48 protein-coding genes and 6 pseudogenes (1 of these 54 running past the window's edge) are annotated in these 57,671 nt (G+C 70.3%); 27 read left to right on the forward strand and 27 right to left on the reverse strand.

Annotated features, from left to right (window positions below; translation table 11 throughout):
- Positions 1–195: 195 nt before the first annotated feature.
- From ABZ449_RS27540 to ABZ449_RS27550, 3 genes and pseudogenes are all read right to left on the reverse strand, one after another.
- Positions 196–546 (reverse strand): hypothetical protein, encoded by a 351-nt coding sequence (locus ABZ449_RS27540; protein WP_360351207.1) that lies wholly within the window; start codon positions 544–546, stop codon positions 196–198.
- The gene (locus ABZ449_RS27545) at positions 539–1,555 is read right to left on the reverse strand and encodes a recombinase family protein (RefSeq protein WP_360351210.1); all 1,017 of its coding nucleotides are present in this window, start codon (positions 1,553–1,555) and stop codon (positions 539–541) included. Before ABZ449_RS27545 ends, ABZ449_RS27540 begins: the two co-directional genes overlap by 8 nt.
- Positions 1,556–2,159: 604 nt before the next feature.
- A pseudogene (locus ABZ449_RS27550) lies at positions 2,160–3,440 on the reverse strand (DUF4158 domain-containing protein); the annotation flags it as partial.
- 172 nt (positions 3,441–3,612) lie between these two features.
- On the opposite strand from ABZ449_RS27550, the gene ABZ449_RS27555 reads away from it, so the two are divergent.
- A complete protein-coding gene (locus tag ABZ449_RS27555; protein ID WP_360351213.1) occupies positions 3,613–4,737 on the forward strand; it encodes a DUF6183 family protein in 1,125 nt (374 codons plus the stop codon).
- A 165-nt stretch (positions 4,738–4,902) separates the two neighbouring features.
- On the opposite strand, the gene ABZ449_RS27560 is transcribed toward ABZ449_RS27555, so the two are convergent.
- Entirely contained in the window at positions 4,903–5,274 is a 372-nt protein-coding gene (locus ABZ449_RS27560) for a hypothetical protein (RefSeq protein WP_360351216.1), read from the reverse strand.
- 501 nt (positions 5,275–5,775) lie between these two features.
- Between ABZ449_RS27560 and ABZ449_RS27565 the strand changes: the two genes are divergently transcribed.
- Positions 5,776–7,173 (forward strand): delta-60 repeat domain-containing protein, encoded by a 1,398-nt coding sequence (locus ABZ449_RS27565; RefSeq protein WP_360351219.1) that lies wholly within the window; start codon positions 5,776–5,778, stop codon positions 7,171–7,173.
- 443 nt (positions 7,174–7,616) lie between these two features.
- Here ABZ449_RS27565 and ABZ449_RS27570 read toward each other — a convergent pair whose 3' ends face one another.
- The gene (locus ABZ449_RS27570; protein WP_360351222.1) at positions 7,617–7,835 is read right to left on the reverse strand and encodes a hypothetical protein; all 219 of its coding nucleotides are present in this window, start codon (positions 7,833–7,835) and stop codon (positions 7,617–7,619) included.
- Between the two features lie 171 nt (positions 7,836–8,006).
- Between ABZ449_RS27570 and ABZ449_RS27575 the strand changes: the two genes are divergently transcribed.
- On the forward strand, positions 8,007–10,568 hold the full coding sequence (locus tag ABZ449_RS27575) for a hypothetical protein (protein WP_360351225.1): 2,562 nt from the start codon (positions 8,007–8,009) through the stop codon (positions 10,566–10,568).
- A gap of 355 nt (positions 10,569–10,923) precedes the next feature.
- On the opposite strand, the gene ABZ449_RS27580 is transcribed toward ABZ449_RS27575, so the two are convergent.
- The 3 genes from ABZ449_RS27580 to ABZ449_RS27590 form a co-directional block, all read right to left on the reverse strand.
- Positions 10,924–11,418, reverse strand: coding sequence for a hypothetical protein (locus tag ABZ449_RS27580; RefSeq protein WP_360351228.1), 495 nt, complete (start codon positions 11,416–11,418; stop codon positions 10,924–10,926).
- A 685-nt stretch (positions 11,419–12,103) separates the two neighbouring features.
- Positions 12,104–12,346, reverse strand: a complete 243-nt coding sequence (locus tag ABZ449_RS27585) for a hypothetical protein (RefSeq protein WP_360351231.1) — start codon at positions 12,344–12,346, stop codon at positions 12,104–12,106.
- 908 nt (positions 12,347–13,254) lie between these two features.
- Positions 13,255–14,184 carry a LysR family transcriptional regulator gene (locus ABZ449_RS27590; protein WP_360351234.1) on the reverse strand — a complete coding sequence of 310 codons (930 nt, stop codon included), beginning with the start codon at positions 14,182–14,184 and terminating at the stop codon, positions 13,255–13,257.
- Between the two features lie 83 nt (positions 14,185–14,267).
- Here ABZ449_RS27590 and ABZ449_RS27595 point away from each other — a divergent pair, with 83 nt between their 5' ends.
- On the forward strand, positions 14,268–15,491 hold the full coding sequence (locus tag ABZ449_RS27595; protein ID WP_360351237.1) for an amidohydrolase family protein: 1,224 nt from the start codon (positions 14,268–14,270) through the stop codon (positions 15,489–15,491).
- A 134-nt stretch (positions 15,492–15,625) separates the two neighbouring features.
- Complete coding sequence (locus ABZ449_RS27600; protein ID WP_360351240.1) at positions 15,626–17,140, forward strand: MFS transporter; 1,515 nt, start codon at positions 15,626–15,628, stop codon at positions 17,138–17,140.
- A 121-nt stretch (positions 17,141–17,261) separates the two neighbouring features.
- Here the strand turns inward: ABZ449_RS27600 and ABZ449_RS27605 are convergent.
- A pseudogene (locus tag ABZ449_RS27605) lies at positions 17,262–17,567 on the reverse strand (transposase); the annotation flags it as partial.
- A gap of 843 nt (positions 17,568–18,410) precedes the next feature.
- On the opposite strand from ABZ449_RS27605, the gene ABZ449_RS27610 reads away from it, so the two are divergent.
- The 3 genes from ABZ449_RS27610 to ABZ449_RS27620 all read left to right on the forward strand — a co-directional run bounded on the left by ABZ449_RS27610 (position 18,411) and on the right by ABZ449_RS27620 (position 20,248).
- Positions 18,411–18,839, forward strand: a complete 429-nt coding sequence (locus ABZ449_RS27610; RefSeq protein ID WP_360351242.1) for a hypothetical protein — start codon at positions 18,411–18,413, stop codon at positions 18,837–18,839.
- A 714-nt stretch (positions 18,840–19,553) separates the two neighbouring features.
- Positions 19,554–19,715 carry a hypothetical protein gene (locus tag ABZ449_RS27615; RefSeq protein WP_360351245.1) on the forward strand — a complete coding sequence of 54 codons (162 nt, stop codon included), beginning with the start codon at positions 19,554–19,556 and terminating at the stop codon, positions 19,713–19,715.
- 71 nt (positions 19,716–19,786) lie between these two features.
- The gene (locus ABZ449_RS27620) at positions 19,787–20,248 is read left to right on the forward strand and encodes a hypothetical protein (RefSeq protein ID WP_360351248.1); all 462 of its coding nucleotides are present in this window, start codon (positions 19,787–19,789) and stop codon (positions 20,246–20,248) included.
- A 197-nt stretch (positions 20,249–20,445) separates the two neighbouring features.
- Here ABZ449_RS27620 and ABZ449_RS27625 read toward each other — a convergent pair whose 3' ends face one another.
- Entirely contained in the window at positions 20,446–21,213 is a 768-nt protein-coding gene (locus tag ABZ449_RS27625; RefSeq protein ID WP_360351250.1) for a hypothetical protein, read from the reverse strand.
- 111 nt (positions 21,214–21,324) lie between these two features.
- Positions 21,325–21,558 (reverse strand): hypothetical protein, encoded by a 234-nt coding sequence (locus ABZ449_RS27630; protein ID WP_360351253.1) that lies wholly within the window; start codon positions 21,556–21,558, stop codon positions 21,325–21,327.
- A gap of 187 nt (positions 21,559–21,745) precedes the next feature.
- Between ABZ449_RS27630 and ABZ449_RS27635 the strand changes: the two genes are divergently transcribed.
- The 3 genes from ABZ449_RS27635 to ABZ449_RS27645 all read left to right on the forward strand — a co-directional run bounded on the left by ABZ449_RS27635 (position 21,746) and on the right by ABZ449_RS27645 (position 23,596).
- Positions 21,746–22,390, forward strand: coding sequence for a hypothetical protein (locus ABZ449_RS27635; protein WP_360351255.1), 645 nt, complete (start codon positions 21,746–21,748; stop codon positions 22,388–22,390).
- 270 nt (positions 22,391–22,660) lie between these two features.
- The gene (locus ABZ449_RS27640) at positions 22,661–23,161 is read left to right on the forward strand and encodes a hypothetical protein (protein WP_360351258.1); all 501 of its coding nucleotides are present in this window, start codon (positions 22,661–22,663) and stop codon (positions 23,159–23,161) included.
- Between the two features lie 108 nt (positions 23,162–23,269).
- Positions 23,270–23,596, forward strand: a complete 327-nt coding sequence (locus ABZ449_RS27645; protein ID WP_360351260.1) for a recombinase family protein — start codon at positions 23,270–23,272, stop codon at positions 23,594–23,596.
- Positions 23,597–24,045: 449 nt separating this feature from the next.
- Here the strand turns inward: ABZ449_RS27645 and ABZ449_RS27650 are convergent.
- The 4 genes and pseudogenes from ABZ449_RS27650 to ABZ449_RS27665 form a co-directional block, all read right to left on the reverse strand.
- Positions 24,046–24,198 (reverse strand): annotated as a pseudogene (locus ABZ449_RS27650) (leucine zipper domain-containing protein); the annotation flags it as partial.
- A 117-nt stretch (positions 24,199–24,315) separates the two neighbouring features.
- A complete protein-coding gene (locus tag ABZ449_RS27655) occupies positions 24,316–24,957 on the reverse strand; it encodes a linear amide C-N hydrolase (RefSeq protein WP_360351340.1) in 642 nt (213 codons plus the stop codon).
- A 555-nt stretch (positions 24,958–25,512) separates the two neighbouring features.
- Positions 25,513–26,436, reverse strand: a complete 924-nt coding sequence (locus ABZ449_RS27660; RefSeq protein WP_360351263.1) for a GNAT family N-acetyltransferase — start codon at positions 26,434–26,436, stop codon at positions 25,513–25,515.
- Positions 26,437–26,681: 245 nt separating this feature from the next.
- Positions 26,682–28,379 carry a hypothetical protein gene (locus ABZ449_RS27665; RefSeq protein ID WP_360351265.1) on the reverse strand — a complete coding sequence of 566 codons (1,698 nt, stop codon included), beginning with the start codon at positions 28,377–28,379 and terminating at the stop codon, positions 26,682–26,684.
- A 203-nt stretch (positions 28,380–28,582) separates the two neighbouring features.
- On the opposite strand from ABZ449_RS27665, the gene ABZ449_RS27670 reads away from it, so the two are divergent.
- Positions 28,583–28,852: a hypothetical protein gene (locus ABZ449_RS27670; protein ID WP_360351268.1), complete on the forward strand. Its 270-nt coding sequence runs from the start codon at positions 28,583–28,585 to the stop codon at positions 28,850–28,852.
- On the opposite strand, the gene ABZ449_RS27675 is transcribed toward ABZ449_RS27670, so the two are convergent.
- Entirely contained in the window at positions 28,839–29,501 is a 663-nt protein-coding gene (locus ABZ449_RS27675) for a recombinase family protein (RefSeq protein ID WP_360351270.1), read from the reverse strand. The genes ABZ449_RS27670 and ABZ449_RS27675 overlap by 14 nt on opposite strands.
- Before the next feature lie 188 nt (positions 29,502–29,689).
- Between ABZ449_RS27675 and ABZ449_RS27680 the strand changes: the two genes are divergently transcribed.
- Positions 29,690–30,616: a hypothetical protein gene (locus ABZ449_RS27680; RefSeq protein ID WP_360351273.1), complete on the forward strand. Its 927-nt coding sequence runs from the start codon at positions 29,690–29,692 to the stop codon at positions 30,614–30,616.
- 132 nt (positions 30,617–30,748) lie between these two features.
- Here ABZ449_RS27680 and ABZ449_RS27685 read toward each other — a convergent pair whose 3' ends face one another.
- Positions 30,749–33,790, reverse strand: a complete 3,042-nt coding sequence (locus ABZ449_RS27685) for a Tn3 family transposase (protein WP_360351275.1) — start codon at positions 33,788–33,790, stop codon at positions 30,749–30,751.
- 120 nt (positions 33,791–33,910) lie between these two features.
- On the opposite strand from ABZ449_RS27685, the gene ABZ449_RS27690 reads away from it, so the two are divergent.
- Positions 33,911–35,134 (forward strand): hypothetical protein, encoded by a 1,224-nt coding sequence (locus tag ABZ449_RS27690; RefSeq protein WP_360351278.1) that lies wholly within the window; start codon positions 33,911–33,913, stop codon positions 35,132–35,134.
- 105 nt (positions 35,135–35,239) lie between these two features.
- The gene (locus ABZ449_RS27695) at positions 35,240–35,593 is read left to right on the forward strand and encodes a site-specific integrase (RefSeq protein WP_360351280.1); all 354 of its coding nucleotides are present in this window, start codon (positions 35,240–35,242) and stop codon (positions 35,591–35,593) included.
- 35 nt (positions 35,594–35,628) lie between these two features.
- Here ABZ449_RS27695 and ABZ449_RS27700 read toward each other — a convergent pair whose 3' ends face one another.
- The gene (locus tag ABZ449_RS27700) at positions 35,629–36,975 is read right to left on the reverse strand and encodes a hypothetical protein (RefSeq protein WP_360351343.1); all 1,347 of its coding nucleotides are present in this window, start codon (positions 36,973–36,975) and stop codon (positions 35,629–35,631) included.
- Between the two features lie 207 nt (positions 36,976–37,182).
- Between ABZ449_RS27700 and ABZ449_RS27705 the strand changes: the two genes are divergently transcribed.
- The 6 genes from ABZ449_RS27705 to ABZ449_RS27730 all read left to right on the forward strand — a co-directional run bounded on the left by ABZ449_RS27705 (position 37,183) and on the right by ABZ449_RS27730 (position 43,208).
- Positions 37,183–37,752 carry an ATP-binding protein gene (locus tag ABZ449_RS27705; protein ID WP_360351283.1) on the forward strand — a complete coding sequence of 190 codons (570 nt, stop codon included), beginning with the start codon at positions 37,183–37,185 and terminating at the stop codon, positions 37,750–37,752.
- Positions 37,753–38,292: 540 nt separating this feature from the next.
- Positions 38,293–39,435, forward strand: coding sequence for a hypothetical protein (locus ABZ449_RS27710; protein ID WP_360351286.1), 1,143 nt, complete (start codon positions 38,293–38,295; stop codon positions 39,433–39,435).
- On the forward strand, positions 39,432–40,532 hold the full coding sequence (locus tag ABZ449_RS27715) for a hypothetical protein (protein ID WP_360351289.1): 1,101 nt from the start codon (positions 39,432–39,434) through the stop codon (positions 40,530–40,532). Before ABZ449_RS27710 ends, ABZ449_RS27715 begins: the two co-directional genes overlap by 4 nt.
- A gap of 21 nt (positions 40,533–40,553) precedes the next feature.
- On the forward strand, positions 40,554–41,804 hold the full coding sequence (locus ABZ449_RS27720) for a hypothetical protein (protein WP_360351291.1): 1,251 nt from the start codon (positions 40,554–40,556) through the stop codon (positions 41,802–41,804).
- Positions 41,805–41,839: 35 nt separating this feature from the next.
- A complete protein-coding gene (locus ABZ449_RS27725; RefSeq protein ID WP_360351294.1) occupies positions 41,840–42,322 on the forward strand; it encodes a hypothetical protein in 483 nt (160 codons plus the stop codon).
- Between the two features lie 55 nt (positions 42,323–42,377).
- A complete protein-coding gene (locus ABZ449_RS27730; protein ID WP_360351297.1) occupies positions 42,378–43,208 on the forward strand; it encodes a hypothetical protein in 831 nt (276 codons plus the stop codon).
- A gap of 95 nt (positions 43,209–43,303) precedes the next feature.
- Here the strand turns inward: ABZ449_RS27730 and ABZ449_RS27735 are convergent, their stop codons facing one another.
- Genes ABZ449_RS27735 through ABZ449_RS27745 form a run of 3 tightly spaced genes read right to left on the reverse strand, consistent with a single transcriptional unit; the run spans position 43,304 to position 45,523 of the window.
- The gene (locus tag ABZ449_RS27735; RefSeq protein ID WP_360351300.1) at positions 43,304–44,035 is read right to left on the reverse strand and encodes a phytanoyl-CoA dioxygenase family protein; all 732 of its coding nucleotides are present in this window, start codon (positions 44,033–44,035) and stop codon (positions 43,304–43,306) included.
- A 15-nt stretch (positions 44,036–44,050) separates the two neighbouring features.
- A complete protein-coding gene (locus tag ABZ449_RS27740) occupies positions 44,051–44,920 on the reverse strand; it encodes an NTP transferase domain-containing protein (RefSeq protein WP_360351303.1) in 870 nt (289 codons plus the stop codon).
- Positions 44,921–44,980: 60 nt separating this feature from the next.
- On the reverse strand, positions 44,981–45,523 hold the full coding sequence (locus tag ABZ449_RS27745; protein WP_360351306.1) for an NUDIX hydrolase: 543 nt from the start codon (positions 45,521–45,523) through the stop codon (positions 44,981–44,983).
- A 199-nt stretch (positions 45,524–45,722) separates the two neighbouring features.
- Here ABZ449_RS27745 and ABZ449_RS27750 point away from each other — a divergent pair.
- Positions 45,723–45,926 (forward strand): annotated as a pseudogene (locus ABZ449_RS27750) (helix-turn-helix domain-containing protein); the annotation flags it as partial.
- 690 nt (positions 45,927–46,616) lie between these two features.
- Here the strand turns inward: ABZ449_RS27750 and ABZ449_RS27755 are convergent.
- Positions 46,617–47,009: pseudogene (locus ABZ449_RS27755) on the reverse strand (helix-turn-helix domain-containing protein); the annotation flags it as partial.
- Positions 47,010–47,418: 409 nt separating this feature from the next.
- Between ABZ449_RS27755 and ABZ449_RS27760 the strand changes: the two are divergent.
- Complete coding sequence (locus tag ABZ449_RS27760) at positions 47,419–48,687, forward strand: YncE family protein (protein ID WP_360351309.1); 1,269 nt, start codon at positions 47,419–47,421, stop codon at positions 48,685–48,687.
- Between the two features lie 1,024 nt (positions 48,688–49,711).
- On the opposite strand, the gene ABZ449_RS27765 is transcribed toward ABZ449_RS27760, so the two are convergent.
- The 3 genes from ABZ449_RS27765 to ABZ449_RS27775 all read right to left on the reverse strand — a co-directional run bounded on the left by ABZ449_RS27765 (position 49,712) and on the right by ABZ449_RS27775 (position 52,574).
- Positions 49,712–50,041, reverse strand: a complete 330-nt coding sequence (locus ABZ449_RS27765; protein ID WP_360351312.1) for a trypco2 family protein — start codon at positions 50,039–50,041, stop codon at positions 49,712–49,714.
- 146 nt (positions 50,042–50,187) lie between these two features.
- Complete coding sequence (locus ABZ449_RS27770; RefSeq protein ID WP_360351314.1) at positions 50,188–50,877, reverse strand: HNH endonuclease family protein; 690 nt, start codon at positions 50,875–50,877, stop codon at positions 50,188–50,190.
- 68 nt (positions 50,878–50,945) lie between these two features.
- Positions 50,946–52,574 carry a hypothetical protein gene (locus ABZ449_RS27775; protein ID WP_360351316.1) on the reverse strand — a complete coding sequence of 543 codons (1,629 nt, stop codon included), beginning with the start codon at positions 52,572–52,574 and terminating at the stop codon, positions 50,946–50,948.
- 746 nt (positions 52,575–53,320) lie between these two features.
- On the opposite strand from ABZ449_RS27775, the gene ABZ449_RS27780 reads away from it, so the two are divergent.
- From ABZ449_RS27780 to ABZ449_RS27790, 3 genes are all read left to right on the forward strand, one after another.
- Complete coding sequence (locus ABZ449_RS27780; RefSeq protein WP_360351319.1) at positions 53,321–53,467, forward strand: hypothetical protein; 147 nt, start codon at positions 53,321–53,323, stop codon at positions 53,465–53,467.
- 157 nt (positions 53,468–53,624) lie between these two features.
- On the forward strand, positions 53,625–54,083 hold the full coding sequence (locus ABZ449_RS27785) for a hypothetical protein (RefSeq protein WP_360351322.1): 459 nt from the start codon (positions 53,625–53,627) through the stop codon (positions 54,081–54,083).
- Between the two features lie 187 nt (positions 54,084–54,270).
- Positions 54,271–55,077 (forward strand): SAM-dependent methyltransferase, encoded by an 807-nt coding sequence (locus ABZ449_RS27790; protein WP_360351325.1) that lies wholly within the window; start codon positions 54,271–54,273, stop codon positions 55,075–55,077.
- Between the two features lie 64 nt (positions 55,078–55,141).
- Here the strand turns inward: ABZ449_RS27790 and ABZ449_RS27795 are convergent, their stop codons facing one another.
- The gene (locus ABZ449_RS27795; protein WP_360351345.1) at positions 55,142–56,167 is read right to left on the reverse strand and encodes a Scr1 family TA system antitoxin-like transcriptional regulator; all 1,026 of its coding nucleotides are present in this window, start codon (positions 56,165–56,167) and stop codon (positions 55,142–55,144) included.
- A gap of 58 nt (positions 56,168–56,225) precedes the next feature.
- Positions 56,226–56,462: a DUF397 domain-containing protein gene (locus tag ABZ449_RS27800; RefSeq protein ID WP_360351328.1), complete on the reverse strand. Its 237-nt coding sequence runs from the start codon at positions 56,460–56,462 to the stop codon at positions 56,226–56,228.
- A 396-nt stretch (positions 56,463–56,858) separates the two neighbouring features.
- Here ABZ449_RS27800 and ABZ449_RS27805 point away from each other — a divergent pair.
- Positions 56,859–57,671 (forward strand): annotated as a pseudogene (locus tag ABZ449_RS27805) (IS5 family transposase); its annotated part runs 9 nt beyond the window's last position; the annotation flags it as partial.

Genomic DNA, 57,671 nt, shown 5'->3' on the forward strand with positions numbered 1-57,671 from the left:
AGCGGCCGAAGCCGCTCCCACTGGCCGTCAGTCAGATCACCCCTACTCCCCATAGTCGTATCAACGACTCAACTGATCGGCAGGACACGGCCTAGCTAGCCGCCCAGGATCATCGGCTTAGCGTTAACCGCTGTACCAAAGTGCCCCAAGGCCGTGTCAGGGATTGGCACCATGAGGATCCCAGCGGCCGGCGGCTTAGCGCCGGTTTCCGGTCGGATGTTCCTCGTAGAGTTCGCGGGCGGAGACGAGCCGTAGGGCGGGGCGTGAAGGTGCGAACTCGCTGAGTTCGAGCGCGGCCTCGCGCCAGTTGGCGGCGAGCTGGAGCAGGTATTCGCTGTCGTGGCGGTAGCCGGGCGGCGGGACGTCGGGAACGGCGGGCCACAGGATGGTGGCGGCGAACCGGATCGCGTGCATGGCCGCGGTGGCGTGGGGGTCGGGACTGCCGTCCTCCAGGCGCCGCAGCATGTCGAGCCGGGCGGCAGCGTCGATCAGGGTCTCGTAGGTCTGGGCGTACTCCTGCGCGCGGACGGTGGCGAGGTCATTCACGGTGGCCGCCTTCGGCGTTCGGGTGGGGTTGGGCCTGGAGGCGGTCGTGCAGCTCGGTCTCCTCGGCGGTGAGCGGCTCTCCGGGGCGGCGAACCTGTACGGGCTTGGGCCGAAGCGGCAGGCCGTCGTCGGCCGCGGCGGCTTCGGCTTCCGCGAGGGCCCGGTAGAGCGAGGCGACCGAGGGGGACTTGCCCGCGCTCTTGCCGGTCTTGATGGTGAGCTTCTTGGCGATGTCGGGGACGGGGACGCCCTTGTCCTTGAGCGCGACGGCGAAGGTGAGCATGTCGTCGTCGATGACCTTCGGCCGGCCGCCGTGGTTGCCCTTGGCGGCGGCGACGGCCTGGCCTTCGAGGGTCTTCTCCCGGATGTAGTTGCGCTCGATCTGCCCGGCGACGGCGAGGACGGCGAAGAACATGGCGCCCATGCCGTTGGGGTCGTAGATGCCGGTGAGCGGGCCGGTGAGGAGTTCGAGCTGGATGCCGCCGGCCTGGAGCTCGGCGGACAGCGTCATCAGCTCGGCCGCGTTCCTGGCGAGGCGCTTGAGCTCGTGGACGGTGAGGATGACCGGCGTCTCGGGGGCGGCCTCCTTGAACTGGTGGGCCAGGGCGAGCGCCGCCTCCAGCTCGGGCCGGACCTTGACGCGGGTGCTGATCTGCTCCTTGAAGACCTTGTGGCACTGGGCTCGGTGGAGGGCTTCGAGCTGACTGGCCAGCTCCTGGCGGACGGTCGAGGTCCTGGCGTAGCCGATACGGACCGGGCTCTCGGTGCGGGGCGCGGGCACGACGGCGAGCGCCGGGCCCTGCTTCCATGCGCGGCCGGGGTAGCGGTCGGCGGGGACGAGGACTTCGAGTTCCTCGCGGAGCGCGGGGACGAGGACGAAGCGGGGAGTGTGGTACTTCGCGGCGGTCTTCCCGCCGCGGGTGCGGCAGGCGGAACCGGCGGGCGCGTCACAGTTCGGGCAGTCGTGACGTTCTACCGCCAATGCGGCCCGATCGGGCGTGAGATCCATCCAGGAAGTCTCTCAGAAGTGTCTCGCACAACATGCGGGTTTCGAGAGGACTTTTGCGAACGGCGACCTGCGGAAACGTGATCACTACGGGGGTTCTCGCAGAACTCTCACAGATGAACATTTATGAGAATGACCGTCCGTCATGCTCGTGGCCAAGGGCGCCCGGTGGCGTCGGATGTCGTTCCGGTGTTCGGTGCCCCCGCGAGGGTGACGGCCTCCGTCGTGAGGGCGGGCGCAGTGGGAAACTGCGGGTCGTGTCTGGATTCGCGAGAGATCCGAAGTACTACGGGGACCGGCTGGTGTACGAGCCGCTGGAGAGCAAGTGGTCCCGCTACCACGCCCGGCACTGCGGGTGCGGTCAGGACTGGCTCGAAGCTCACGCTCTCCCGGCCGGGTTCACGGTGATCCCCCGGGGCCGGACTGGCTACTACGGGCTCGTCGGCCCCGGGCTGACCGAGGGCGTGGACGAGGAGGCGTTGACCGCGAACGCGCTGTGGGAGGCGGTGACCGGCAAACCGGGCACCCAGACCTGGTACGAGAGCGTGCACGTCACCTGCCGCAGCCCGGAGGCCGAGGCGGCCCGCAAGGCGGCCAACGACGAGTACGTGGCCGCGGACAGCGCCTTCGACTCACCCAGCAGCGCCAGGAACGGGCGGACCGTGGCGTACCGGGTCGCGAGCGCGGCCCGCATCGCGACCTCCGCCGAGTCCTCGTCCTCCGGCACAAGCGAGATGACCATGGCCGCCGCCGACATCACCGCCGCGCGCGGCGCGACCTTCTCCACGGCCGCCCACAGCGCCACGACGTCCAGGTCGGCGCCGTGGGTCTCGACGAGCTCCAGCTCCTCGAACAGCACCTTCGCCGCCCGCGCGAGCGTCCGCGACGCCTTCTCCAGCTGCGGCAGCGTCGAAAGCCGCTCCTTGTCCGTGGCCCGCTTCGCCGTGCTGATCAACCGGGTGGCCATGAGGACCTGGAACAGGTCCAGGGCCTCGTCGATCGCCTTCGCCTCCAGGTGCCGCATCACCGCCGTCAGCATCGCCGTGCGCTTTGGCTCCGCCGTTCGCTCCAGCAGCGGCGCCTTCGACCCGAGCGCGTACCGGGCCAGCGCCGCCAGCCGGTTCGGCGGGATCTGCGACAGCCGCAGCCTCCCGAGCTGGAACGCGCCGATCTCGTCCACCCGCTCCAGCGCGCGGGCGAACGCCGTCCCCGTCGTCCGCGTCGGCGGCCGGCGCAGCCGCTCCAGCTCCGAAACCCGCGCCCCCTCCGGCACCACGAGCGTCGCCACCAGATCCCCGGGCAGCGCCGCATCCGCCCGCCGGGCCGCCTTCGCGACCGTGGTGTGCAGCCGCTTCTCCGCGACCGCCCGCGCCTCGGACACCTGACGGGCCAGCACGCTCACGCCGGGCAGCAGCACCCGGTTCCGGCGCAGCCAGCCCACCGCCTGGTTGAACAAGGCCACCGGACCCTCGGCGTGCGTCCACGCCCGCCCGTGCAGGAACGTCCGGAACCGCCGGCCCCACTCCGCGTCCTCGTACGGGTGGTAGCCGTACGCGTCCCGGATCTCCCACGTGTGCTCGTACGCCGTCTTCGGCCGCTCTGTGTACCGCTTCACGCACGACGGATCCTCGATCCCGAGCTGCGCGGCCAGGTGGTCGACCACCGGCCACGGCACCGCGAGCGGGTCCTCCAGGAACAGCCCGATATACCGCAGCGTGCACATCTGGAGCGCGAAGCCCAGCTGATGGTGCTTCGTACGGCGCAGCGCGACCAGATCGCGGTCGACGTCGTCCAGGAAGAAGAACCGCTCCAGCTCCGGCCCAGTCGGCTCCTCGCGGAACCTCCCGTACGCCTCGGCCTGCTCATCAGTCAAAAATTCCACGGGCACGCGCCGGACGGTAGCCGCCCCTCACCCGTGACCGACGATCTTCCCCAGAAGCCCAGCGCGGTACCGGATCACTGTGCTAGCCGACCATGATCATTCTCAGCGCCAACGGCTGTACCGATGTTCCCCAGGGCCGAAGATGAGCTGGGACCGTCGGATGCGTAGGCTCAGGGCCGTGGCTGATCAGATACAGAAGATCGTGACGGGGCTGCCGGACCTGAAGGATGTCACCGGCGTGTGGGCGGTGGCCGACAGCCGGGTCGCGCAGGGGGACGCAGCCTTCGCTGCGGACCTTGGCATCGCTCTCGCCAGGACGCACGGCACCGGGGGGCAGATGTGGCAGTACAGAAGTGTCTTCGACCATCTGCTTCGGTTGTTGGCCACCACCACTGGTCCCGAGAATGTCGCCCAAGCGCTGCGGCTGGTCTCCTCGGCTGAGGTCGCCAGCACGAAGCTGGATCGCTACACCGCCTCGTTGCTGGCCTCCAGCCACGAGGCGACGGACCTGGCTGTGGCGTTCACCGGCCGCGCTTCGGAGGAGCTTCGGGCCTGCCTGGTCCACGAGCTGGTTCTCAGGGGTGTGGTCGTCGAGGAGATGCCGGGGATCGCGGGTTGGGCGACATCACCACATTGGAGTCATCACCCGCTGGGCTGGCTTCCCCTGACGCTGTCCGACATGGAACGAAGCGCCGACCTGCCGAGCTACAGCATCCGTGGCAGCGGTCACTCGATGCCGTACGGACCGTCGGAGAGCCGCGAACTGGCAGTGATCACCAGCGCGCGTGTCCCGTCGGCGGAGGAGACGACAACACAGGCCTCTGCCACGGCGATGGCCAAGGCCGTGGCGAACTGGGCTGAAGAGTCCAACGGGCGCATCGAGGCGCGGGTGTTCGACTTCGCCGAGCCCGTGGACGCCCAGCTGGTCCCGAACGCGCTTCTGACGCTGGGGCTGGAGTGTCTGGGCGGGGTGGGGAAGAAGACTGCTCTGTCGGTCGCTGGCCTCCCGCTGGCCCAGGCATGGCGAGTGCTCTTCGCCGCGGCGTCGACGGGAGGGGCATACAACTCCGGTTCCTATGGCGCCTACGGCCGGCTGGCGGCCTGGCAGTCCCTGGCCGCGCTGGCTGGAAGCCCTGAAGGCGCCACCGCTGGCGAGGCCGAAGCAGGTGTGCGGGACTGCGTCTGGCACGGCTTCGGCGCCGACACGAAGTGGTTCGAACAAGTGGCCTGGGACATCGGTCTGGCCGCTCTTGCGCCGGGCCGTCGACGCTTGGCCGTGCTGGCCGCGACGGACACCGACTGACGTTCCGTGGTCCGTGGGTTGAGCCGGTAGCGCTCGCCCACGCGGGGACGGTCCCCCAATCCAGTGCCGTCGTGGTCGGGCTCTGCGCTGCCGGTCAGCAGGCGAAACCGGACTCGAGAGAGATCTGAGGCACCTGTAGCTCAGCCAGGCTTCCTCTGCGAGGGGTCAGCTGAAGACTACCGGCCCGTTCGGCAGTTGGATCGTGTTCGTACAGCCCAGTGGTGCCTTGGTGATCGCCTGGCGGGCGAACTCCACGGACAGCTCGGCCATCTTCTGTCGTCCGGGCGGCGGGTTGGATGAACCCTCCGGTGTCCGGAGTGCGAGGGCCGCCGTGTAGTACCAGGTGCGGTCCGGACCGTCGGGCGTCGTCTTGACCACGCAGGAGAAGCGCACCACGGAGGAGCGCTCGCCGGCTTCGCCGTCGGAGAACGGCAGGAAGTCCTTCGCCACCTGCTGTCCTTCGTTGTGGATGCGTTCCACCTCGGTGGCGGCTCCGACTGCGGTGACGACCAGCCTCCGCTGGTTGTCACCGCTCACCGTGCACGACAGGTAGGCCGGTGCGGACTCCGTGGAGGGTGTCCCCGATGCTCGCCTACGTCACCGCGGCGGGCATCCAATTCGTTCAACTTCGCTCATCAATCGGCGAATTACAGGCATGAGCATTCAATCAGAGACTGTTGTCCTACTCTTTCCGGACAGCGCCGGATCGGGTGGCCGGAAGGCCTTGCCTCGCCGCTCGGCGCTGGCCATGATGGGCCTGAGCCTCCGGCATATGCCGCCGGGGGCGGCCCGTGTAGCCCGGGTGTGCGTCGAACCGCCGCCCGGCCCCCTGGACGGATCCGCCACTCTCGAGCGGCGTGACTCCCCAGGCCGCAAGCCGGTTCCACTGACTCCGCTGCGCAGTCAGATGGTCCGTGCGACCCACCACTCGAACCCCTCGAGCCCGCTCGCGTATTCGCGCGCAGCACATCCGCGGGCGCCACCACCCTGCTGGGACCCCCTACCGGTTCCATCCCCTCACCGAGAGAAGGATTTGTCATGCGCACGCTCACCGCGCGTCGGATCGCCGCCGCGGCCGGCATCGCCATAGCCCTCATCACGGCTGTCCCCGCCAGCGCCACCCCCGGGGCGCTGGACACCACCTTCGGCACCGGCGGCAAGGTGACCACCGACTTCGGAGCCACCCCCTCGCTCCCCGACATCGCCAACGCCCTGGCGATCCAGCCCGCCGACGGAAAGATCGTCACCGCCGGCCGGGACGGAATCAACGTCCCGGCCGCCGGCGGCAACGCCCAGTTCGCCCTGGCCCGCTACAACACCAACGGGACCCTGGACACGACGTTCGGCCCCTCCAGCGCCGTCCCCGGCACCGTCACCTTCTCGTTCCTCGCCGCACCCAACACCAACTTCGCCCGGGCCGTGGCGATCCAGCCCGCCGACGGGAAGATCGTCGTCGCGGGGCTCGCCGGCCCGAACGAGCAGACCGCCAACGTCGCGATCGCGCGCCTGAACACCGACGGCAGCCTGGACACCTCCTTCGGCACCGGCGGCAAGGTCCTGCTCAACGTCTCCGGCGGACTCGGCGACGGCATCCGCAGCCTGGTTGTCCAGCCGGACGGAAAGATCGTCGGCGCCGGCGCGGCCGGACCCAACGCCCTGCTGGTGCGCCTGAACTCCAACGGCACCCTGGACACCACCTTCGGCGGCGGCCTGGGGCTCACCACCCTGCAGCTCGGCACCACCAGCCACTTCTTCGGCCTCGCCCAGCGCAACGACGGCAAGCTCATCGCCGGCGGGTTCTCCGTCAACACGCTCACCAGCGTCGACAACTTCCTCGCCGCCAGGTTCAACACCGACGGCAGCCTGGACACCACCTTCGGCACCGGCGGCTCCACCAACGTCTCCTTCGGCCCGCTGTCCGACCTCGCGTTCAGCATCGCCCTGACCAACGGCGGCAACAACGGCAAGATCGTCCTCGCCGGCCTGGCGCAGTCGCCTGACCCGTTCAACGTCATCGGGGCCGGCGCCTTCGGCCTGACCGAACTGAACGCCGACGGCAGCCTCAACCTCGCGTTCGGCACCCTCGGGAAGACCACGACCAAGGTCAGCCTCCTCGGCGACGAGGCCCGCTCCGTCGCCATCGGCCCCGCCGGCAAGATCTACGCCGCCGGCGAGAGCAACGAGGTCTCCCCCTTCCCGCTCGACCCCAACACCGGCGTGCAGACCGTGGTCCGCTACACCTCCAACGGCCTCATCGACACCAGCTGGGGCACGGCGGGCGTCGTCACCACCTCGTTCGGTATCGGCGGTGCCTCGGCCCGCGGCGTGGCGCTCGACTCCAGCAACCGCCTGGTGACCAGTGGCACCGCCACCGTCACCAAGCCCGACCTCGTGCCCGGCTTCGACTTCACTGCCGTGCGCTACCAGACCAACTGATCCGACAACGCACGCCCTGGGCCCGGAACCGCCTCGGTTCCGGGCCCAGGGCGTGCGCCTGGAAGGCCATCATGGGCTAACGTGAACCGTGGTATCTCCAAGTTGGCCTCGACCAGCTTCTCCAGCGCGATGTTGATCAGATCCGCCGGGTTGTTCTTCGACGCCGCCGCCACCCGCATCGTCCTGGCCGCGACGGCCGGACAGCGCGAGGCCACCGGGTGCCAGGACCGTCCGGACTGGACGGCCGACCGGTCGTACTGCTCCGCCGGCGGACGTCGTACCGGACGCGGGGACGCCGGGCATCATCCTGTCGCGGGCGGCCCGGTTGAGGCCGCTCGGATCGAACCGCTCGGCGGCTTCCGGCACGGGTCCCGCGTCGCCGGGCGCGTCGCTGACACCCACGTCCTGAGCGCCGGTGTACGAGGGGTCGGACCGTATGCGGGTCAGCGCCGGAGAAGACCGGCCAGCACACGCAGCACGACCAGAAGATGGCGGGACAACAACTCCAGGACTCGCACGGCCGCGTTGCGACGATGACTCCGACGCGACCACACCGCGGGCAGGACAACGCCCAGATAGAGCAGCAGGAACACGGCCAGGACGACGGCGCCCGGCGAGAAGAGCACGGACGCATCGGTTCGGAGGTCATCGGTGAATGGCACGGAGGATCCCTTCGTGGAGAACACTTCGGCAGGAACTCTCCCTGTCCGGTGGTTCCGTACGGAACCCGGATCGTCGGTTTGTAGAGTCGAAGCCGAAACCGGGAGGCCATCGGGCATAAGCCCAAGGGCCGTCCAACGGCAGGGCGATACGGATCGGACAGGCGGGACGGCGTGCACGGCGGTGCTGAGGAACGGTTCCGAACGGACCTGCGGACCCTGGGGGAGTGGCGCCTCAGCAGGCTCAGGCCGGCACCGACCCTGCGCAGACTCGCGAGCGGCGCCCAGGTCGCGTCGCCCTCGACGGTCGGCGGCTGGCTCACCGGACGCAACCTGCCGACGTCCGCGGAGCGTCTGATCGGGCTGGTACGCGTGATTGGTGCCGAGGCGAAGCGCCAAGGAGTGGAGCCCCTGCCCGACGAGAGGCATCTCTTCGACCCCGACCACTGGCGCCGCCTCGACCGGGCCGCTACGGCCGAGCGGACCACGGGGAAGAACAGCGGGACCGCGCTGCAACCGGCCCCGGCGCCCGGCACCGTCGGCCCCCTCGACCTGCCACGCCCGCTGGCCGACTGGCAACCCGAGCGGCTTGGCGTACACGCGGCCATCGCCGACCCGCTGCGGACAGCCGCGAAAGGCTTCGTGCTCCCGGCATACATCCCCCGCCGCCACGACCACGAGTTGCGGGACCTTCTGACCGACGCGGCATCCGGAACCGACCCCGTCCTGCTCGTGCTGAGCGGGTACAGCTGCACCGGGAAGACCCGTACCGCCTACGAGGCGGTCGCAGCCTGCCTCGCCGACTGGACACTGGCGTATCCGAAGGATGCCGACAGTCTGTGCCGACTGCTCGTCGGCGACGCCCTCGGCACCCGCACCGTACTGTGGCTCAACGATGCCCAGGAACTGCTCGCCGGCCACGGCGGCGAGACCGCGGCCGCAGCCCTGCGCCGACGGCTCGAACAGCCAGGGCCGCTGGTGATCATCGCCACCCTCTGGCCGAACCACCAGGACGGACTGACCGCCCACCAAAACGATGCCGCTCGTGACCGCCACTCCCAGGCCAGAGCCCTGCTCACGGCGGCCCGCGTGATCACTGTCCCGACGGCCTTCGACAACTCGGCCCTGGGACAACTGCACGAGACGGACGACGGATCGCTGGCTGTCGCCGCACGGACCGCTCCGGACGGCTCCATCACCCAGACCCTGGCCGGTGGGCCGGCCCTGGTCCAGTGGTACGAGCAGGCCGACGGAGCACAGAACTGCTACGGCAAGGCCGTTGTCACGGCCGCGATGGACGCACGCCGACTCGGCCACACCTCCCCGCTCCCGCTGACGCTGCTGCAAGCGGCCGCACCCGGCTACCTGACGGACGCCCAGCGCGCCGCAGCGCCGGCCGACTGGTTCGAGACAGCACTGACCTTCGCCCGGACCAGGGTCAAGAACGTGGTGGCGGCACTCGGCGACGTTGCCCACGAGCACGGCATGGGCGCCAGGCCGGGCGTGTGCCGCCTGGCGGACTACCTCGACCACCACGCCCGGACGGCTCGGCGCTTCTGCTTCCCACCCGCCTCGTTCTGGTACGCCGTCGAACAGCACGCGGCGACCGCCGCCGACCTGTACGAACTGGCCCGCTCCGCAGAGCGGCGGGGGCGGCTGCGCCTGGCCGCCGCACTGCTGCGCCGAGCGGCGGACGGAGGGCACAACCCGGCCTGGGAGGCGATCGTCACGATGATGGCGTACCGGGACCTGACCGAGGAGGCCGAGCCGCTGGCGCGATCCGCCCTGCGGAACGGGGACCCGGAGCCGATGCTGGCCCTGGCCTGGACACTCGACGAGTTCGGCGACCCGGAGGGGACCGCGCGGCTGGTCCGGGAGGCGGCAACCACCGGGCGGGCGTCCGCGCTGATCTCGCTGGCGGCGGTGCTGCCCAACGGCCCGGAGGCGGAGGCCGCGTTGACGGACGCCATGGCACTCGGAGACGCTGGGGCTGCCTATGAGCTGGCCGAACTGCGCCGGAAAGCGGGCGACCTCGCGGAGAGCGAGCGGATCCTGTGGCTGGGCGCTTCGGCGGGCGACCAGAACGCCAGAGGCGCACTGGTGACGCTCAAATGCGAGGCCGACGAGTGGGACGAGGCCGAGCGCCTGGCGCGGTCCTTCGCGGAACACGGCGACGGATTCGAACTGGCCATGATGGCGATGGCTCGGTGCTCGGACGATGACCTGGCCGAGGCCGAACGGCTGGCCTGGGCAGTTGTCGAGCTCGCCGACCGGGACGTGCTCGGTGAGTCGAAGCGGTCTTGGCCGGGCGGCACCTTTGCCGCCGTCATGACACTAATGGGCTTGCACGTCGACAATGAGGCCGGCACAGAGGCCGTTCTGCACCGCCTCGCGGAGTTCCGGAACCCGCAGACCTGGGCAGTGGCGGCCTGGCAGCTGGAGGGGCGTGACCAGGGCCGGGCCGAGGCTCTGCACCGCCGCGCGGCAGAGCGGGGCGAGCTCTACGCGCTGGAGCGGTTGGCGATGCTGGAGCGGTACCGGAAGGCACCCGAGGCCGAGCACACGCACCGTGCCGCAGTTGACGCCGGCGGTGGGGTCGATCCGCTCAGCACCTTCTGGGACGCGGATGGCAGGACTGAGGAGGCCGAGCGCGCGCGTTGCTATGGCCTTGAGATCGACGGCTCCATTGCCGACCCCTGGCCGTTCCAGTCACCGACGCTCGACAGCAGTGAGTGACGCTGCCGGACCGATCACGCCCCCGGCCCACACCGCGACCGAATCGGCCACCGCCGTTGACCGGCATCAGCCCTTGCGGCGGTTTCCGCCTCCGGCGTCGTCGGCGCCGGCCCCGGCCGGGCGGTGAGCGTGTTCCTGCGGATACGCGCGGCCCCGAGGAGAAACACTCCTGCCCACGTCGGTACAGTCGGGCGCACCCACGGCGCTTCGCCGCTGTGGCCAGGTGATGGAGATCGATGGACAGTGCGGGAGCCAAGGCTGGCCGAGACCTCCGACATGGTTTCGGGTGTGAACGGCAACGCGGAGGCGACGTGCTGAGCGTGCCTCGAACGACCGGACCGTGGCACGGCCGTCGCTACCGGCCCCGCTGAGCAAACGGTGGGGGAAGGCTGCGGGGCGTCCGTGCGGGAGGGCGAAGAGCCAGTCTCTCCACGAGGGCGTGGAGGCCGGGGTCGGCGCCCGGGGCCCGGTTGTCGAAGAGGACATCGGTCAGGGCCGCGGTACGGGCGTCGACCAGGAATCCGGCGGCCCGTGTCATCCACATCTGGTGCTTCTTGGCTTCGAGGTAGTCGCGCAGGAACCGTCGGGGGTCTGCCTGCCCCTGCCCGTCGAGGTGGCTCATCCAGATCAGGAGGTAGCTGTCCTGCCGCGTGGAGCCGCTGATCATCGCCATGGTGTGCGGTGCGCGGTTCTTCCGGCTCCTCCGGACCAACTGTTCTGCGACACGGCCGAACTGGCGCTGGGTCTTGGCGGATCCGGTGAGCATGGTCGCACCGGTGGCCAGCCACCCCGGGGCCCTGGTCGTCGCGACGGCGTCCACGAGGGCCTGAAGCGCGGGATCGCTGTTCATCGTGGGCGATCCTCCCCGAAGGGCAGTACAAGACAGGTGGTTTCCGGGCTATTTTAGACAACCGCCAAGGAAACCCACCCTCTTAGCAGAATCACGCGCCCCCTCACCCCGCCTTCCCCACATACATCAACCACTCTGCAACTAAGTGCATGGGCTCCCTTGGCGATTGTCTAAAATGGATCGAAGTGCAAGGGATTCCCGGCAACCACGACCGGGGATCCGCCGTGACGGTGCGAACGACCCGGCCGGCGAACAGGGAGGGCCCGGGGCGTGCGCGGGCTGGTCCGAGCAGGTCTTGGGCTTCGAGGGTGCAGGCGCGGCGCTGGCCGGCACGGTGAGGTGGTCGGCGGCGAGTCGGGCAGTGGTGCGGGTGCTCCACCCGGTCATCCCGTCCATGGAATGCGTCCTGCGTCCATCGGGTGTGTTCCGCGTCGACTGGGCCGCTGTGCGCGCCACCGTGCCCTGCCGGCCTTCCCTCGCTGGCCAAGCTCCCCACCGTCGCGAGCTGACCCCCTCGGCTGCGGCGCCGGCTTCGTCCAGCGCAGGACGGCGGCCGGGTTCCCGCACGGGAACCCGGTGCTCCACCATGACCACCTCGCCCTGCGCATCCACGACGGCGCGTTCTCCGCCATGGACCTCACCGCCCGTCACCCGCGCACCGGCGAGCTGCTGTCCACCGTAAAGTTCATGGTGCAGACCCCTCGCCGCCGCTGGCGAACTCCAGCGCGAGCTGACCTATGACGGGCGCCGCCCCGCCGTCCCGGCCGACAAGACCGACGACGTCCGCACCGCGTACCTGGACGGCCGCTCCATCCCCGCCCTCGCCCGCGACCACGCTGTCAGCCGCGGCGCCATCCGCACCGCAGTCGCCGACCTCCTGCCCGAGCACACCACCGCCGGCCCCGAAGGCGCCCGTCACCCTCGACATCGGTGGCGCCCCCGCAGTCCTGCCGGACACGGCGCGGCCGTTGCGCCACCGTTTGCCCGTCCGGGTGTTGATCCCGACGATCCGACACGCTTCGCTGCTGTTCATACCTTGCCTGCACGAGCTGAAGGTAGACGCGCCGTTCCTCGGTCAGACGCCTCCCCCGGTTAACCGAACGGTCCCGGATCTCGAAGTCCATTGCATCCCCTGAACTGGGGTGCTGCAACGACTCATAGAACCCAAGGACGCAAGGGGGCCGCCGTCGTTGTGCGGGGTCTCGTGGCCCGCTCGGGGTTCGGGCCAGGACCGTTGCCTCTACGGTGCCGGTGTCGGCCAGCGGCGGCGCGTTCGGCTACGCCGTGGCGGCGTCGTCCGGGCGGGTGGTGCGCTCGGCGGCCTCGAGAGCCGCCCCGTCCGGGCAGCTGCAGGCGCAAGGAGCGGGTGCGGGTTCCGATAGTGCAGTGCGCGGTAACGGTGCGGCTCTCGATCTCTCCCCACCCAGCGCCAAGGCCGGCGACGGCCGGATCACTGACGGCCAGGCGGAGCGCGGCGCCGGGCCATGGGGTGGTGACCAGCAGGGTGGTGCCCTCTTCGCGCAGGCGGGCGTGCAGGCGTTGGGCCTGGCGCGGTTGGATGGGGGTGGTAGGCCGCAACACGATCACCCCGAAGACGCCCTCGCGGGCGAGCGGGGAGGTCACCTCTGCCCACTGCGTCCCGGGGGAGTCGACGGTTGCGAGCCGGTCGTAGGGTTGTGGGGCTGTGGAGGTTCCCTGTCCCTTTCAGCATGTTGAGTCGCCGATGGCCGACGGCGCGGCCACCACAGTGACGGAGGCCTACCGGCGGGGTAGGACAGCAGATGCCCTCGTCAGCAGTACCAGGTCACTCCGAAGGTGATCCGCGGGTGACTGGCCTCAGCGGGCGGGCTCCGCGTCCTGGTCGAGGTGGCGAGCGGTGTCCTGGATCAGGGTGCGGAGCCAGCGGTGGCCGGCGTCGTGGGTGTGGACGGGGTGCCACCAGAGGGCTTCGTTGATGGGGCCGGCGTCGAAGGGGCAGGGGATCACGCGCAGGGTCGAGGGCAGGGGCATGGCCTCGGTCAGGCGGCGCTGGAGGACGGCGATGCGGTCGGTGCCGGTGATGTAGAGGGGCAGGGCGAGGAAGCTGTCGGTGACCGCGTGGGGGCGTAGTTGGCGGCCGGTCTCGGTGAGGCGCTGGAGCATGAACGGGGCGTTGTGCGGGTCGAACTGACCCAGGACCCAATTGAGGACAGCGAGGTCCTCGGTGCTGGGCGGGTTGTCGGCGGCGGGGTTGTCGCGGTCGACGAGTGCGACCCATTCGTCGGTGAACAGGGGCAGGTTGGGCATCCCGTGGAAGAGGCTGCCGTGGGGGGCGATCAGCCCGTCGACGGTCGGTTCGGCGTCCTCGCCGGGGTGGGTCTCGGGCATGCCGAGGCGCCGGAAGCGCAAGGTCGCGCGGGGAGCCTGTTTCTCGAAGGCGTCGAGCAGCCTCGGCCCGAGGACGGCGGCCGTGTAGTCGGCGACGGACAGGGTGAACTCCCGCTCCGAGGTGGCGGGTTCGAACTGCGACTTGGTGGCGAACAGCCGGTCGGAGAGTTCCAGGACGGAGCCCGCCTGCTCCTGGAGCTGGGCGCCGAGCGGGGTGAGCTGGTAGCGGTTGCCGACCCGCTCCAGGAGCTCGTCGTCGAAGTGGCGGCGCAGGCGGCCGAGCATCGCGCTCGCGGCCGGCTGGGTGACGCCGATGCGCTCGGCGGCGCGGCTGACGTGTCGCTCTTCGAGCAGGGCGTGCAGGGCGACGAGGAGGTTGAGATCAGGGCGGGCGACCATGCCCCCAAGGTAGCAGTCGTGTTTATGGAGCGATATTCATCATTGATTTCCCGTATACGCGTCGGGCGGCAAGACTCGAATCCATGAACCAGAACCCCCAGCCCCTGGCCCTCACGAACGCCCTGCTGATCGACGGCACCGGCGCCCCGGCCGTCCACGGCGCGACCGTCGTCATCACCGGGCACGAGATCACCGTCGCGGGTGCAACCGTCGCCGTACCGGAGGATGCGGCCGTCGTCGACCTGCGGGGCAAGGCCGTCCTGCCGGGGCTGATCGACGCCCACGTGCACCTGGGCGGCCTCGGCTTCCACCACGCCCCGCCCTTCGGCGGCCGGGAGGCCACCGGCCACTACGCCGTGCCCCGCACGGACGCCCTGCGCCACGGGGTCACCACCCAGCGCAGCCTGGGCGACTTCCTGCACGACAGCATCGCCGTGCGCGACGCCGTCGAGGCCGGCACCCTGCCTGGCGCGCGCCTGGCCGTCAGCGGGCCGAGCTTCCAGGTCGAGCACGGCCACCCCAACGGCACTGTCTGGGGCGGGGACGACGCGTGCCTGCGGGAGGCCGCCCGGACACCGGAGTCCGCCGCCGAGGCCGCGGCGGCGGTCGAGGACCTCGCCGCCGTCGGCGTCGACCTCGTCAAGATCATTATCTCGAACAACGCGATCTTCGGCCCGCCCCGACCGGAGCTCAAGATGCCCTGGCACCTCGTCGAGGCCATCGTCGACGCCGCGCACGGGCACGGGCTGAAGGTCGCCGCCCACACCGAGACGGTCGAGGACTCCCGGCGCGCGGTCGACATCGGCGTCGACGACATCGAGCACCTGCTCCTGCGCGCCGAGGACCCGCACGACGAGGCCGCCCTGGACGACCTGTTCGCCCTCATGGCCGCCCGCGGCACCTACCTCGTGCCCACCATGGTGGCCCACCAGCTCCACGCCACCGCCGACACCGACGCCCGCACCCTGCGCTACGGCAACCAGGCAGTGCGCCGCGCCTACGAGAGCGGCGTGCGCCTGGGCGTCGGCTCCGACGCGCACTCCCGGGGCCTGCACGGCTGGAAGCTGCACAGCGAGCTGATCATGATGGTCCACGACCAGGGCATCCCCGCCCACGCCGCCCTCACCGCCGCGACCCGCACCAATGCCGAACTCCTCGGCCTCGCAGACCGGCTGGGCACCGTCGCAGCGGGCAAGACCGCCGACCTGCTGATCGTCTCCGGCAACCCGCTGGAGGACATCACCGCGATCACCGGCGTGCACCAGGTGATCCAGAACGGCACCGTCGTGACCGACAACGGCGCCTGACCCCCCTCTTCTCCAGCGAGGCCCTGCCCGCCCGCCCCTCCCACGTGCCGCCGCTCGGTTCCCGAACCGGGCGGCGGGCTCAGGACCCGGCCCCGCTCACCACCTGTTCTCCCGTCCCCGAAGTGGGTCCCACCATGTCTTCCCCCCAGACCTCCCCGCACACGGCACAAAGTTCCCCGGCCCCGGACCCGCTGCGCTGGAAGGCCCTGATCTTCATCGGCATCGCACAGCTCATGGTCGTGCTCGACGGCACGGTGGTGAACATCGCGCTGCCCCACGCCCAGGCCGCCCTGCACATCCCGGACACGAACCGACAGTGGGTGGTCACCGCCTACAGCCTCGCCTTCGGCGGCCTGCTGCTGTTCGGAGGCCGGATCTCGGATTTGTGGGGCCGCAAGCGCGCCTTCATCACCGGCCTGGCCGGATTCGCCGCCGCCTCCGCCCTCGGCGGCGCCGCCGTCAACGAGGCCATGCTGCTGGCCGCCCGCGCCGGCCAGGGCGTCTTCGGCGCCCTGCTGGCCCCCGCGGCGCTGTCCCTGCTCTCGGTCACCTTCACCGCGCCGAAGGAACGCGCGAAGGCCTTCGGCATCTACGGCGCCATCGCCGGCGCCGGCAGCGCTATCGGACTGCTCCTCGGCGGCCTGCTGACCGAATACCTGAACTGGCGCTGGGTCATGTTCATCAACATCCCCTTCGCCGCCGTCGCCGCCACCGGCGCCCTCGCCTTCGTGCGCGAGCGCGAGCCGGCCCGCAACCGCGACCGCCTCGACATCCCCGGCGTCCTGCTGGCCACCGGCGGCGTCGTCGCCCTGGTCTACGGCTTCACCAAGGCCGCCTCCGCCGGCTGGAGCGCCGGCATCACCCTCGCCCTGTTCGCCCTCGCCGCCGTCCTGCTCGCCGCGTTCGTCACCGTGCAGGCGAAGGTCAAGAGCCCGCTGCTGCCGCTGCGCGTGATCACCGACCGCAACCGCAGCGGCGCCTACCTCGCCCTCGGGCTGGCCATCGTCGGCATGTTCGGGCTGTTCTTCTTCCTCACCTTCTACCTCCAGGACGTCCGCGGCTACTCACCCGTCACCACCGGCTTCGCCTTCCTCCCGATGGTCGCCGGCATGATCACCGGCTCCACCCAGATCGCCGCCCGCCTCCTGCCCCGCATCCCCGCCCGCCTCCTGATGGGCCCCGGCATCATGCTCGCCGCCGCCGGCATGCTCATCCTCACCCAACTGTCCACGACCAGCTCCTACGCCACCGTCACCCTGCCCGGCATGCTCCTCCTCGGCACCGGCATGGGAACGATGTTCACCCCCGCCATGAGCCTGGCTACCTACGGCGTCCAGCCCCGCGACGCCGGCGTCGCCTCCGCGATGATCACCACCTCCCAGCAGATCGGTGGCTCCATCGGCACCGCCCTGCTCAGCACCATCGCCGTCAACACCACCACCGGCTACATGACCGCCCACCACGGCGGCCCCGCCCTGACCGCCCAGGGCCTGGTCCACGGCTACACCACCGCCATCGGCTGGGCCGCCGCCATCATGACCGTCGCGTCCGTCGTCGCCTTCACCCTCATCAACGCCCGCAGCGACGCCTTCGCCCTCAAGACCGGGGCCGCCACCGACCAGGACGCCGTACCCGCCGCCGCCCACTGACCCCTCGTGAGCCGGTGCCGGCGGGAACCGGCACCGGCTTGCGGCTGTTGTCAGGTGTTCGTCGGGGAGTGTCATGAATCAGCTCTGACCCGTAATCGGTGGTAACCGAGTGTGATTCAGGCAGGAGGATGCGGCGGAGGAGCGCGAATCCGGCCCGCCCGTGCATCTGCCGCATGATCCGCTTGGTGTGGGTGTTGACGCCCTCGGTGCGGCCGTTGTGGTGGGGCAGGGTGAGGCCGGCGTCGACGGCGGCTCGGTCGAGTTCGAGGCCGCGGATGAAGGAGTGCGGATGGGGAAGGCCGGCGGCGCGTGCGGCGATGATCCATTCGGTGAGGCGGGCGCCGTTGGCGGAGGCGGGGACAAGCAGCTCGGCGAAGGTATGGACGAGCCGGGAGAGTTCCGTCATGTCCGGGCAGGCGGTGGCGAGGACCTGCTGTGCGACATCCCGTGAGTTCCCCTGGGCCCCGCTGAGTCCCTGCCCCTGTGGCCAGGAGGTTCTTCCCCCTTCGTGTGTTCTGCCGCGTTGTGACGTCACTTCGGGATTCTTGAAGCGTTCTCACGTCGTCCGGCCGATCCACGGTCGGACTGAAGGCGAGGTGGCTCGGGTTGGCGGCGCTGGCAGTCGTACGGGACCTGCGTGAGCGCTGGGCGCCGGCGTCGGCGGAGGAACTGGAGCGGTTCGAGACCGACGTGCTGTCCGGGTTCGTGCTCGCGCGGGCCTCAACGGGGCTGACGGACGGCACGATCCGCGGAGACGTCGAGCACCTGGAGCAGATCAGGACCTGGTTCGGCCGGCCACTGTGGGACATGGAGCCTGCGGACGCGGACGCGTACTTCGGGAAGGTGCTGAGGAACTCGCCGAGCGGCACCCGGCTGGCTCGGTCACAGGCCCTGGGCACGTACTTCCTGTTCCTGGAGCTGCGGCACAAGGTCGAGATCCACCGGATGACCGGGCGTGTGGTCGAGTGCCCGATCGACGAGGTGAACCGCCCGCGCAGGTCCAAGGACGCGGCGTTGCGAATCCCGCCGACCTGGCCGGAGGTCGAGACCCTGTTCACCGGCTGGGGCGGCGATCTGGCCACCTGCCGAAAGTTCGCCCCGACCGCCAGGAACTACACCGCGGCGAAGCTGATGTCCCAGGTCGGCCTGCGAGTGAACGAGGTGTGCAGGCTCGACCTGGCCGACATCAAGTGGCACCTGGGCCGCTTCGGCAAGCTCCACGTCCGTCACGGCAAGGGCACCCGCCTTCGGGTGGACACGCGAACGCTCCTTGGAGGGGGTCATCGCCAAGCGCCTGGACTCGCTGTACCGGGAGGGCGCGCGCTCGCGGGACTGGATCAAGGTGAAACACCTGAGAGTGGCGGACGTTGTGATCGGCGGTTGGCTGCCCGGCGGCCCGGGCGGTACCTCGGTGCGCGCCGTCCTGGTCGGCGCGCGCCTGGAGACCGGTGGCCCGCTGCTGTTCGTCGGCTCGGTGAGTAGCGGCATGGCCGGGCCCGAGCGGCGCGCCCTGGCGGCGGCGCTGAGCCGCCTCGCCGTCCCGGTGTCGCCGTTCACCGCGAGTGGGGCCGGGTTGGGGCTTCCGCGCGGCATCGAGGTGCGGTTCGTACGGCCCACGCTGCACGCCGAGGTGGAGTTCCTGGAGCTGACCGACACAGGCCGGCTGCGTCAGCCGGTGTGGCGGGGACTTCGGGACTGAGGCCGACATCAGCGACGAACTCGCTGATCGGATCCCGCCCAGTTAACAGGATCGACTAGTGGGCGCTATGCGGGAATCCGACAGATAAGTATCGAAAATCTTCCAGGCTTCTTCTATGCGACGCGGAAGAAATCGGCCGTAGCGTGCGTGTACGCCGCCATATTTTCGCCCTGAGCGCAAAACCGGGAGTCGGCCCGTTTCACCCAAAGCCGACCGGCTCCCGTCCGCAGAGTCCTCCAGAGGACCCTACGAAGGGGAGCCTACCCCATGCTCCGATTGCCGCACGCGCTGGGCCCGAGCTCAGGAAATACAGGAGGACGGTTTTCCCGCGCCCTCGTGGGGTCGTCCTACCTCGCTCTTCTAATCGCCCTGCTGACCTCGGGCCCGTACAGCCTGTCCGACGTCCTACTTCTCATGACGCCGTTCCACTCGCCGATCATCTTGTGGAGGCGAGCGTCGAAGTCGCAGCGCCCCAGCTTGGGGGCCGAAACCTCATTCACTGCTCTGATTCTTGCATGCCTATCCATTACGGGGTATGCCGCATTGGCCATCTCGTGCCCTGTATGCGACACCGTGCTTTTCGTGAGCACGGTTATCAGTTTCTTCTCCGCTCAGTTCCTCAACCTTCCGGGGGTCAGCATGTAAAGGGATAATCGAAGGCGGCATGGTCGGTGGCTTCAGAAGTCGAAGTCACCGACCATTTAGTTCGCCAAAATGCAATATGAAGACGCCCTGGGCGCAGACCGACTGGAGCGCAACTCTGGCATGATCGGCGCCCCGGACCAGGTCGAGGAGGGGCTGCTGATGGGGACGCTGACCACCATGGGCGTCGCGGTGGTCACCGCGGTCGTCACCACGTTGGTGACGTCGCGGTGACGCCGCGCACCGAGCGGTGGGGGCTGCGGTAGAAGGCCGCGTTCACCGCCCGGGACGGCTTCCGACAGGCCTTGGAGACGGTGCTGGTCACGGTGCCCCGGCTCCAGGCGCCGCCGCGCGGTGACGGTTCCGGGTTCGCGGAGCGCCTCGAGGCCGAGAGGGAGCGCTGCCGCGACCGGGTCGAGGAGGCGACCCGGATGCTGCTGGACGACTGCGCGCCGTACGTCCTCACCTACACCCACCGCCTGGGCGTCCACCGGCAGCTGGGCGGCTTCATCATGTCCGTGCGTGCTGTGTGGCTGAGCAACCTGCCCGAGGAGGACCGACTGCGGCTGGTGCTCGGCCTCACCGAGCAGGCGCACGCCGTCTTCTTTCCCTCCCGGTGGCACCCGCTGCGGTTCGCCGCTGCCCGGGAGCAGCTGGATCTGTTGTTGGAGGAGGTGTCCGGCCTGCTGGCACTGCCTGGTGCACCCGACGGGGACGCGGCCGGGCCTTCCCCGCTGGCTGCGGTCGTCGAGGGAAGCGGCGCGTAGCGGCCGGCGCCGCGCCGGCCCGGGCCGATGCTCTCGTACGCTCCTTCCCTCTCGCTGGTGCACTCCGGCGAGCTGGCGCGTGGAGCAAGCCCGACGCCACGGGGTGATCCGGCCGACGCCACAGCGGCCGATTGGCTCTCCTTCCGGGGTTCACCGCCCGCCACCCGCGTACCGGCGAGCTGCTGTCCACGGTGAAGTCACGCGTCGGCCTCCCCGGTCCGGTGGGCCTGCCGGGCGGCGACCTTGGCCATGGGGTGGTCGGCGGCCTCGCCGCGGTCGCGCTCGTACTGGTCGCCGGTGTTGCTGGTCGGGGACCAGCGGCCGTGCCGGTCGGCGGCCTCCTTGGAGGCGCCGGCGGCGCGGGCGGCGGAGCGCCCGGCGGAGCGCCAGTCGTGCGCGGTGAAGCTGCGCCCTGCTCGTCGACCGCGTACCCGGCGGCGTGGACCAGGCGCTGGCTGATGTCGTTCACGGTCCCGGCGGCCATCCCGGCGCGAATGTTGCCCCAGCGGTCGATGCCACGCAGCAGCCGCCCGTCGGTGGTGCCGCGCTCGGCGAGGTGGCCGCGCCAGGTGCGCAGGGCCGCGAGCGGGCACAGCGCGTCGCCGCGCGGGCAGGAAGACCTCCACCCCGCGTCCGGCCTGGTCGGTCTTCGACTTCCGGAACCGGACGTGGACTCCGGGCCACTCCGGGTCGCTGGAGATGCGGGCGTCGGCGAGGTTGAGCGCGGCCAGCTCGGAGCGGCGGGTCCAGGCGTTGAAGGACAGCGCGACCAGCAGCCGGTCGCGGGCGCCGGCCGCCGTCGCCGGGTCGCACCGCGTCGCGATGTCGAGGGCCTGGTCGGCCGTCACGATCGCGCTCTGGCGGCGGGTGCGGCCGGCGTCCGCCAGCTGCCCGCCGTGGTCGCGGATCAGGCGCCGGGCGTGCCGGGTGCCGGGCATGCCGTCGAAGCCGGCCTCGGCGTGCACCGCGCGCGGCGGCGACCGCCTGGTCGAGCGAGGCGACGGACAGCGGCCGGCCGGTGCGCGCCGAGACGGTGTCGGTCAGGGTGCGCACCCACTCGGTGAGCGTCTCGGCGGTCATCGGCAGCGCGACCGGCCCTCGGTGACGCACCAGGCGGCCGCGGCGGTCCACCACCGCTCGTACGCCCGGAGCGTGTTCGCCGGCACCGCCTGGCGGAGCTTCTCGCGGGTGCGGTCGGTGAGGCGGTAGTCGGCGTCGGTCCACGCGGAGACGTCGGCGAGCACCTGGTGGTCGCGCGGGCGCACGACCAGCTCGGCGGAGCGCGGCGCCGGATGGTCCGTCAGGGTCACTCTCTCCCCCTCGGTAAGGAGCATTATCTGTGGCAGAACCTCACCAGCGCCCCGAAGTCGACGGACCGTCAGGCGCCCACCAGCAGCGATCCGGGCTTAACGCCAGTTTTCGTTTCGGTGTTCCTCAACCCCCGGGGCGGCAGTACATGCCGGCCACGTGGCCGCAGCCCTCCCCTATGCTCAGCCCGTGCATCCGCTCTCCGACAGCCGCAACCCGTTGATCGCGGCATTCCCAACCGAACTCGCAGACGATGCCGAGGCAGTCCTTGCGGTCATGCCTGCTTCGCGTTTCCGGCCTCTTGCCCAGTTCTCGGTCGTCGTCGAGGGCGAGGAAGTCTCCATCCCCGGACGTCTCTACAACGACGAGCCGCCCGCTGACCTGGTGGCGTTGCTCTCGTCGCGCCAACGACAACTTCTGCACTGCTTGTACTCGAGGCATTGGGACGGAAGGGTAAGGCAGCGCCATCTGGCGGAAGTCGTTGACTCCGCGGACCCGTGGGTCATCCCCTTCGTCATGCAGTTGGTCGGCGAGTACGTCGTGGAGATCCTGGTCGTCATATGCGATGCGCTCCATGATCTCGCTACGCCGGGTACCCGGGGACACCTCGCCTACGGGCAGTTCATCGTGGACAACCCGGCCTTCTTCGCACGCACTCAACGGCGGGTGGTGAGCTACTGGAACTGCTACTACCGCGCCCTTCACGCGAGCTTCCGGGGCTACCCGGGATGCACTGTTCTTGACCTCCTACTGTCTGCTGCCTCCGACAGGGCGGGGCACCCGTGGCCGAACCTCGCTCCTGCCACCGGCATCAGGGCGGACGGTTTCCGCTGAGGAATCGACGTGCAGGATTCGCCGGGGGCGATCAGGTGCATCGTCTGGAACGCATATCAGGCGCTTGACTCGACGCGCGCTTACGCCGCAGGGCACCGCGCCGCGATCATCGAACTCATGGAACCGGACCAGTCAGAAGTAACTGGGGCATCCTCTTCAGTGACTCGTGATCGGGAGCCGACTTCGTTTGACCTTGACACAGTGACAAGGTCTTCACTGCTTCCCAAGTCACCAAGCAACAGCGATACGCGTCCACGTAGGATCCGATGGATGCGCGACTACACCTTCGATACCATCGCCCCGGGCGCCACCCAGGAACAGTTTTTCCGCGCCGTAGAGAAGACCCCCGTCGGCTACCTCAACTACCACGGCCCCTTCTTAGTTCACCAGAGCTCTCCACAGGTGCGGACGCTTGACGCTGAGCTGCGGTTTGAACGCCGTCACACCGCAGCCCTCGCGGAGCTCCTCTCGGGCACCGACGAAAGAGTCAAAGGTACCTTCCGGTTTCACCTGAAACCCGATCCCCTGATCATGGTCTACAACGACTATGTGTACCACCCTTATCACGACTACGCCCGATGCATCGTTGCCATGGCTTCTTTGCTTGCCGACACCGACTTCTCGCTGTGCCTCAGGCACGAAAGCGACAACGGTGACTGGAGCTTCCTTGTCGACCGCTACCGCATCACCGACGGGAAGCTCCAATGGCTGCGCACCCAGACGCCCTATGACGACCTGGACTCATACCTTCTGTCGGTCGATGCACCCTGATTGGACACCGCCCGCTTCCGCCTCGTGCCCCAACTCGCCAAGGCGCTCAACGTACCGACCCCGGCCGCACGCAAGCCGGGGTCCGCGTGAACCCAACTTCCCCGGCCGGTGAACACCGGCGCCGAACCGGTCGGGCACGTCCGCCTCGGCTACGCCCGTGCCTCGACCGCCCGGCCGTCCCTCCACGCACAGCTCGACTCCCTCGCCGAGGCCGGGGTCACCCGCATCTTCTCCGAGAAGATTTCCACCCGCGCCACGAAGCGGCCGAAGTTGGAGGCCGCGGTGAAGCTCGCCGGGGAGATCCGCTCCTCCGGCGTCGCCGTCACCCTCGTCGTCCACGAGCACAAGCGGCTCGGCCGCGGCATCGAACTCGCCATGCTCGCCGAGGAGCTGAAGGCGAGCGACGTCGGTTTGGAGTTCCTCGCCGGTGAGTGAAGGGTTCGTGTTCACAGTGCCCGAGGCCATGTCGGGCATGGAACGCGAGTACATCCGCGACCGCACCTCGAAGGCTACGAATCCGCCCGCAAACGCGGCAAGACCATCGGCGGCGCGGGCGTGACCGACGAGTTCGTGCTCTTCATGGCCCTCCATCTGCGCAACCAGGAGATGAGCCTGAGGCCGTGGCCGCCGTCGTGCCCGGATCGAGGATCCAGCGCGGTCCGGAGGGACGAGGCCGACGCCCGCGACTACCGCGTGTCCTTCGCCCGCCTCGCTCGCCGCATCCCCGGAGCCTGCTCCACCGCCCTCAAGGACGGCGTCCAGGAGATCGCCGACCTCCTCACCAGCCGCCGGATCACCGACCCGGGCGAGCTTCAGTACGACAACCACCGGGGCCTGGTGGCCGCCTGCACCACCGGCAGGGTGCGGGCCCTGCTCACCCCCGACTGCCGGCGGTACCGGTCCGCCCAGCGCTTGGCCGTGGTCGGGGAGACCTGGAAGCGCTCGGCGGCCCGCCGCAGCGGCCAGCCGTCCTCGACCACGCATCGGGCCAGGCGCAGGCGTCCGGTCTCGGTCAGCGGTGCGTTACGGTGTGGCATGAGGGCCTTTCTTGGCGTAGGTGCAGATGTCGCAATCCACACCGAGCCAGAAGGCCCTCACTCATTTCAAGATCACCACGCCGTGAACCCCGTCACCAACCTCCGTGGTCAGTACACCTAGACCGGGACGAACTGGCTGGTCACGTCACCGACGCGGTCGGGCTCGTTGACCAGGTCGAGGACCAGTTCGCCGTTCCCCTTGCCGAAGTCGAGCTGTCCCAGCTCGACCCACACCACGTTCGGGCTCGTGGTCGACTCGAAGAAGTAGCGCTTCTCGGTGCAGTCGGAGACGGTACGCCAGCGAGTGGGCGAGATGTTCGGCTTGGTGGGGTCGTCCGGGGCGCCGAACGGGGCGGAGGCGTTGCGGATCACGCTGAACACGTAGGCCGTGGCCGTGCGCATGTCCTCGGCCTGCGGAAGCAGCGCGGAGTAGTACGCGGCACGCGCGAAGCGGTCGAGCGACTCGATGCCTCCGGGCAACTCCTTGTCACCCCCGTACGCCGGGTACTCCTGCTGGATCTCCAACTGCTTCTCGTAGGGCGGCTCGTTCGCCATCACGGTGTACTGCGTGCCTTCGTGCACGGAGGTCTCGCCGTCAAGGAACTCGATGATGGCCGAGTTGCCGCTCGGGTCCGCGCGGGAGATGTGGCCGGTGCCGGCCTTCCCGCCGATCTTCATCTCGATGAGCTGCACGCAGCTGGTCTCCAGCCACTTGACGGCGTCGGCGACGGTGGAGAACTGATCGAGCAGGCACTGGATCGCGGAGACACAACGGCCGCACCGAAGGCGTGAACACCCACACCAAGAGGATCATGCGCCAGATGCACGGCCGAGCCGGGTTCCCCCTGCTCCGACACCGCATCCTCCTCGCCTGAATCACAGACGGTTACCACCGATTACGGGACAGAGCCGTTCTTAACAGACCCCCCGGGCTACCGGGCGGCCCTTCCCGAACGGCCTCCGTCTGCAGGTCGGTGCACCGCAGGGTGGGGAATCGCGTAAGCACGTCTGAAGAGCGCCCGAGCACGGGATGGGGAAATCCAGGGATCCTCATCACGGTGAGGGATCGGGCTGTTGGCAGGTTGCAAGGAGGTCGGCGGCGTGGTCGGCCAAGAGCGGCAGGAGCACGGAGCAGGGCGAGCAGGGCGAGCGGGGCTCGTCTCGTCCGAGCCGGTTGGCGAGATGGATCGCCGGATCGGCTTTGGTGGTGCTGCGGCCCGGGGCTGCGATGGGCCGGGAATTTCGGTGGGGCCGGTCCTTGGGCCCGGCCGGCGTCGCGAGGTGGGGGTTTCGCGTCGGCGTCCCGGGTGCGGGTCAGAGTGGCAGGACCAGGCGGTGGTGGCCGGGGTGCCAGGTGTAGCCGAGGGTGGTGTTGAGCGCGGTCATCGCGGTGTTGGCGGCGGCGACCTCGGTGCGGGCAGTGCGCAGGCCGGCCATGGCGAGGTGGTGGTGGGCGTGGAGTTTGAGAGTGCGGGCGAGGCCGCGGTGGCGCCAGGGGCGGGCGACGGCGGTGTAGGTGAGGTGGCAGGCGCGGGGGTCGGGGGTGGCGTGGGCGGCGGTGACGGCGACCAGGCGGTCCTGGTGTTCGGCGAGGTGGATCCAGTCGGGGCGGTGGGCCGGACCGGTGAGGGTCTCGGTGTGCCACTGGTCGTAGTCGGGGAGCGCGTCGGCGTAGCCGGGGTTGTCGGGGAGAGTGGCCAGGTAGAGGCCGTGGAGCTGCCGGGCGGGGTCGGGGGCGGTGGTGGTGGCGAGCGTGGTGAGTCGGACGCCGGGCGGGACGGCGGGGAGCGGGGCGGGAGAGGGGCGGAGGGCGGTGATGGCGGAGCGGATGTGGGCGTCGACGGTGTGGCCGCGGTCGAGGAGGGGTGGTAGGAGGTGGAGCCCGGTGTCGGGGAGTTCGCTGAGCAGGCGGGCGGCACCGACTGTGCGGGCCCAGCCGGTGAGCGCGTCGACCAGGGCGAGGTGGAGATCGGGGGAGTCCGCGGTGGTGTGCGAGGCGATGTCGCCGGGCGGGGTCCAGGGGGCGCGCCAGGCGGTGGCATAGCCGACGGCCCGGCCGGTCCGCTCCTCGGCGAGCAGGCGGATCCGGCCGTGGCCGATGAGCTGGCCGTCGGGGCCGGCGGTGAGGGCGTCGGTGGCGGGGAGGGCGGCGTCCTCGGCGGCGAGGGCCTCGGTGGTGACGGCGAGGAGCCGGGCGAGCGCGGGGTAGTCGGCGGGGGTGCGGAGCGGGCGGATCATGCGTCACCTTCCGGTCTGGGCGGACGAGTTCGGCGCATTCATATCACGTGTGACATTGCACTCGGCGGGGAATTACAGGCCACTCGTTCGATGGAGACCGATGAGCGGAGCCTCCGCGAGAGGGCCGGGAACTCGCCGCTCTTGCACGCCTGCGACCAACAGGTTCGAACGGGTGCGCTCGGACTCCTGGTCCCGGCCCGCGTCGGCCAGCCGGTACGGCAGGCCGACGCGGTGCGTGAACACGCTCAGGACGGGGTCACCGTGGCGGCGACGGACGGACCGGGAGAGCCGGAGGACATGGGAGAGGCGGGGGATGCAGGCGACGCCGGGGACGTGGACTTCGTGGGGCTGCCCGGAGCGGCGGGCGACGGGGACGCGGGCTTCGGCGCGACCTGGAGGCCGGTGACGTGGCCGTCCGCGGTCAGGAAGTACTGGAGTGCGGCGTAGCCGGGTGTGACCAGGATCCCCTGGGTCATCTTGGGCAGTTGGCTGGACCGGGCGAGTTCGGTGCCGTCCTGGGCCCTGCGCCACACGATCTGTTCGGTGGTGTACTTCTTGAGGCCCTGGAAGAACTTCACCGGGATGTCGGTTCCGATCAGGACGCGCTGGTCCTTGGGGCCGATGAGGGTCGTGAAGCTGAGCGTCGTCTGGTCCTGCGTCCACACCACGGACAGCGCGCCGTTCGTCAGGTCGATCCCGGCCAGCTTGCCCGCCCCCGCGTCCATCGCGTAGACGCGGTCGTTCTCGGGGTCGACCGAGACCATCGACGGGATGAAGCTGTTCTTGCTGCCGCTGCCGGCGAAGGGCTGGACGTTCGCCACCTTGGTCGAGTCGCTCCGGGAGACGGCGACGACGCTCATCGGGGTCGACGTCGGCTTCCCGCCGTTGGTCATCGCGACGACGTAGTCGTTGATGACGGCCATGGCGGACGCGGCCGTCTGCCCGTCCTTGAGGTAGGGCACCGGCCCCCACGAGGGGTCGGGGGCGAAGGCGCTGTTCCGGTAGGTGTAGCGGTAGAGCTTGGTCGCTCCGGGCAGGTAGATCTCCTGCGTGTTGTCGAGCGTCGAGGTGGTGATGCGGCCGCCCATCATCTCGGGCAGCGTGACCTGGGAGATCACCTGGAGGCTCTTCGGGTCGATCGCCACCATGATCGAGGGCGGTACGGCCGTCGGGTCGGGGCAGTTGAGGAAGGCGCTGAAGCCCTGCTCCGCGCATCCGGGTTGCCGGTTGACGGTCTTGGCGACGATGGTCCCGTCGGGGAGCGCGTCGTAGCCGTTGTACGCGGTGTCGCGCGGGGCCGACTGTCCGGTGGGAAGGGTGGTCCGGGCGAGGATGTTGCCCGTCTGCGGGTCGATCCGGGCGATGTGGTAGCCGTAGACGACCACCAGGCTGCCGTCCGACAGGACGTTCAGGACGCCGGGGTAGTCCCATTCGTCGGTCGCGTTGGTGTTGATGAGCACCTGCCGCCAGACCTCGTTGAAGGTTCCGGGTTCGACCCGCGAGACGAACGAGCCGGACGCGGCCGGGTCGTCGCCGTAGCCACCGCCGTAGACGTAGAGCTCGTCGGGGCCGCGGTCCACGATGTTGTACGGCGTGGCGTAGACCTGCTGCGAACTGTAGGCATAGACCTGGTTGTTCGACGGGGCGCCCTCGAAGTGCGCGCACGCGTACAGGTGTGTCCGGTTCGAGTCGTGGACCTCGAAGGCGGCGATGGTCGGGTACCAGGGAGCGTTGGCCTCCGCGGCCGCGCAGGACTGTTCGCCGGAGACGAGGGTGGGGTCGCCTACCAGCGGACCGCCCGCGGCCACCTCGTCGGCGGGCGGGGAACTGCCGTGCGAGTCGGCCGGGCGCGCTCCGGAGCCGGAGCTGGAGCAGGCGCAGAGCCCGACGAGCAGGGCCACGACGACGGCCGTCAGCCGGGGAAGGGGCAACCGGTGCGGCAAGGGGGCTCCTCGGGTCAGGTCAGTGTGCGGGTGTGCGGTTCGGCCGACACCGGGGCCGCGGAACACGCTGGCAGAGCGGTCCCGGTCGGCCCGGCTGACACGCCGGGCCCCTCCCCCGTGCGACCGGGCCGGTCACCCGGGCGGACCACCGTCGGCCGGGCACGGTCCACGGGAAGCCGCTGCTGGACGAGACCTACCGGCAGATGGCCGGGGGGCTGCCGGGTAACGCGGCGGTGGACATCGTGGACGGCCGGATCCGCCTGGACCGGCTGACCGGTGTGGACCACGGCTACTTCCACCTGCCGGGGATCCGGGCCGCCCACGGCTACGGAGTGGGCACCAGCGTGCACTTCAAGCCGGTGCACCGCCTCGCCGCGTACCGCTACCTGGAGTGCCATCTGCCTGTCACCGAGCAGATCGGCCTCCGGGGAGGATCGGAACGGCCAGTAGCGGGAGCGGTCAGCTGGTGGTGAGCTGCCCGGGAATGCGGCTGGCGCGGAGTTCTTGCAGGTCGGGGATGTGGTTGTAGAGGGTGCCGGGGCTGACGCCGAGGAGTTTGGCGATCGAGGTGATCGAGTGCTCGGGATTGGGGAGCATGTCGCGGGCAGCCCGGATGATCTCGGGGGTGGCGACGGTGGGCCGGCCGCCGACCCGGCCGCGGGCACGGGCAGCGTCGAGGCCCTCGCGGGTGCCGGAGACGATCAGCTCGCGGATGAACTCCGCGAGGGCGGCGAAGACGTGGAACACCAGCCGGCCGCCGGGGGTGGTGGTGTCGAGCCGCTCGTGCAGCGAGGTGAAGCCGATCTCGCGCTTGCGCAGTTCGCCAACCATGGCGATCAGGTCCTGGAGGGAGCGGCCGTAGCGGTCGAGGGCGGGGACCACCAGGGTGTCGCCCGGGGCGAGGAAGGCGTGGCACTCCTTCAGCTCGGGCCGGGCGTCGTTCCTCCCCGACTTCTTGTCGGCGAAGATCCGACGGCAGCCGACCGCATTGAGGGCGTCGAGCTGGCGGTCGAGCTTCTGTCCGCCGGTGGACACCCGTGCGTATCCGATGCGGATCTCGGTGCGGACGGCGGGCTCGGCGACCAGGAGTTCGAACTGGGCGTCTTCAAGTGGCGTGCTCACGCTCGGAATCCTGTCAGAAAACGGCGGTCGGGGGTTGTTGAACCACCAGGGTTTTTGAAGGAGTTTTTGAAGGCTCTGAGGTCCTTCCGGCGGCCCGCGCTGCGATCTTCAACAAACGATGGTTTGTTGAAGCCGGTCCATCGAAAACGGTGGGCGGCTCCCGGATCGGCGCCGATATCCTCGCGGACGTGATCTACGAGGGAACGATGGGCATGGATGAGGGCGCTCCGACGACAGCGCGCCTCCGCGATGTACTGAACCGTGCTGGGCGCGTCGTGATCGCCGAGGGATCTCCTGACGAGGCGGACTCCGCCGACGTGGCGCGGATCGTCGTGACCGGTGCTGAGATCGCAGACCTGGCGCAAGTGCTGGCCATTGTGGACGGCGGCACTGGTGACCGGTGTCTGTGCAACGGCTGGCCGACGATCATGGTTCACGACGTCAAGGGCGAGCTGATCGCCTGCTGGACCCTTCACCACCAATCCGGTCTTCGAGGAATCGGTGACTGTGATGCCGACCTTCAGGACAGTCCGGCCCTCACCGAGTGGCTGGCGGAGCGAGGCCTGACCGGATCGCGAGAGGTTCAGGCGGGGCTGGCCGTGCAAGAGGCCGAGGAGGACCGGCGTCGGCTGCGTTGGCTCCAGGCCGCACCTGCCGGGCTGCGCGACGCAGCCACAGAGGTCTCCAACCCGCCAGGGCGCGACCTGGAAGCTTGGTCAGATGGGCTTCGCGACGCCAAGGCCCGGCTTGCCACGCTCGTCCAAGATGGCCATCCCGACGAGATCGAGCGGATCCGCGTCCTGCTGGCATGGGCCGGGATTTCCGCCAGGGAGTCCACCGGCGGCCTGAAGTGGTACGACATGGCGGTCCAGCAACTGCTGCTGGCCGAGGACCCCGACCTCATCATCGCCGCGCTCGCCACCGGCTTGCCGAGCCCGGTCCAGCTCGACGGCGCGACCCAGCTCTTCAGCTCCTTCGAGTGGACTGGAGCGCACGGCAAGGACCTGCCCGAGCCGCTGCGGTCAATGCTGATTGGGCACATCCAGGCAGACGGCACCGACCCCATGAGGTTCCGGATGCGGCACGGCTACTACGGTGCCGAGCGATCTGCCTGACAGGACGCTGCTGGCTTCCGGACGGCTCTACACCAACACCGTCGTCGGCATCGCCGTCTCTGGCTGCCGGTCATCGCCGCCCGGTCCCCGGCCGCTGTCGCGGGCTGCCGGGTACCCGGCTGACCAGCGCCCCTATCGCTCACCGTCGTCTTCACCGACCGACGGTTCGCGCAGTGGCCGACGCCCGGCCTCCTGCGGCCGGAAGAACGCATACCGGCCGAGGAAGTTGATGTGGTCGAACTGCAGCGGCGAGAGGCGGGCCAGCAGGTCGTCGGTGACGGGGAAGCCGTCGGCGGCCAACTGCTTGGCTGCCCGGTCCAGGTAGAGGCTGTTCCACAGCACCACCGCATTCAGGGCCAGCCCAAGCGCGCCGAGCTGATCCTCCATGCCCTCGCGGTAGTTCTGCCGCAGCTCGCCGCGCTGGCCGAAGAAGATCCGCCGTGCCAGGCGGTGGCGGGCCTCGGTGATATTCAGCTGCTTGCCGATCATGCGTCGGTAGCCGTCGTCGGAGATGAACTGCAGCAGATGCAGGGTCTTGAAGATCCGGCCGTAGTGGGCGAAGGCGTCGCCCAGGCCGGTCGGGCGGCCGTCCCGGGACAGCATGCGGATCAGGTCATGGCCGCGGACCTCACCGAGGGTCAGGGAGCCAGCCACCCGCAGCATGTCGCCCCAATGCGCCCGGACCCGGTCCAGACGCACCGTGTGCCGGGACACCTCCTGCAGCGGCCCGTAGTCCGCGCTTGCGTGGGTGCGCCACAGGCGGGCGTCAGAGATGTCGGCGATCCGTGGCGAGAACTGGTAACCGCAGATCGCGAACAGCCCGAACACGATGTCGCTATAGCTCGCGGTGTCGGTGACCACAGTCTCCGGCTTCGGCCCGCCGTCGCGGCCCAGCAGTGCGTCCAGGATGAACAGCGAGTCGCGCAACGTGCCGGGCACCACCACTCCACCCAGGCCCATGACCTGGTCGTTGACCACGTTCAGCCAGGTGGCGCCCTTCTTGCGCAGCCCGAAGTACCGAGGGCTGTAGCCTGCGTGGATTGTCTGGACAGGCACCGTGAACCGCACCCCGTCCGCGGAGGCAACCAGGCCGCCTCCCCAAGCCCGGACGATGTCGACCTTGGCCTGCGCGCCGATGAGCATCCCGTTGGCGGCGCCGATGGTCTCGGCCCGCAGGTATCCCTGGTCAACCTGGACCAGGCGGGCGCGGGTGAGCGCCGGCACGTTCGGCTTGGCGACCGGGGTCAGACCGACGTTGCAGGCCTCCGCGAGCAGCAACGCGCAGACGCTGACCTCGAAGTCGTCCATGTGCGGGTCGGCACCGGAGATGTGGGTGAACGCGGTTGTCATGCCGGTCAGCTCGGCGACCTCCAGCAGCAGCTCGGGGAAGTCGACCTTCGGCAGCATGCTGTTGGCCAGCTGCCGGAAAGCCGGCATCAGGTTCGGCTCGGGGGCGGGGCCGAGGCGGTCCAACTGCAGCTTGCCGTCCTTCACCGTCACCGCGCTGTTCGTCGGCAGCCCGGCAACGACCTGGTGGTAGGCGCCGTGCAACGCTCCGGCGAGCTCGGCCAGGTGCGCGGCTGGCTCCGCGTCCAGCCCTAGAGCAGTGAGCACCGTCGCCTCAGCGCTTTCCCAGCGGTCGCCGGCCAGCAGCTTGGCCCGCGGGTCGCCCCACCGGTCTCCCTCCCTGGCGAACACGTCCCGGCGCCGAAGCGCCCGGTGCAGGTGCTCCAGCACGCAGAACGAGTACGCCGCCTTCTCCACACAGCCTGGCTCGACGTCCGGATTGGCGAACACCAGGCGCCGCCACGAGCCGGTCACCAACTGCTGGTCGACCTCGCTCGCGGCGACCTTGCGGCGGCCGACCAGGTGGGGCAGCTGCTTGAGTGCCTTCACCACCGGGGCCCCGGCCTCCACCGCGCCGAAGTCCACGGTGTCCACCAGCAGCCTGATGAAGCCGCGCACCGTGCCGTACCGGGAGGCGAGCGCGACCCGCCACTCCGCGTCCTCGTCCCCGTCGCCCTCCGGTACGCACTCGGCGATCACGGTCAGCGCCTCGGCGAGCTTGGCGCGCGGCACCACCTTCTCGATCGCCTCCCAGGCGTCCAGCACCGACACCGCCTCGCCGTCCACGGTGGCGGGCGCGGTGCCCAGTAGCACCTCCACCGCCTTGGCCACCCGCCCAGCCGCCTTCTTCAGCTTCGGCAGGCTCTTGAGCTTCTCCTCCCGCCCGATCCGCTCGGCCCGGGCCAGTAGTCGGCTGCCCATCAGGACATCGAGCAGGTCCAGGGCATCGTCCACCGAGGCCGTCTCCAGGTGCCGCACCGTGGCCAGCATCGTCGCGGTCTTCCGGGTCTCTTCCAGATCCCGCAAGGTGGGCGCCTTCGAGCCCAGCCCGTACCGGGCCAGCGCCACCATCCGCGCAGGCGGCACCCCTCCGGTCTCCACCAGGCCAGCCCCGAGCGCCCGCACCTCCCGGGCCCGGTCCAGGGCCTCGCGCATCGCCGTCCCCGACACCCGCACCGGCCCGGTCCGCAGCCGCTCCAGCTCCGAGACCCGCCTGCCAGGCGGCACCTTCAACAGCTCGCGCATCGCCTGCCGAAGCTCGTCCGGCACCGCCTCGTCCAGCGTCCGGTACAGCTCCGCCATCTCCTGAGCCCGCGTCTCGGCCACCAGCCGGGTCAGCGTCGTGATCCCCGGCAGCAGCACCCGGTTGTCCACCGACCACACCACCGCCCGGTCGAACAGCGCCCGCGGCCCCTCCACCGACGCCCACACCCGCGCCGCCAGGAAGGCGCGCACCTCCTGCTCGGCCTCGCCGAACTCGCGGTAGCCGAACGCGTCCCGGATCTCCCAGGCATGCTCGTAGCGACTCTGCTTCCGCACCCCGTACCCGGCCCATTCGGCCGCCTCGACGCCGAGCTGCTCGGCCGCGAACCGCACCACCACGGCCGGCACCACCGCCAGGTCCTCGGTCGGGAAGACTCCGAGCATCCGCACCGAGCCCCACAGCACCGCAAAGCCGAGACGGTTCGCCGGCGACCGCTTCGAGCGGGCTGCCTCCAGCCCCGGCGCGTCAAGGCGGAAGAACTGCTCCAGCTCGCCCGGAGTGGGCTCGGCCGCGAAGCGCCCGTAGCGGGAGACCTGATCGTCTGACAGGAAATCAACTGGCATGTCTCGGAACGTAGGGCCCCTGACCAGCGCAGATGGGCTGAGTCACCGAACCGGAACCAAGATCGGCCTATTGTCGCTACTGACCGTTCCGATCCTCCTCAGAGGCCATGGTGCCCGGTGATGAGTGATGACGACGTGATGTCCTACGCCCGCTTGAACACGTTGGCGGGCCTGCTGCAACGAGGCCGCGGCTTCGGCGCCAGATCGGCACTGCACAATCCGCAGACGGCCGCCCCCTTGATCTACGACGGGATCCGGCGGGACTGGCGGTGGGACTCCACCGACGACCGCGCCCTCTACCTCGCCCGACTGGTCCAGGACCTAAGACTGTCGCTGGCGCCGATCGTGGAACTGCTCGGCGGGGACCAGGAGCAGTGCGGGCGGGCCGTCGACGTACTGGAACTGCTCGCCCTCGGCGGTTGCGACGAGACTAGGGAGGCCCTTCGCTCCTACGTCCGTGAGGGCGCGCGCTGGGTCTCCGTCCTGGAGTCGCTCTCCCACCAGTGGCCGCTGGAGTGGTGGGAGGACCTCGGGGAGGTCGCGCGGGCCCGAATCGGCGGGGAGCCGGAGCCGCCGTGTTTCACCGAACCGTGGACCCGGTTCGGGATCGAGGTCCAGCGGCCCAACCCGGGCCCGCCCCCGCTCGATCTGACCGACCTCGACGACGGTGCACTGCTCGATCTGCTGGCCGACCCCGGCCTCGGGTCTGCCGGCAAGGTCGACGTCCTACGCGAGTTGTCCCTCCGGGGCCCGGTGGAGGGACTGATCCCGCTCGTACCCTCGCTCGGCACCCCGAACGGCCGCCGACCCCTTCCCCTGCTCAGACAGGCCGTCGACCGCCTCGGCACCCTGGCCGTACCGGCCGCGCGCCGCTGGATATGCGACGACCGGCCGTGGCTTGCCCGGCTCGGCGCGGATGTCCTCGCCGATCACCTCGGCCCCGAGGTGATACCGGCGCTTGTGTCCGAACTCGCCGACCAGCGCGAGGCCCGCGCCTGGTGCGGCCCCGACACCACGGCCAGGCGACTGGCCCGCTTCGGACCGGCCGCCACCGCCGCAGTGCCCGACCTGCGCTGGTTCTGGCTGCGCACCCCCCACTCCTACGAGCGGGCCGCCTACCTGGAGGCACTGGCCGCCATCGGCACACGCGGCCTGGACCACGCCCACACCGAGTCCCTCTGGGACTGCGAGGAGCAGGCCCGGCTACTGGGTATCGCCCACGCACCGGACCACCCAGAAGCCCTGGAACGGATCGCGGCGCTACGCGACGACCCGATGGAGGAACCGGAGGTACGAGCCGCCGCCAAGGCACGACTCGCTCCACGCACTCCTCACCGAGACTGACAACGATCTCAGCCAACTGCGACACACCCCGAAGGGGGTCCAGTACTGGTAGGAGTCTGTGATCGGGTGATCTGAGTATGCTCGGCCAGGGCTTCGCATCGTCACATGCTGTCACCAGCGGGGATGATGGGCACCCTTATGACCCACCGGCGCAAGCTGCTGTCGACGTACTACCTGTTCGAGACGCCGATCCAGGCCGCCTGCAAGGCCGTCGGCCTCGTCCGCCCCGGCGGGCGTGGAGGCACCGGCCGCGGCACCGTCACGGCCCACCGATTCCGGCATACGGTGGGCACCCAGCTCGCCGAGCGCGGCGCCAAGCTCCACACGATCATGAAGGTTCTCGGACACTCCAGCGTCTCCATGGCCCTGGTCTACGCGCAGATCAGCGACCAGGAGGTCCTCCGGGACTACAAGGCCGTGAGGATCTCGCCGAATCGTACGTCGTCAAGGGTGCCCTGACACTCGCCGCGCGGGATGTGAGCGGCCGGTGCTTGTTAGGCCTTCATCGCCACCAGCTCCCGAGCGCGCTCGTTCAGCTCTCGGATCCGAGCGTTGCCGGTGTGGGGTCGGGTACCGGCGAGCATCTGGCGGAAGTGGTCATCGGCCCTGGCGGAGGACAGGGTCTCGTAGTCGTCCAGGAAGGCGTGCCACGTTCCAGCCGCGCGTTCGACGTGCCCGACCTCCAACTGCCGTTGCGCCAGGACACCATTGGCGTGTGCTCGCCCCTGCTTCTCCGTCGGCGGGCGCAGCCGCTGGGACTGCTGCATGGCGATGATCGAGCCCGGAACATCGCCTAGGGCGTAGAGGACGCTGGAGACGTGGAAGTGGTAGGCAGCGATGTCGTAGCCGCCTACGTGGTCGTTCCGGCCCTCTGCCAGCGACAGGGACCTTTCCGTCTCCCGAAGGCGCGCGAACGCCAGCGCACGGTCCCCCACCAGGGCGGCACCGTGCGCCTGCTGCCCGGAGAGGAAGGCTGCCAGGCGCGGGCCGGCCTTGGGAGCGGCCTCCGCAGCGGCGTCCGCGAGGTCCAGCGCCTTGCGGCCGTACTTCAGGTTGGCGGCCTGGAGAGCCATGCCGCGCAGGGTCCGGCAGTACGTGATGTGGTCCCCGCCGGCCCTCGCCAACTCCAGCGCCCGGTGGTAGTAGCTCTGCCCGAGACCGTGCTGAATCTCGTACATCGCCATCCACCCCATCAGGTAGACGAGGTCCGCGGCAGCGGTCAGCATGTCGGCCTTGACCTCGGTGGTGGCGTCGGCGCGCAGGTAGGTGCCAACGGTGTTCGTCAGGAACGCCGCAGCCATCGGCCGGGCGTGGCCGGCGCCGAGTTCGTCCAGGATGTCGGCGATCCGTTCAGTCATCCTGCGGACGGTCTGGACCTCGCTCCCGCCCACTCGGACCGTGCGGCCGGTCAGCGGCGAGGTGGCGTTGATGCGGTCGCTCAGGTCTGCGAACCCTGGCACGCCCAGCGCTGCCGAGTAGAGACCGGCCTTCAGCACGTTGCGTCGTGATGGGTCCATGTCGGCCCTCCCAAGGTTCACGATCTTGTCCACGACGTCGCCCGAACTCGGGTGCAACAGATCGTCGTTGGGGCGGGAGAAGCCCGCCTCCGCTGACGTTACAGTCCGGCCGAGCCTGCTGCTGAGAACTGCGCAGATAACCGGTTGGACCCCGGCGGCGGGCTGGGTTCCCTTGACCCAGTGGGACACCGCGGAGTGGTCGTACCTGAGATCCAGCTGGATCTCCCGACCGGCACGGTTCACGGCCTGGGCCAGCTGTGTTTTGGTCCACTGAGCCTGTTCCAGCAGCGAGGCCAGGCTGGTGTTCGGGCTCTTGGCACCCATCATCACTCCGTATGCGAGCGTTCACGGCGTTCACACTGTTCCCCAGCATGACCGGTTCCCGCCACCGGTGCAGGAGAGTTGAATGAATGTCAGCAACGAGGTGCGGGCCCCGAAATGCTGCCCCTCCTGGTCATCCCCGGTACGTCACACCTGGGAAACACGTGTGCGACCACTTCATCTGGCCACCCAAGCGAGTGAGGCGCCCCCATGGAGCCGAGATCACGCACCATCACCACGCGGTTCCCTGCCGAGCGAGCAAGGATTCGCGACCTCCGCCACTGGGCGGGGGAGGCTCTACTGCTGCTGGGCCTCGACAACCTGCAGGTGGACGCCGTACGGGACGCGGTGGAGCTCGTGCTGAGCGAGCTCGGCACCAACGGCATTGTTCACGGGTGCGGTGGCGACCGACCGGACGTGAAGCTGACCGCCTCTCTCGCGTCCGTCCCAGGAGCGCTGCGGGTGTCCGTGGCCGACCCGGGACCCGGTCAGCCCGCGTACCGGCGGGCCGCCGACGACGAGACCTGCGGCCGAGGCCTGATCCTGGTCATGGCCCACGTCTCTCGATTCGGTGTCGAAGGCCTTCCCGAGGGCGGCAAGGAGGTCTGGACCGAGGTCGAGTTGCCCGTCTTCGAGCAGTCGGCGGCCGCCGTGGCCGAACAGGCCGCCCGAGTGTGTACGGTGCTGCGCGCAGGCATGGTGGTGCGATCGATCCGGCCGCGCCCGGCGGTCGGAACGTTCCCCGAGCCCAGCACCGCGCTGGACCGCATACCCGCGTGACCAGCACCTCGTAGGCCTCCGGTGCCGCCTGCTGCCTCCCCGCGTGGGCGTCACCGGACTCAAAACGCTTGCCCCGACCCCAACCCCCGTCCGGGGCAGGCAGCGGGAGAGCACGCCCCCTCCTCGGAGCTGGGGGCGCACGCTCACCGCGTCCGGGCCCGGCTCCCCTTTGCTCGGGGGAGGCCGGCCCGGACAACTCGCGGAGCCCGCTGGAGGGCAGGCTCCGCGACTCTGGCGCCGTCGTCCCCGCAGACGGTGCCGCCACTGTGCGGGCCCGGCCTGACGGGAGCAAGGGCCGGGCCCGCACCCCCTCCGAGACCACCCGCCGCTGGAGCGCGGGTAGTCCGCGGCCCGGCGGCAGCACACACCCGCTCACCCCGACCGCGGGCGCACCGGGCGGCCGGAGAGCGGAGGACCGTGCGCTCCGCCCGCCCGTCCCGGCACGTGCCACCCGGCACGGGGCCGGCCGGTCCGGGACGACCCCGAAGGCCATCCCGGACCGATCCACCCTTCCACCGAACTCCGTACGAGGACTGCGCCGTGAGCGTCGGAACGCGCACCAGAACACTGCTCAAGACCACCACCCCGGCCCGCAGACTGGACGTCGCGGCCTCCTTCGAGGCCCTGACACAGGCCCGCGCGGCCATCGGTGAGGACCCCGCGCAGGCCGAACTGCTCAGCGACAGCCCGAACCACCTGTGGTCGCTGCCCGCCACCAGGGTCCTGGCCATGGTCCACCCCGACCTGGACGAGGCCTGGGGCGTCATCAAGGGCGCGCTCTTCCTCAAGCAGCACCGCATCCCCGTCATCCCCCCCTGGTACCACGACGTCCGCGCCGGCACCGAGGGGCGGGCCGTCACGTTCTGGCCGGACCCCGGGAAGCCGAGCACCGACACGTCCCTGTCCGCCTGGGTGACCGCCCTCACCCACCGCATCGACCCCGCAGCAGCGCCGTGGCTGCGTGAGCACGACCCGTTCACCGGACTGCTCGACGGCTTGGGCGACGCCCCGCTCGACGATGCCGCCCGCCGGTTCCTGCGCCAGCACACGGCTCAGCTGCGCGAGGAATGGGACGACCTGGACTGGCCGACCCCGAACGCCGTCGTCCTCGGCGAGCACGGCATGGTCCCGGTCCACGACGACGGCGTCCACGTCGGCCTTCTGCTGCGCCGCCCACTGATGCACGGCCGCCGCGAGTGGGACCTGGTCGCCGCCCGTTGGTACTCCGAGCTGCTCATCGGCCCGCGCGAGGACCACCGGACCTACGCCGACACCTACCTCTCCTACGAGCGGGACGACCAGGCGGTGGACTACCCCTACATCGGCACCTGGTCCGGCTACCAGGTCGTACGCGACACCGTCGCCCTTACCGCGGTGATGGCCACGGTGCGCCGCGCCCACCTCGACCATCGGATCCGTCAGGCCGCCGTGCACCGCGTCGCGTGTCTGCGCGGCGCCTACCCGGCCCCGTGGAACTGGGGGGCCGCGATGACGGCCTCCCGCACGAACGCCCACCCGCTGGCGAAGGTCCACGAACCCCGGGTCCTACGCTGCGGCCACCACATCGTCGAGGAACTCACCGAGCTTGAGGCCCTGCTGCTGGGCTACCTGGCCGCCGACCTGAACGCGATCGAGATCGCGCTCGCCGTCAACGCCATGCCCGACCGCCGAGGCTCCGAGTGACCAGGCCGTACGCCACCGACCCCTGGGAGCGGACGTCGACCGTCACCGGCACGCCGTGCCCGACCTGCGAGTGCCGGATCGTCCTGACCAGGTTCCAGCACGACGTGCTGGTACTCACCGCCGCGGGCAACACCCACGCCGCGATCAGCCAGCGCCTGGACAGCTCCATCCACACGGTCCAGCACGCGGTCAAGCGGCTGCGCAGCATCACCGGCGCCAGCAACGCGGGGCACCTCGCCGCGATCGGGGTGCGGGCCGGACTCGTCCCGGCGATCGGACCCGCGTGCCCGCCGGGCCGCCTCACCTCCGAGCAGGCCCAGGTGTACGCCCTGCTCGCCGAGGGCTACGACCTGCGCAAGATCGCCGTCGTCGCGGGGCTCAGCCCGGCGGCGGTACGCGAGGCCAAGCACGAAGTGCGGCAGTTGTTCGGCCCGCTGCGCCTGCCGGCGCTGCTGACCATGCTGCTCGGCCTGGGCGAACTGTCACGCCGCCACTGGTGCCGCCAGACCATGTGCCTGTTCGCACGCCAGGACCACTCTCTGCGCACCGGGCCGCGCGTGGCGGCCCGGGAGGCGGCCGCCCACTGGGCCGAGGACATCGCCCTGGCGGCCGGCTGGCGCGCCGAGCACCGCCGCGCGCGCGAGGAACTCGCCCAGACCATGCGCAGAATCGACGACAGCCTGTTGGAACTGCGTGCCGCCCGGGCCGAGGCGGAGGAAGTCCTGGCCATGGTGCGGGTCCTGGAGGCCGAGAAGGAGGCTGCCGCCGCTGCGGCCGCCGCCCGCAGCGCCATCGACACTCAGGCCCTGGCCCACGCCCAGGCGGCGACGGCCGCCCTCGCCGGTGTGCAGCAGGTCCTGCACCACGCTCAGGACGTCAACCGACGCCTCACGGCCCTGGGCCGACGTCAGGACGAACTCGGCCAGGAGCAGCAGAGACTGCGCGAGGGGTTCGAGCAGCAGGCCGAGCTCGCCGCCGCCAGCAACCAGGCCAAGACCGAACTGCCGCCCGTGCGCGCCGTCGGGCAGCGCCCCGCCCGGGACCCGATCCCTGCCTCCTCCAGGCCCTGGAACGCCCCCCGGCCCACCACCCCCTGACCCCCACCCACGAGGACCACGATGCCCATCCCACTGCCGCCCGGTGCCCCGGCCGACGTCATCCCGCTGCCGGCCGCCGACCTGCTCACCCACCCGAACGGCCCCCTCGCCAACCCCGAGCGCCTGGTCGGCGACACCTGGCTCACCCCCGCCATCAAACGGGCGCTGCTCCTCCTCGACCAGGCCGACCCCCGCGCCCTCGCAGCCGGATCCCACACCGGCCCCGGCCACACCATGCTCCTGCTCGCGCCGCCCCGCGACGGCCACCCGGCCTGGTACCTGCGCCTGCCCGACGGCACCACCGCCGAACCCCGGCCCGCCACCCGCACCACCGCAGTCCTTCCGCTGGCCGGCCCCCTGAACCTCGCCCTCTACCGCGACCAGGACGACAGCCCGCAGTACCTGCGCACCCTGCACCCCGGCCAACTGTGCCTCCTGCACGCCGGCGCCACGACCCTGCTCACCGCCGCCCCGGACACCGTGCAGCTGGTGCTCACCCACCTCCCGGACACCGCCCCCGACCTGCGGCCGCTCAGCCCGACCGACTACCGGGCCGCCGCCGCCACCGCCCACTTCCGCCTCACCGCCCCGCGCCGCGACGACGACCGCCCCGGCCTACTGCTGGACGACATCCCCGACCTGCACACCGCCGACCTGCCCCGCATCCACGCCCAGGCCGGCGCCCTGCACCGCCTCGACGCCGACCGCACCCACCTGACCTACCTCGCCACCACCACCATCCTCAGCCCCGACCGCTACGAGGCCTCCCGCACCACCCTCCTCGCAGACCGCCTCGTCCTGGCCACCGCGCACGACCACGGATACGAGATCCGCCTCAACACCCGCCACCACCCCGCCAACCAACGCCTCCCGCACAACCACGCCCACCCGTTCACCACCCGCGTCCTGGCCGGCGGCTACCTCCACACCGTCTCCCTGCGCACCGACGACCGGGCCGACGGCCCCTTCACCACCCGCCAGCTGCACCCGGCCGTCACCACCACCGAACTGCCCGGCAGCACCTACACCCTGGCCCCCACGCTCGTGCACCAGGCCGCGATGCTGCCCGACAGCACCACCCTCGTGCTGCGCGGCCCCTCCACCGCCGCCGCGCACTCGGCCACCGACCTCACCCCGCCGATCTCCACCCGGCCGGCACCCGCCGCCGACGAGGTGCCGCCGTACTCGCGCCCGATGACCGATGACGAACACCACGGGCTCTACCGGTACCTCGCCGACACCGGCGTCATCTGCCTGCCCCCGCGCCGTTGAACCCGACACCCCTTCGACCGATCGGACCGACCCGCATGCTCCTGCTGTACTCCACGATCGACCCGCTGTTCCCGCCCGGCCGCTGCGTCTACGCCCAGGTCGTCATCCGTGACCCGGATGGCGACGTGCTCCAGACGACCACCAACGCCGCCGACAACTGCAGCTGGGACATACCGACGTGGCGCGCCCTCAGAGACCAGGAGCCGCACGAAGCCGCCCGGATCGCCGCCCGGCGCGACGTGACCCTGGAGATCCTCGCCCCGGCACTGCTCGTCGTGGACACCACACCGGCCAGCAACGTCTCCGCCGAGGCCTACTGGTTCGTGTTCGACGGTGGCACCCTGACCGCCCAGCAGCTCACCGATCTCTCCCTCCCCACGAGGAAACAGCAGGAGCACGACAACCTGCGCTTCGCCGATCCGGACCACATCCCCTCCGAACGCACCCGGGCCGCACTGCGGCACCTGGCCGACCCCAGCGCCCCGGTGCTCCTGACCAGCGGGCACCCCGCCGGATAGACCCCGGCCACCGCACCCACCACCGCACCTCCTGTACACGCCAACGAGAGAACCGATGACGATCACCGTACGCAACGACGCCAAGACCGACACCGCCACCGTGGAGCGCTACGAGCGCCTCATAGCCCAGGCCCTCCCGCTGGCTACCGAACTCGCCGGCATACCGATCCCCGCAGACATCACCCTGCGCATCGCCACCGCCCAGCAGTTCATCGCCTGGAGTGCGGTGCACGACCGACTGCTCAACCAGCTGTACATCAACCAGCTCGACGGGGCGGTCTCGCGCTGGGTCCTGTCCGCACTCAACCGGGTGGTCCCTCGACGACTGGCGGCCACGTTCGCCCCGATTGTGCAGGGCGCCGTCATCTGGCGCCCCGACGGCCCGCCGGACATCATCGTCATGCCCGCCTCCCACGCCGAGTCCCGGGCCACCGACCGGCGCCTGACCGGTGTCCTGGTCCACGAGATCACCCAGCTTGCCCAGATCACGGTGAGCCCCGTACTCGCCTACGCCAAGAACCTGTTCAACGCCCAGGACTACAAGCTGCGCCTGGCGTTCGAGGAGCGCCGGGCGCCCTTCGCCTTGTCCGAGGGCCACGGTACGTGGGTCCAGAGTCGTGCGTCCGAGCGGCTGTGCGGCGTCGCCTCCCCGGGACCCCTGCCCGGGGAACCGGAGCCGACCGCGCGGTTCGTAGAGCTCTCGGCTCGGCTGGCACAGACCCGAGCGCTCTACGACCTGGGTGCGGCGTTCGTGGCCGCTATCTACAACCACGGTGGCTACCCGCTGATCGAGCAGGTGCTGATGGACCCGGGGGTGCTGTGCCCGACCAACAAGGAACTGCGCGACCCGCAGGCCTGGCTGCACCGCCACCAGACCACCGCCTGAACCGGCCCGCACACCGCCGAAGCGACGACCTGCACGAAGGTGGTGGCCGACACGCCCTCGGGGTGCCGACCACCACCGGTTCTCACCGCGCTGGGTCAGCTCGGCCGGTCGTTGCCCCGGTACAGATGGGCGCCGGCGACCACGATCTGTCGGTCAGGGTCGGGGCGGGCGTCCAGCTCGTCCGCGCTGCGGTAGCCGAGGACCACGCTGGTACGGGTCGCCCCGCCGGTGTTCCGGCCCACCGTGTGGAAGACGGTGCCGTCGAAGAGCAGGATGCCGCCGGCGGGGACCGGCACGGGGACGGCCTGGTCGGCGAGGTCGGCCAGCACGGGGTGCTCGTCCATCCACGTGCCGCCGCCGTCGGGCTGGGGGACGCCGACGTACGGCGCGCGGTGCGACCCCGGCACGATCCACGTACAGCCGGTCTCCACGGTGGCGTCCTCGCAATACACCACGGCGGTCAGCAGGCCGCGGGTGGGCTGGAGGATGTCGCGGTGCAGCCGCACGTCCTGGAAGTCGGGAGCGTTGAGGGAGCCCTGGTTGTGCCGGTTGAGGACGTAGACGACGTTGGGGCCGAGCAGCGAGGTGAGCGGCCCGGTCAGAGAGGGGTGGGCGACGAGGCGGTACATCAGGGCTCGGTCGTGCTCGTAGAGCCGGTAGACCTTGGCCTGCCCGCCGGGCAGGAGGGCGGCGCGGGCACGGACCACCCCGGCGACCTCCTCCACCAGGTCGCGGGGCAGGCCGGGGCCGGGCAGGCGCAGGTAGCCGAGGTCGCGGAAGTGGCGGACCTGCTGCTCGGTCAGCGCGGACAGGACGGTGCTGGGCACGGTGCTGCTCTCCTCTCAGGCGGTGCGGCCGAAGGCGGCCAGGCGGTCGGGGGTGCCGAGGTCGGGCGCCGAGGTGCGGATGTCGAAGGCTCCGACCGGGTGGCCCTGGCTGATCGCCCAGGGCATGAACTGCCGGTACAGGTCGGCCTCGCCGGGACAGGCCAGGCGCCGGGCGTACTCCTCGAACAGGGCCCGGAACGGGCCGGGGGCGAGGAGGACGGCGCCCGTGCTGGTGGCCTGCCGCAGCCCGCTGCGGCTCCCGGCGGGCAGGGTGGCGTCCACCCCTTCCAGCGCGTGGACGACGTGCCGGCCGTCGGGGTCGAGGAAGAGCCGGCCCGCGTTCTGCGCGCAGCGGCCGGGCGCGGTGGTCACGGTCCACGTCACCGCCGTCGGGCGGGAGCGGTGCTCCGCGACGGCGGACGGCAGCAGGGCCGTGGGGTAGAGCGTGTCGGCGGGCAGCACCACCGCGGCCGGGGTGTCGGGCAGGTGGGTCAGGGCGGCGTAGGCCGCACCGGCGGTGCCGAGCGGGTGCTGCTCGCGGTGGATCGTCAGCTCCACCTGCCGGGCCGACGGGTGGGTGAGCGCGTAGGCCTCGACCGCTTCGGCACCGGTGGCGGGGTCGGTGCTGGTGAGCACGGCGATCCGGCGGAACCCGGCGGCGGTGAGCTGGGTGAGCGCGTGGCCGAGCATCGGGACACGGCCGGAGCTGGGGGTGTCGATCGGCACCAGCACCTTGGGCGTGCCCTGGAGCTCGGCATCGGGCGCGGCACGCAGCCGGCTGCCCTTGCCGCCTGCCAGGACCAGGGCCACGGCCCGGGTGAGCAGGGAGACGAGCGCGCTGCTGTAGTACGGGACGGCGGTGTCGGTGGTGCTCCGATCGGTCACGGGGTCCTCCCGGGTGGCGGGTGGGTGAGGGTGGAGTGCCGGCCCGCCCGCCTCGGGGGACTACAGGAGGCTCAGCGCGTCCAGGGCGAGGTAGGCGGCGGCGGTGTCGGTCATCTCGCCTGTGCGGAGCACACGGGTGCGGAACTCCGCCAGGTCGAGGGTGACGACGTCGATGAACTCGGTACGCTCCGGCCGCGGCTCGGCGATCTTGACGCAGTCGGTGGCGATGAAGGCGTAGCGGCGGACGTTGGAGTAGGCGTCGTGCCAGTAGGGCCCGACCTCGCGCACCTTGCCCTGGTAGCCGGTCTCCTCCAGCAGCTCGCGGGCGATCGCGTCCGCTGCGGACTCCCCGGGTTCGATGTAGCCACCCGGCAGTTCGTGCAGCACGCGGTCGGGGCCCGGACGGTACTGGCGGGCCAGAATGACCTGCCGGTCGGCAGTGAGAGCGAACACGGCACCGGCCGAGCGCTCGCTCTTCACGTAGAACTCCTCCTTCCGCCCGTCGGGCATCTCGAACTCGACGCGGTCCACGGACCGGCCGAACCTACTGAACGCGGTGGAGCGGTCGATCTCGCGCCACGACGCGGTGATGTCGGTCGTCATGGCCAGGACTGTACGGCCCCTGATCGGTACGGCGGAGCCGTTCAACCACCGCTTTCCGGCCGGGGCCTGGCGGCGGGTGGGACACCTCCAGGAGACCACCGGATCGGGTGACAACAGCAGAGCATTTCAGTAGGCAGTCCGCGGCAGCCTCAGCACGCTGAGCTCGCTGCCCGGTCCAGAAGTTGGAGGTGGGGTGTTGGTGACGAACACGCTGTTCAGGGCCGCACGGCTGGCCCGGCGCCTGACGCAGCGCCAGGTCGCCGAGCAGGTCCGCGCGCTGGTCGAAGCGGACACCGGACGGGAATCGCCGTTTGACGCCGGCTACGTGTCCCGCATAGAACGTGGCCTGATCACCTGGCCGCACGAGCACTACCGGCAGGCCCTCTGCGCCGTGCTGGGCGCGGGAACGGCGGCCGAGCTCGGCCTGAGCGCCAAGCAGCTCCACCACCAGGAGGTGAGCACCTCGAACCGCAGAGACGTCCTGGCCGCCGCCCTCACCGCCCTGCTGCCGCCCCTCCCGCCCCTCACGCGCCTGCGCATGGGCGACATCCGCGCCATCACCGAGCGCACCGGCCTCCTGGAGCACTGGGACCGGACCTCGGGCGGCCGCGCAGTGCACGACATCGCGCTGCGCGAACTGCACGCCGCCGTCAACCTCACCAAGGCGTCGGCCGGCCCAGCCGTACGCAGCGCCCTGCTCGGCGCGATCGTGCGCCTGGCGAACCTGGCCGCCTGGGCGTCGTTCGACGCCGGCTTGTTCGTCGAGGCCCGCTCGCTGTTCCAGGTCGGGCTGATCGCCGGCCGCGAGCACGGCGACACCGGGCTGCTGTGCCACCTGGCCACCAACGCCGCCCGCCAGGAGATCCACCTGCGCCGCCCCGAACAGGCCCTGGACCTTGTCCGTGAGGTGAGCGGGCGTCTGCCCGCAGCAGGGCGGGCAATGCTCTGCGCCGTCCGGGCACAGGTCCACGCCCTTGGCGGCGACGGACGCCAGGTGGCCCGCCAACTGGCGGCGGCCGAGCACGCCTACGACCGGGTCACCGACCTGGCCTCCGGACCGGGTCCGCCGGTCGTTGTACGGGGGCGGCTGGTCCGGCACTTTCGGTTCCGGGAACCACAGGTCGCACTGGGTGATCTCGCCCGGTTCGTAGGTCACCCGGTCAACCGGGTCGATGCCCACGTATTCGGGCCGGATCTGGGCCAGCTTCTTCTTCAGCGGTGACATCGAGTGAGGCCAGCCGATCCGTTCGGCGATCACCGGGGCCGGCATCCTGGGCCACTCGTTCAGCAGGAACCTGATCTGCGTCTCATAGGCGTCCGCCACCGACCCGCGTGGCGCACGTTCGTACTTCGGCGGCCGGTCCGAGTTCAACACGGCCCGCACCGTGTTCCGGGCCACCCCCAGCCGCCGAGCGATCTCCTTGATGGGCACGCCCTCCGCTCGATGCAGACGGCGTATCTCTGCCCAGTCCTCCACTTTCAGCACCCTCACCCTCCAAGGGTCAGGAGGGGTCAACTTTCGGAGAGCGACTGGGGGTCAGTTTCACGAAGCGGCGACACAAGGCAGCAGGGCGGCAGGCGGCCGCTGGCAGCACAGCACCGCCCGGACCGAGGCGGCACAACAACCGGAGGCGGCCGGGTCGGCCGAGTCGCGACGGCGACCCGTCAGGGTCCGGCCGGGCGCAACGGCACAGCACCGGCCGGGGCGCGACCGGACGGCGGCACGACGGCGGACAGCCGACGACAAGCGAGGAAGGCGACGGGCGGGACAGCCTTGCCGCGAACGCGTCCGCCGCCGACGTCTTGCCAGCGGACCAACCCCTCTCTACCGTCGAATGGCGCAAGCTGACAGACCGTCTCACAACCCGTCGTGCCACCCCCACGAAGGAGCGACGATGTCCAGGACAGGCCCCCGGCGCCGACTCGGCGTCCGATCCCTCTGCACCCTCGCGGTCGCGCTCGGCCTGCTCGCCCCGGCCGCCGCCGCCAGCAGCGCCGCCCCCGGAACCGCCCCGGCGCTACGGGAGGTGATGTTCGTCGGCAACAACTGGGACGGCACCGCCGACGTGATCGAATCCTCCGGCGCCCTCAGCAAGGTCGGACGGATCAACGTCATCCCCGACAAGGATCAGCGGCTCGCCGAGATCTACCTCAACCCCGTCAAGCTCGGCTACTTCCTCGGCATCAGGCTCGGCCCCGGCGAGGGCCACGACCAGTTCGTCGACGACATGTACAGCATTCCGGACGGCACCGCCATGGTCGTCTCCCGGCCCAGCTTCGCCGACGTGGTCTCCCTCGACCTCGCCACCGGGCGGGTCAACTGGCGCTTCCCCGTCGCGGGTTACCGCGCCGACCACATGGCGCTCTCGCCCGACGGCACCCGGGTGGCGGTCTCCGCCTCCACCGCCAACACCGTGCACGTCCTGGACGTCCGCACCGGCGCCGAACTCGGCTCGTTTCGCACCGGGGACAAGCCGCACGAGAACATCTTCACCGACGGCGGCCGGAAGCTGTGGAACATGTCCATCGGCAACGTCGAAACCGCCCTGGACGCGCCCTGGCTGGACTGGACGAAGGGCGACCGGCACATCACCGTCGTCGACGCAGTCACCCTCACCCCGATCCGCAAGATCGACATACGCAAGCGCCTCGACGACGTCGGCCTCGGCGGCCTCTCCAACGCCGTCCGGCCCGCCGTCTTCTCCCCGGACGGCACCCGGCTCTACTTCCAGGTGTCCTTTTTCAACGGCTTCCTGGAGTACGACGTGGCCGCCGACCGGATCACCCGGGTGAAGACCCTCCCGCTCGACCCGGCCGCCAGTACCGACCGCACCACCTGGCCCAACGACTCCCGCCACCACGGCCTGTCGATGAGCCCGTCGGGCGACCGGATCTGCATCGCGGGCACCGTGGACGACTACGCGACGGTGGTCGACCGCGCCACCCTCCAGGAGGGGCCGCTGGTACCCGCGTCCAAACCGTACTGGGCGACGGTGAGCGGGGATGGCAAGTCCTGCCTGATCTCGGAGAGCGGCGCGGACCAAGTCACCGCCATCGACTTCGCGACCGGCCGCAAGGCCGCCTCGATCGCCGTCGGCCACCACCCCCAGCGTGTCCGCCTCGGCCACGTCCCCACCGGCTGGGTCGGGCCGACGACGCCGTAGCGCGTCGAGCCCATAGCGGAGCGTCGGTCCTCTTCGGCGTGGCGGCGCGTTCGTCCCGGGGCGGGTGTGACCGGGCCAGGTACGGCGCCACCAGTGCACCGTGCGGTCGGCCGGCTCCCGGTCGGCGAGGGCCGGGTCGTTGTCGCGGACCCTGGTGCGAAACAGCTCGCGGTACCGGGGGAACGTCGACCTGCCTGCCGGCTTCCAGCAGGGCCGCGGGTGTGACCGGGGGCCGGAGCCCGGGCGGCTCGTGGGCGGGGTCGGTGAGGTACTGGAACTCCACCGCCTCCAGACCTTCGATGAGGCCTCCGCCGTGCTGGGTGAGCTCGGTGCGGAAGGCAGGGTCGTGGAGGAGGACGTAGGCGGGGACGACGTTGAGGCGCCCGTGGGCGGAGTGCGCGCGGTCGGCCGCGACGACGCCGGTCACGATGCCGTCGCAGTGCACGGCCGCGCCGGACAGGCCGCCCCACGGCGAGGTGTCTTCGGCCAGCCAGTGCGGGGGGTGCTGGTCGAGGTCCATGACGTACTGGTTGTTGACGAAGCCGGTGCCGGGGTTGATCCGGCCCGCCAGTTGCTCGGCCTCCACCGCGAGGCGGGGGCGCTGGGCTTCGTCCGGCGCTCCCCAGGTCTCGCACGCTGTGCTGGGGCGGGTCGTGACCAGGCGACCCCATCGCACCGGCGCCGCGGGAGGGCACCAGTGCGGGGAGTCGTCGACGAGGACGAGCGCGGCGTCGTCCCGCTCCTTCGGTCTGCCGGCCCACACCACTGTCCCGCTCGCGCTGCCCGTGCCGCCGGGGTGGAACACGCTCACCCGTGTGCCGGCGGGGCCGGTGACGTGCGCGGAGGTGAGGACAAGGCGGCCGCCGACCGCGTACCCCGATCCCGGCCCGCCCGCCCCGGTCACCGCCGCAAGACGCCCCTGCTCCACCCCTGGCTCCCAACCGCCCCGCTCGTTCTTCCACCTGCCACCCGGTCCGTACGTCCGGTCCCCGGTGCTGTCCGGGTCCGGAAGCGGGCCGGGGCCTTACTCGATGCGGCCCGAGGTGTCCCCGGGCCCGACCGGACGGTCCTGCGCGGAGTGGACGAGGAGGTCGCCGCCGTCGGGTCGCTTGGGGGTGAGGGTGAAGGAGACCCGGTGGGTGCGCCCGCGGGAGACGCCGGCCTCGGTCTCCGCACCGACCGCGAACAGCTTGAAGCCGGCCTTGGCCTTCGCGTCCGCGCTCAGCTCGACCTCGAACTCCATCTCCACCGGCCCGACCGCGAACACCACCCCGGGGTCGTCACCCACCCTCGCGGCGGCTTCGAGCAACTCGTCGCGCACCGCCGCGACCGCGTTCGCCAGCGGAACATCCATTCGCACCCACCCCTTGAACACCTGACCCACGGTCATGCCGATGCGGACACCGTAGGGCCCGCGAGGGGACCTTCGCAGGTGAAAGCCGACTTCGACCGGCCTGGCCCGCCCATCAGGACGAGAAGCGGGCCGGCCGGGGCGGGCAGTTACGCGCAGGTGTCCAGCATCTCGGCCAGCGCGGCCTTCTCGGGCTCGGTGACGCTGAGGCCGTAGACGTGCTTGATGTCGGTCCAGGCACGGCTGTACGTGCACCAGTACGACCGGAGCGGCGGCCGCCACTGGTCGGGCGACTTGTCGGCCTTCGCGCGGTTCGAGGCCGCAGACACCGCGACCAGCTGGGAGTGCGTCAGGTCGTTGGCGAAGGCCCGGCGCTTGTCGGTGGTCCAGGTATCGGCGCCCGACCTCCAAGAAGAGGCGAGCGGGATCAGGTGGTCGATGTCAAGGGCTTTGGCGTCGGTGAAGGTCTTGTCGTCGTAGGGACTTGTCCAGGTACCGGAGACGGCGCGGCACTCGCTGTCCTGGACGATGTTCTGGCCGTCGCGGGCGAGGACGACCTCGCGGGTGTCGCAGGTGCCGTACTGCTTGATCCAGTGCGGGAAGCGGTCCCGCGAGTATCCCTCCATGGAGTGCGGGGCCTCCACGACGAGCTCGCCGAGCTCCGTGCGGGCCTCCTCGGCCGGCGGTGGTTCGGGAAGCTGCCGATGCTGGACGACAACGGTGGCCGCGGGAATAGGCGGTGGCGCTGCGGCGGTGGCCGGGGCGGCGGTGGGGATCAATGCGAGGGCGAGCGCGGCGGCAGTGGTGGCGCCGCGGCGCCACCAGGCGGAAGTGGTCATGTGGCCAGGGCTACCGGCCCGGACGGCACAGCCGTCGTACCGTCACCCGGCGGTCGGCGCGGCGCCGCTCACGTTGACGCGGGCCGGTCCGCGGCCCGGGCCTGGAGGTAGGCGGTCCAGTCGGTCGCGGCTCGGGCTCGCCACCGGGTGACGGTGTTCAGGTGGAGGCCGAGCATCGGGGCGAGGACGGCCGGGGGCATGTCCTGGGCGAGCTGGACGAGGGCGGCGGCCCGGGCAGGGCGGCTCGGGATGCCGTGGGCGGTCAGGCGACGCACCAGCGCGCCGCCGGTGATGTGTCGGCCCGGCTCGGAGGAGGGGAAGAGCCAGCGGCTCGGGTGGTTCGCCGCCCAGCCCGGGGGCCGCGGCCGGCTGGCGAAGTCGGTCAGGAGCCGGGCCAGGGGATCCGGCAGACGGATGGGCACGCGGTCCAGCACGAGGACGGTCTCGTCGTTGCGCACCTCGACGGCGTTGGTGGGCAAGGCCGCGATCCGGGTGACCTCCTGGCCGAAGAGGTAGAGGACGGCGCCGGCGGCGCGGACATCGGAGGGCAGTTCCGTGTCGGTGAGGCACTGGTGGAGGATCTCCCAATGGGAGTCGTCGTCCATTGCGACCGGGTCGGGCCGGGGCCGGACGGGGACTGCGAGGTCGCCGCTGTGGCCGCGGTGGCCGGCCCAGAGGAGGAAGTCGCGGACCTCGTAGCGGGTGCTGCGGCCGCTGGTCAGCCACTGGTCGACCTCGTGCTGGGTGACCTCTGCCAGCTCCAGCCCGGCGTGCTGCATGGCGGTCAGGAAGTCGGCGGCGGTGTTGATCCTCGTCTGGGCCCAGCGCAGGCGGTTGGTGAAGGCGTGCGCGCGACCGCTGCGGCGGCGGGCGCGGGGCAGGAGCGACCAGCGGACGTAGGTCCGCAGCACCAGGGTGTGCTCGGGGTGGCGGGCGAGGACGCGGGCCAGGTGGCGTTCGACGCGGGCGGGGAGTTCGTCGTGTTCTGGCAGGGCCTGGTGGGCGAGCAGGACGCCGCGCAGGTAGTCGACGACGCGGGCACCGTCGCGGTTCTCCGCGGCCGCCATGGTGTCCAGGTCCTCGTGGGTCAGCGCCCGTCCGGCGGCGACGGCGTCGGCCAGGAGCTCGGCGGAGCGGGAGTTGCGCAGCCAGTTCAGTGCCGTGATGGGCCGGTCGCACCCGGCCAGGGCGGCGCGCATCCGCCTGTACTGGTCTTCGGGGCCCGCGGGCCGGCCGTCGAAGAGGTCGGCGAGGTGGTCGTGGAGGGTGCAGCGGGGGCAGGCGTACAGGTCGGGGTGGCCGGCGCAGGGGCCGCAGACCCGCGCTCCGTCCTGGCGGGCGATCAGCACGCGCGGCTTCTCGCAGACCGGGCACGTGCCGGGGTGGGTGCGGGCGTCGCGGTAGCAGGGCTTGCAGACCGGCCCGAGCGGCCAGCGGGCGCCCACCAGCGCGTTGGTGGCGCACAGCGCGCACGACGCCGGCGGCCTCGGGCGGCAGGTGCCGCACGGGTCCATCGGGGCTGACTTGCCGCAGGCCGAGCAGGACCGGAAGGCGGCGACCTGGAGGCGGCGACAGTGCGCGCAGGTCCGGCGGGAGGGCCGGGGGCGGGTCTCGCCGCAGACCGTGCACGGGCCGACGTTGCTGCGCTGGGCGAGGGTGCCCTCGCAGCCGAGGCAGACCCGGCCGCCGGGAACCACCTGCCGCAGCCGGCGGACGCGCCCACAGCGCAGGCAGGCCGGCGCCCGGACGCCGGGAACGCCAGCCTCGGCGAGCGTGGTGATCAGAGCCTGGACAGAGCGCGGGGCGTCGGACGCCCCGCTGACGAGGGCGTCGGGGTAACGGGAGAGGTGGGCGTGGGTGCGTCTTCGCCTCGGAAGGAGGGATGGGGCGAAGGTCAGTCACTTCAGTCCCTGCGCGCGGTCCATCGCGCCATCAACACCCATGTCCAGCCCGGTGGTGTCGGCGACCAACTCCGCGCCCGTGCTCTCTGCAACCCGGTCGCACCGCCGCGACCGTCACGTCCGTGAAGTCCTCGAACACACCCGGACGATGGCTGTCCCCCATCTCAGTAGCGGCGCGCATTACTGAGCGATCAGTGGTCGAACTCGACCGCTTGGCCACCACATCGGCTCACCCCGCAGACCACTGACGACCGATTCGCGATGGGGCACCAGCCGGGGGATTGCGCAGGGGCTTTGGCTGCATATGCCGCCCGTCGGGGCGCTAGCGTTGTGTATCGAAGCCGCAACCCACAGTGGGTTGCCCCGGCCGGTGCAGCGAACACTGGCCGGGGCGTTGGGCCGATCAGAGAAGGCAGCAACCTATGTATGACCGACCCGCTAGGGATCGAGTGTTTCCTCCCTCGATGGTTTTCCACGCTAGCAGGGCTGATGTGCCGAGTGTGGGATCGCACAGCCTTCGTGCGTCCACGGGCTCTTCGCGCTTGGGCGCGTTGTTCCTGTTGATCGTGCTGGTGTGGGTGATGATCGACCGCCGCCCGATCGAGTGGGAGCGGGTCGTGTTGGTCCTGGCGCTGCTGCGGCTGGCCCAGGACGTGGCCGTCAGCCGGTCTTCGGTGGACCTTCGCTGACCTGGGCCGTCTCGCCCGGGCGCACGGCGCCCGGGCTCATTCTTCCGACGTGTGGCCGCTTCGGAGCCCGCGAGGACTTCGAAGTTGACACCCTCTGTGGCGCAACTGTGCGCAATCACTCGTTCTGACGACCTGAGTTGACGCCGAAGGAGCCGCGGTGTTCAGCAGGCACAGGGCTGCGGCGGCCGGAATCGGCTTCGCAGCATTCGTCCAACTTCACCACCGCGTCTACGAGCAGTACGCCCGCGCCCGCCTGGGTGACCGCGCCCTCAGCCGCCTGGTGGTGTCCCGGGTACTGCGGCACGCAGAGCTGAGCTGGAGCTCCGCCCTGAGCGGGGATCCGAGCTCCTTCACCTGGCGGGTACTGCGCGACAGCGTCACACAGGCCCGGTCCGAAGCCGGCCTCGCCCCTGCGGACGAACTGCACCGAGTGCTGCCCGACCGCGCCGCGGACGCCGCCCTGCTCCACGAGCGGCTCGGCATGCCGGCCAAGGCCGCAGCCGAACTGATGGGCCTCCACGAGCCGGAGCTTCACGTAGACCTGATGGTTGCCCGCCGGATGCTCGCCGACCTCGGCAACCGAAACAACACCGACCCTGGAAGGTGCACCCGGTAGTCCACACAACCCAGCACGCCCCGTGGCACTCCGGCGCAGAGCCGGGGATTGTTCGCCACGCGATTCGCCATGTCTCGCCACAGTCACCCACGCGTGTAGTTCCACCCCAGCAGCCCGTCGGCCTAGTATGACGTGCCGTCACATTTGCATGCCGAAGGCCAATTTCGGCCATCGCCAGGGGGAACACATGAGCGAGTCCTATTTGCCACGCATTGATGTGAACACGCCAAGTGCGGCTCGAATGTACGACTGGCTACTGGGAGGACGGAACAACTACGACGCCGACCGCATCGCCTGCGAAGAACTTCTGCGAACCGCCCCCAGCACCAGGGAACTCGCCCTGAACAACCGGGCCTTCCTTGTCAGAGTGGTACGGCACATCGCGCAGCGTTACAAGATCCGGCAGTTCATCGACCACGGCTCTGGACTTCCCACCCAGAACAACGTCCACCAGGTGGCCCAGGCCGTTCACCCCGACTGCAAAGTGGTCTACGTCGACAACGACCCGATGGTCCTCAGCTACGGGCGGGCCCTCTTGGACGAGAACCCGAACGTCGCCATCGTCGACGCGGACATGGTCGACACCGCGGCCATCCGCGCCGGCGCGTCAACGCTGATCGACTTTTCCAAGCCAGTGGCCGCGTTGTTCGTCTCAGTACTGCACTGCATCCCCGACGAGAAGGATCCGCGCGCGATGATCGAGCGCACGGTCCAGTCCCTGGCCCGAGGCAGTGTTGTGGTGATCTGCCAGTTAGTCAGCCCACACCAACACGTCCGCGAGACCGTGACGCGGCTGATGGAGAGGCAGACGGACGGGCGCTGGGGCAAGGTCCGGACGGAGGCTGACGTACACCAGTTCTTCGCCGTCGACCGGCTGGCTGTCGACAAGACCGGACTGCTCGATGTCACCAACTGGAACCCCGACACCGAGGTGTTCCCACGGCAGCGCACGGATGAATGGACTGAGTACGGCGGACTCGCCACGGTTGATTGAGCGGTACCGGCGTGTCGGCTAAGGCACCTCCAGCAGGCCAGTACCACCGGGCAAGGAACTCCGATCAGCTGTCCCGGTGGTGCTCCAGGGCATCGATGATCAGCGCACGGCTGCCCTCGCGGCCGGGGGCGGTCAGCATCGTGCTGTCGATGATCTCCCGGAGATCCACGAAACCCGGCTCGGGATCCTCACCCGGCAGCGGGCCGCGGTAGTAGAAGCCGTGGCCACCCCACTCGTTGTAGATCAGCTCCGGCACCGCGAACTGGTGCCCGTTGAACACCAGTCGGGTCAGAGAGGAGACCTGAGACGCAAGAGGCAGCTTCATGGGGATGACGCGCACGCCGATCTGCGGCGTCTCAACGTACTTGAGCAGCCGTTCCATCTGCTTCACCATAAGCTCGCGCGACCCGAACACCTGGTAGAGCGCGCTCTGCTTGATGAAGAACACCGAGCGCGGCGGTCGCTCGAAGAAGCGTTCGTGACGCTCGCCTCGGACTTTGACGATATGGCCGACCATCCCGCGCTGGCTCGCCATGACGGTCGCCTCCGTGACGGCCCTCCTGTAGCTGTCGGTCTGGAGCAGACCGGGCACGACGCCGGTCTCGACGGAGAACAGATCGCTGGCCCTCGTCTCCAGCTCGATCAGTCGCATGAGGTCGGTCGGCACGGCGTCTCGGTTGGCCGCGTAGTACGGCGCAACCCAACCCTTGACCGAAGCGTCCCGCGCCAGCTGCATCAGCTGCTCGAAATCGGGGCCGGGCCGAACCCCCAGCTTCTTCAGGATGAGGGCGATGCCCTCGGGCTTGTCCAGGCGGATCTCGCCGGCCTCGATCCGGCTGTACTGCGACTTCGAGAACCCGGAGGTCTCGGCCACCTCTTTCTGCTTCCGAACCCCACGAAGCGTCCTCAGCCGAGCCCCCAGCAGTAGTGCAGGCATCGCCCAGGATCCCCCGGCATCCGCACCCGGACCAGGCCGCTGAAACGGAACTACGACGCCATCGTTGCCATCGTCGTTTATCGCACCGTTGACCATAGGAGCCCCCTCATGGGAAAACACGCTCGCATGTTTAGCGGAGCAAGTTTCCCACATGGGGGCACCCCCGGTCACGCCCGACGAGTGTGCGGGCGTTCATTCTTGAATTTGATCATTAAATCAGGTGATCGAATTCTCCGTTCCTGGCTCCGTCGAGATGGGCGTCGATCTCGGCGGGGGTGAAGACGAGCGCGGGACCGGTCGGGTCGGTGCTGTTCCGGACGGCCACCCGCCCGTCGTCCAACTTGCGCATCTCCACGCAGTTGCCGTTGCCCTGGCTGCGGCGGGCCTTCGTCCACGGGCTCTCCGCGTTGATCTGGTCCGCTGGCATGCCGTTGGTGTAGATGATCATGGTTGGCCACCTCCTATTGTGCGAATATCTCCCGGCGCTCCACCGGTCATACAAGTGGGGGAAATTCCTGATGGGCGCCCCGTGCAATCCCGCGGGAAATTGCGCGGATGGGGCGGGTTGAATCATTCCCTGCAAAAATCGAACACCGCCACCCATCAAAAGAGTGAATGTGGCCTCAATTTCACGCACATATGATCAGGGATTGATATGATGGGCAGAATGGCCAAGGCTGCCCACCTCGGCCCGGGATTTGGCAGAACCGGCCTCAGTAGCACGCCTGCGCCTCGCGCCTGAGAGGGTGTTCTGCGAGTCTTGGGCGGTTCTCGTAGTCCTTGAAGGCAGGTTGTCCGGTTCTGGTACTTCACGGTGGGCCGTCGGCGCGGTGTGCTGACAGATGTGGGTGAGCGCCCCGCGTACCCGAGCGACCTGTCGGATGAAGCCTGGGAGCTGATCCGGCCGGTCCTCACTGCGTGGAAGGCGAAGCATCCCTCGGTCAGCGGCCATGCCGGCCGGTACGAGATGCGGGAGATCGTGAACGCGATCCTCTACCAGGTCCGTACCGGATGCCAGTGGCGCTACTTGCCCCACGACCTGCCACCCAAGAGCGCGGTGTACTACTACTTCGGCACATGGCGCGACGACGGGACCGCCGAGACCATCCACGACCTGCTGCGCTGGCAGGTCCGCGAAAGCCGCAGGCGGCACGAGGACCCCACTGCGGTCGTCCTGGACTCCCAGACCGTGCGGGCCTCGACGAACGCGCCGAAGGAGACGACCGGGCTGGATCCCGGCAAGAAGAGCCCGGGGCGCAAACGGGGCATCGCCACCGACGTACTCGGCCTGGTCATCGCCGCCGTCGTGGTCGCGGCGAGCGTCCACGACAACGCGATCGGCATCGCACTGCTGGACAAGGTCGCCCAGACCGCGCCCACCATGACCAGGGCATGGGCGGACGCCGGGTTCAAGAACGCCGTCGTCGAGCACGGCGCCGCCCTTGGCATCGATGTGGAGATCGTCCGGCGTGATCCCGGCGCACGCGGGTTCACACCCGAGCCCAGACGGTGGGTGGTCGAGCAGACCCTGGGCACTCTCATGCTCCACCGCAGGCTCGCACGGGACTACGAGGCGAAGCCGGCCAGCTCGGTGGCAGCGATTCACTGGTCCATGACCGATGTGATGCTCCGGCGCCTCACCCGCGCCGCCACCCCG

This window comes from Kitasatospora sp. NPDC005856, assembly GCF_040629945.1.
Lineage (GTDB): Bacteria > Actinomycetota > Actinomycetes > Streptomycetales > Streptomycetaceae > Kitasatospora.

Bases quoted from the DNA above. Each gene is read 5' to 3' on its own strand.
- ABZ449_RS27545 (WP_360351210.1), bottom strand. From the start codon at position 1,555: ATGGATCTCACGCCCGATCGGGCCGCATTGGCGGTAGAACGTCACGAC.
- ABZ449_RS27565 (WP_360351219.1), top strand. From the start codon at position 5,776: ATGCGCACGCTCACCGCGCGTCGGATCGCCGCCGCGGCCGGCATCGCC.
- ABZ449_RS27580 (WP_360351228.1), bottom strand. From the start codon at position 11,418: ATGAACAGCGATCCCGCGCTTCAGGCCCTCGTGGACGCCGTCGCGACG.
- ABZ449_RS27585 (WP_360351231.1), bottom strand. From the start codon at position 12,346: ATGTCGAGGGTGACGGGCGCCTTCGGGGCCGGCGGTGGTGTGCTCGGG.
- ABZ449_RS27590 (WP_360351234.1), bottom strand. From the start codon at position 14,184: ATGGTCGCCCGCCCTGATCTCAACCTCCTCGTCGCCCTGCACGCCCTG.
- ABZ449_RS27595 (WP_360351237.1), top strand. From the start codon at position 14,268: ATGAACCAGAACCCCCAGCCCCTGGCCCTCACGAACGCCCTGCTGATC.
- ABZ449_RS27600 (WP_360351240.1), top strand. From the start codon at position 15,626: ATGTCTTCCCCCCAGACCTCCCCGCACACGGCACAAAGTTCCCCGGCC.
- ABZ449_RS27615 (WP_360351245.1), top strand. From the start codon at position 19,554: ATGCAATATGAAGACGCCCTGGGCGCAGACCGACTGGAGCGCAACTCT.
- ABZ449_RS27640 (WP_360351258.1), top strand. From the start codon at position 22,661: ATGCGCGACTACACCTTCGATACCATCGCCCCGGGCGCCACCCAGGAA.
- ABZ449_RS27660 (WP_360351263.1), bottom strand. From the start codon at position 26,436: ATGATCCGCCCGCTCCGCACCCCCGCCGACTACCCCGCGCTCGCCCGG.
- ABZ449_RS27670 (WP_360351268.1), top strand. From the start codon at position 28,583: ATGGCCGGGGGGCTGCCGGGTAACGCGGCGGTGGACATCGTGGACGGC.
- ABZ449_RS27685 (WP_360351275.1), bottom strand. From the start codon at position 33,790: ATGCCAGTTGATTTCCTGTCAGACGATCAGGTCTCCCGCTACGGGCGC.
- ABZ449_RS27690 (WP_360351278.1), top strand. From the start codon at position 33,911: ATGAGTGATGACGACGTGATGTCCTACGCCCGCTTGAACACGTTGGCG.
- ABZ449_RS27695 (WP_360351280.1), top strand. From the start codon at position 35,240: ATGCTGTCACCAGCGGGGATGATGGGCACCCTTATGACCCACCGGCGC.
- ABZ449_RS27700 (WP_360351343.1), bottom strand. From the start codon at position 36,975: ATGGGTGCCAAGAGCCCGAACACCAGCCTGGCCTCGCTGCTGGAACAG.
- ABZ449_RS27705 (WP_360351283.1), top strand. From the start codon at position 37,183: ATGGAGCCGAGATCACGCACCATCACCACGCGGTTCCCTGCCGAGCGA.
- ABZ449_RS27720 (WP_360351291.1), top strand. From the start codon at position 40,554: ATGCCCATCCCACTGCCGCCCGGTGCCCCGGCCGACGTCATCCCGCTG.
- ABZ449_RS27725 (WP_360351294.1), top strand. From the start codon at position 41,840: ATGCTCCTGCTGTACTCCACGATCGACCCGCTGTTCCCGCCCGGCCGC.
- ABZ449_RS27730 (WP_360351297.1), top strand. From the start codon at position 42,378: ATGACGATCACCGTACGCAACGACGCCAAGACCGACACCGCCACCGTG.
- ABZ449_RS27745 (WP_360351306.1), bottom strand. From the start codon at position 45,523: ATGACGACCGACATCACCGCGTCGTGGCGCGAGATCGACCGCTCCACC.
- ABZ449_RS27760 (WP_360351309.1), top strand. From the start codon at position 47,419: ATGTCCAGGACAGGCCCCCGGCGCCGACTCGGCGTCCGATCCCTCTGC.
- ABZ449_RS27765 (WP_360351312.1), bottom strand. From the start codon at position 50,041: ATGGATGTTCCGCTGGCGAACGCGGTCGCGGCGGTGCGCGACGAGTTG.
- ABZ449_RS27770 (WP_360351314.1), bottom strand. From the start codon at position 50,877: ATGACCACTTCCGCCTGGTGGCGCCGCGGCGCCACCACTGCCGCCGCG.
- ABZ449_RS27790 (WP_360351325.1), top strand. From the start codon at position 54,271: ATGAGCGAGTCCTATTTGCCACGCATTGATGTGAACACGCCAAGTGCG.
- ABZ449_RS27795 (WP_360351345.1), bottom strand. From the start codon at position 56,167: ATGTGGGAAACTTGCTCCGCTAAACATGCGAGCGTGTTTTCCCATGAG.
- ABZ449_RS27800 (WP_360351328.1), bottom strand. From the start codon at position 56,462: ATGATCATCTACACCAACGGCATGCCAGCGGACCAGATCAACGCGGAG.